Consider the following 57,205-nt stretch of genomic DNA (forward strand, 5'->3'; position numbering starts at 1 on the left):
GGACCCCTACCCGTACACCCTGGCCGAGGGCCGCCCCGCGCGCGGCCGTGACGAGGCGGTGGCCGGACAGGGCCTGCTCGATCTGCTGGACGTACGCATCGGCGACTGGGTGCGGATGACCGTGGGCGACCAGCCGCAGATCCTGCACATCGTGGGCCGCAGCATCGAGCCGGAGAACGCCGGGCGGGTCATCTCCACCTCGCTCGACACCCTCCGCGAGAACGACCCGCGGCTCGGCCCCACCCTGTACGAGCTGCGGCTGCGCCCCGGCGCCGACCCCGACGTGGTCGCCGCCCGCCTGACCACGGCCGGAAACGGTCACCTGGACGTACAGGCCGTGACGAACCCGGCCGACGGGCTCTCCGCGCTGCGCGGAGTCGTCGTGGGCCTGATCGTCGTCCTCGCCCTCATCGGACTCATCGAACTGCTGACCGCCATCGGCGGCACCGTACGCGAGAGCGAACGGGACCTGCTCGCCCTGAAGGCGATCGGCCTGTCCCCACGCCAGATCACCGCGATCACCGTCACCGCCACCGGCTGCACCGCCCTGGCCGCGGTCCTCACCGGCACGGCCCTGGGCACCCCCCTCGCCCACTGGCTGATCGACGCCCAGAGCAGATCGAGCGGCATCGGCGCCGGCATCGCCCAAGGCCCGTCCCCCACCTTCCTGCTCCTGTTCGCCACCGCCGCAGTCCTAGGCGCCACCGCCCTCGCCACCGTCCCCGCGACCCGAGCAGCACGACGCCGACTTGCCGACACGTTGAGTGCGGTGGGGTGAGGGCGGGGAGGGTGCGGGGCGAAGCCCTCACTGGGGGCGCGGGGGCGAAGTTCTCAGTGGGGGTGCGGGGGCGAAGTTCTCAGTGGGGGTGCAGGGGGCGAAGCCCCCGCCAGGCTCCGGAGCGAAGCCCCGCCGAGGTTTGGAGCAGGACGCCGGGGCGGACCCCCGCCGGGGTGCAGGGGGCGAAGCCCTCGCTGGGGTCTGGGGCGGAGCCCCAGGCGAGGGCATCCTCTTGGCCTACCGAGACGGGTGGGTGGGCAAACCCTTACTTACGGCCCCGCAGCTCCCGGTACTTGGCGACCAGCGCCCGCGTGGAGGCGTCCAGGCCGGGCACCTCAGCACCTTCCGTCAGCGCGGGCTCGACCCGCTTGGCGAGGACCTTGCCGAGCTCCACTCCCCACTGGTCGAAGGAGTCGATGTTCCACACCGCGCCCTGGACGAACACCTTGTGCTCGTAGAGCGCGATCAGCTGGCCGAGCACCGACGGCGTCAGCTCGCTCGCGAGGATCGTGGTCGTGGGGTGGTTGCCCTTGAACGTCTTGTGGGCCACCAGCTCCTCCGGCACACCCTCGCCGCGCACCTCGTCCGGGGTCTTGCCGAAGGCCAGCGCCTGGGTCTGGGCGAAGAAGTTGGCCATCAGCAGGTCGTGCTGCGCCTTGAGCTCGTCACTCAGCTCGGCGACCGGCTCGGCGAAGCCGATGAAGTCCGCCGGGATCAGCTTCGTACCCTGGTGGATCAACTGGTAGTACGCGTGCTGCCCGTTGGTTCCGGGGGTGCCCCAGACGATGGGACCGGTCTGCCAGTCGACCTCCTTGCCGTCCCGGCCGACGTACTTGCCGTTGGACTCCATGTCGAGCTGCTGGAGGTAGGCGGCGAACTTCGACAGATAGTGGCTGTAGGGCAGGACCGCGTGCGACTGGGCGTCGTGGAAGTTGCCGTACCAGATGCCCAACAGCCCCAGCAGCAGCGGGACGTTGGCCTCGGCGGGCGCGGTGCGGAAGTGGTCGTCGACGAGGCGGAAGCCGTCGAGCATCTCGCGGAAGCGGTCCGGCCCGATGGCGATCATCAGGGAGAGGCCGATCGCCGAGTCGTAGGAGTAGCGCCCACCGACCCAGTCCCAGAACTCGAACATATTGGCCGTGTCGATGCCGAAGTCGGCGACCTTCTCGGCGTTGGTCGACAACGCGACGAAGTGCTTCGCGACGGCTGCCTGGTCACCGAGCGCGTCCAGCAGCCAGGTGCGGGCCGAGGTGGCGTTGGTGATGGTCTCGATGGTGGTGAAGGTCTTGGACGCGATGATGAACAGCGTCTCGGCCGGGTCCAGGTCCCGGGTCGCCTCGTGCAGGTCGGCGCCGTCCACGTTGGAGACGAAGCGGACCGTCAGGTCGCGGTCGGTGTAGCTGCGCAGCACCTCGTAGGCCATGGCCGGGCCGAGGTCGGAGCCGCCGATACCGACGTTGACGACGTTCTTGATGCGCTTGCCGGTGTGGCCGGTCCAGGCACCGGAGCGGACCCGGTCGGCGAAGTCGGCCATCTTGTCGAGGACGGCGTGCACACCGGGGACGACGTTCTCCCCGTCGACCTCGATCACCGCGTCGCGGGAGGCGCGCAGGGCGGTGTGCAGCACCGCGCGGTCCTCGGTGGTGTTGATCTTCTCGCCGCGGAACATGGCGTCCCGCAGCCCGAAGACGTCGGTGGCGGCGGCCAGCTCGCGCAGCAGCCGCAGCGTCTCGTCGGTGACGAGGTGCTTGGAGTAGTCGATGTGCAGGTCACCGACCTGCACCGTGTACCCGCTGCCGCGCCCGGGGTCGGCGGCGAACAGCTCGCGCAGCTGCACCTCGCCTAGTTCCTCACGGTGCTTGGCCAGAGCGGTCCACTCGGGCGTCTGGTTGAGCCTCGTACGGCCGTCTGCGTTCATGTCGGACCCAGCCCTCTTTCCTCACCTGTCCGTGCTGCGCACCTTGTCCCGCTGCGGGTCCCAACCTAATTGATCAGCGCGTGACGTGAGCTGTCGTGGGACCGTCCTGCGGTGCAACAACAGGTACGTCCGCCTGGCCCGCCGGTATCAACGCGGCGACGGCCAAGGCGAACAGCACGGCCGCGCACAGTGCGGGTGCGTTCAGGCCGAAGGCTCCCGCCACGGCTCCGCCGAGCAGGGCACCGAGCGGGGCGCCGGAGGTGGAGGCCGTACGGAAGGCGGAGGAAATACGGCCCACCATGGCCTCGGGGCTGCGGTGCTGCATCAGCGTGACCTGGTTGACGTTCCACACCATGTTCATGATGCCGAGCAGCAGCATGCCCGCGAGGAGGGCGCCGAGGTGACGCACGGTGCCCATGAGCAGCAGGGACGCCGTCTGGACGGTCCCGCCGAGCAGCAGGGCCCGGGCCCGCCCGGTGCGCCGCGCGATCCGTTGGGCGACGAAGCCGCCGGCGAGGCTGCCCACCGCGTACGCCGTCATGGCGGCGGCGAACTCGGTGTCGCCGGCGTGCAGCCAGTGCGTCACGTGCAGCACGAGGGTGGCGATCAGGGCACCCATGCCGATGTTGCACAGCAGGGTGGCCAGGCACACCGGTCTGAGAACCCGGTCGTGCCACAGCGCGCGCAGCCCTTCGCCGATCTCCGCGCGCAGGGTGCTGCCCGCAGGACGCGGCTCCCGCTCGGGCGGGCGTATCCGCAGGGAGGCCACGAGGGCGGCCGCGAGCAGATAGGTGGCCGCGTCGGCCGCGAACGGCAGGAAGGCGCCGCCGGCGAGCAGCAGCGGCACGACCGGCCCGGCCAGCAGGCCTCCGGCGAGCTGCTGGCCGGTCATCAGCCGGGCGTTGGCCCTGCCCAGGGCCGCACGGTCCACCAGGGACGGCAGCAGGGCCGTGGAGGCGTTGTCGAAGAGCGTCTGGAGGGTGGTCAGCAGGAAGGCGAGGGCGAGCAGCAGCGGGATCGAGGCGTGGCCGAGGCCGACGGCGAGCGCGAAGCCGGCCACGAGCAGCCCGCGTACGGTGTCCACAGCCCACATCGCGCGCCGCTGGTCCACCCGGTCGGCGACGGCCCCGCCGAGCAGGCCGAACAGTAGCCAGGGGACGTAGCCGCAGGCGGTCACGGAGGCGATGACCAGGGGCGAGTCGGTGAGCCGGATGGCGAGCAGGGGCAGGGCGGTGGTGCGCAGGGCGTCCCCGAAGCGCGAGATCACGGCGGCGCTCCACAGCCGCCCGAACCCGCCGCGCCACGCGGGCGCGCCGCCGTCCGCCGTCCCGACCGTCGTCACAACTCCCCCTCCCGGTCCGCCGGTTCGCCGTCGCTTGAAGCACGGCGCACGAGAACCGCTACGAAAACCGTAGAGGGCACCACTGACAATCGGTCCGACGGCCGTCGACGCGGACGTGGGAAACAGGTCCGGCCAGGCGCCCGCAGGCACCTGGCCGGACCTCAACTCCTAGATTTCGCCCCGCAGTTTGGCGAGCGCCTCGGCGAGGATCGCCTCGCCGTCCGCGTCGCTGCGCCGCTCCCGCACATAGGCGAGGTGCGTCTTGTAGGGCTCGGTGCGCGGCGGGTCCGGGGGGTTGTCCCGGTCCTGGCCGGCCGGGAAGCCGCAGCGCGGGCAGTCCCAGGTCTCGGGTACCTGCGCGTCGCTGGCGAAGCTGGGCTGCGTCTCGTGCCCGTTGGAGCACCAGAAGGAGATGCGCAGACGCGGCGCGGACTCGCCGCGCTCGGCCTCGCCCATCGGCCCCGCCCCGACCCGGCTTCCTCGGATCGCGTTGCCACTTGCCACGGTCGTAACTCCCTGCGTGATGGTGCCGCAAAGCGAGTCGGCGTTTCGCTTCGCTGCGAGCGCCTCAGTCTACGTAAGGCCCAACGCGCGTCCAGTGATTGGAGTTACAACCCTCACACCTAGACGCAAGCCCCATGATAGGCCGCGCTCAGCTGCGCGTACCGAACATGGGGCCTTACGTACGGAATGTGCGTTTGTGTGCGTCGCTGATCAGCTGTTCGTCTTCATCAGGAGGCCGAGGACGATGATGCACGCGAACCAGAGCAGACCGATCACGACGGTGATGCGGTCGAGGTTGCGCTCGGCGACCGAGGAGCCGCCGACGGAGGACTGCATGCCGCCACCGAACATGTCGGAGAGGCCGCCGCCCTTCCCCTTGTGCATCAGCACGAGCAGCATCAGCAGCAGGCTGAAGACGATCAGGGCGATCGAGAACCCCAAAACCACGGCTGGACCAACTTCCTCGGATTCGGATGACTACGGGGCCGAAGCTTTCATCGAAGGGTCACATTCCCCATGACAGCTTCGGCCCCGCAAGGGTACGACGGATCGCCGCTACGGCATACTCACAGCCCGGCTCACTGGTCGCGGAAGCGCACGATCTTGACGAACTCCTCGGGATCCAGCGAGGCACCGCCGACCAGCGCGCCGTCGATGTCGGCCTGCGCCATGATCTCGGCGACGTTGCCGGACTTCACGGAGCCGCCGTACTGGATGCGGACCTTGTCGGCCACGTCCTGGGAGTACAGCTCGGCGAGCTTGCCGCGGATGGCGGCGCAGACCTCCTGGGCGTCCTCGGCGCCGCAGACCTTGCCGGTACCGATGGCCCACACGGGCTCGTAGGCGATCACGACGGTCTCGGCCTGCTCGGCCGGGAGGTCCTTCAGGCCGCCCTCGACCTGGGCGAGCGTGTGCGGGACGGCGTTGCCCGCCTCGCGGACCTCCAGCTCCTCGCCGACACACATGATCGGGGTCAGGCCGTGCTTGTAGGCGGCCTTGACCTTGGCGTTCACCAGCTCGTCGGTCTCGCCGTGGTACTGGCGGCGCTCGGAGTGGCCGATCGCGACGTACGTGCACCGCAGCTTGGCCAGCATCGGGCCGGAGATCTCGCCGGTGTAGGCGCCGGTGTCGTGCGCCGAGATGTCCTGGGCGCCGTACTTGATCTTCAGCTTGTCGTGCTCGACCAGGGTCTGTACGGAGCGCAGGTCGGTGAAGGGCGGCAGGACGGCGACCTCGACGGCCTCGTAGTCCTTGTCGGCCAGGGCGAAGGCGAGCTTCTGGGTGTGGGCGATGGCCTCGAGGTGGTTGAGGTTCATCTTCCAGTTGCCCGCCATCAGCGGCGTACGGCCAGCAGAATTCGATACAGCCATTGAGGGTCAGTCCTCCAGTGCGGCGAGGCCGGGGAGCGTCTTGCCCTCGAGGTATTCGAGGGAGGCGCCGCCGCCGGTCGAGATGTGTCCGAATGCGTCCTCGTCGAAGCCCAGGAGGCGGACGGCCGCGGCGGAGTCGCCGCCGCCGACGACCGTGAAGGCCCGGGAGTCGAGGAGGGCCTGGGCGACCGCCTTGGTGCCCTCGGCGTAGTCGGGGTGTTCGAAGACGCCCATGGGGCCGTTCCAGAAGACGGTGGCGGCGTCGGCGAGCTTCGAGGCGTACAGCTTGCGGGTCTCGGGACCGATGTCCAGACCCTCCTGATCGGCGGGGATCGCGTCCGCGGCGACGGTGGTGGGGTGGGTCGGGGCCTTCGTCTTCAGGTCCGGGAACTCGGGCGAGACCAGGACGTCGACGGGCAGGACCAGTTCGACGCCGGTCTTCTCCGCGCGCTCGATGTACTCGGTGACGGCCGGGATCTGGTCCTCCTGCAGGAGGGAGATGCCGACCTCGTGGCCCTTGGCCTTGAGGAAGGTGTAGGCCATGCCGCCGCCGATGAGGAGGCGGTCGGCCTTGCCGAGCAGTTCGTCGATGACGGCGAGCTTGTCGGAGACCTTGGCGCCGCCGAGCGCGACGACGTACGGGCGCTGGACGTCCTCGGTGAGCTTCTTCAGGACGCCGACCTCGGTGGCGATGAGGTGGCCGGCGGCGTGCGGCAGGCGGGCCGGAAGGTCGTACACGGAGGCGTGCTTGCGGTGCACCGCGCCGAAGCCGTCGCCGACGTACAGGTCGGCGAGTTCGGCGAGTTGGTCGGCGAAGGCGCCGCGCTCGGCGTCGTCCTTGGAGGTCTCGCCCGGGTTGAAGCGGAGGTTCTCGATGACGGCGACCTGGCCGTCGCTCAGGCCCGCGACGGTGGAGCGGGCGGACTCGCCGACCGTGTCGGTCGCGAACGCCACGGCGGAGCCGAGGAGTTCGCCCAGGCGGGAGGCGGCGGGGGCGAGGGAGAAGGCCGGGTCCGGGGCGCCCTTGGGGCGGCCCAGGTGCGAGGCGACGACCACCTTGGCGCCCGCGTCCGCGAGGGCCTTGACGGTCGGCAGCACGGCGCGGATGCGTCCGTCGTCGGTGATGGTGCCGCTCTCCAGCGGCACGTTGAGGTCGGCACGGACGAAGACGCGCCGGCCGGCCACGCCTTCGGAGAGGAGTTCGTCGATCGTCTTCATGAAAGGGGCTCCCGGGAGGGCTCGTGGTACTCCGTGATCGTAGAGAGGGCTGATCCGTACGTGCGGCAGGGCTCGGGCGGCGCGTCCCTGCGCCGCCCGAGCCCTGCCTTCACTTGGAGTCCGCTCTGTGGGTCAGAGCTGGCCGCCGACGAAGACCGTCAGGTCGACGAGGCGGTTGGAGTAGCCCCACTCGTTGTCATACCAGCCGATGACCTTCACGTTCTTGCCCTCCTGGACCATGGTCAGGGAGGAGTCGAAGGTGCAGGACGCCGGGGCGTTGACGATGTCGGAGGAGACGATCGGGTCCTCCGTGTACTCGAGGATGCCCTTGAGCTCGCCCTCGGCGGCCTTCTGGAAGGCGGCGTTGACCTCTTCCTTGGTGACCTCGCGGCCGAGCTCCAGGACCAGGTCGGTGACCGAGCCGGTGGGGACCGGGACGCGCATGGCGATGCCGTCCAGCTTGCCCTTGAGCTGCGGCAGGACCAGGGCGGTGGCCTTGGCGGCACCGGTGGTGGTCGGGATGATGTTCTCGGCGGCGGCACGGGCGCGGCGCAGGTCCTTGTGCGGGAAGTCCAGGATGCGCTGGTCGTTCGTGTACGCGTGCACCGTCGTCATCAGGCCCTTGACGATGCCGAAGTTCTCGTCCAGGACCTTGGCCATCGGCGCCACACAGTTGGTGGTGCAGGAGGCGTTGGAGATGACGTGGTGGTTGGCCGCGTCGTACTTGTCCTGGTTGACGCCCATCACGATGGTGACGTCCTCGTCCGTGGCAGGGGCCGAGATGATGACCTTCTTGGCGCCGCCGGCGAGGTGCTTCTCGGCGTCGGCCTTCTTCGTGAAGATGCCGGTGGACTCGATGACGACGTCGACGCCCAGCTCGCCCCACGGGATGTCGGCGGGGTTGCGCTCGGAGAGGACCTTGATGGTCCTGCCGTCGACGGTGATGGTGTCGGCGGTGTGGGAGACCTCCTGCTTGAGGCGGCCCAGGATGGTGTCGTACTTCAGCAGGTGAGCGGTGGTCGCGGTGTCACCCAGGTCGTTGACAGCCACGATCTCGATGTCTGCACCCTGCTCCAGCAGCGCGCGGAAGTAGTTACGACCGATGCGGCCAAAGCCGTTGATGCCTACGCGGATCGTCACGAACCGATCTCCTCGTTGGTACGCCGGCCATGCGGTGCCGGCGAGCTCTATTTGGGATGTCCCCGACCACCCCCGACCCTACCTCCCCGCGGGCGCCGTGGTGACATCGAGTTGCCGCATACACGGCAGGACGGTCCGTACCCGCCAGTAGGGGTACGGACCGCCCGGGCCGGAAGACCCTGTCACCCGATTTTGCTACGCACCGTCACGGGAAGTTGACCTCGGTGTCACCGATCAAGTGATGCGAGGGCCTTTCCGATGAGCGTTTTGCGGTCGGCCGCCGAGGTCACGTGCTCCAGGCCGAAGCCGAGCAGCACGGTGTCGTCGGTGGTGACCGCTCCGTACGTCTGGAACAGCGCTCCGGTGCGCGTCCAGTCCTTCAGGACGGCCGGGCTGCCCGCGGGCGGTCCGCCGGCCTTCCAGGCGCCGAGCGAGCTCTCGAAGCCCTCGGTCTCGGTGGCCGTGCCGCCGACGACCAGCGAGGCGTCGTCGGCGAGGACGCCACGGCCGCCGAAGCCGGGGTCGGTGACGTAGGCGATCGAGACCTCGATGTTCTTGCCCGCGTAGGCACTCAGGTCGAAGCTGACCTGCTGCCAGCCGCTGGAGGCGCCGGTGAGGGCGTTCCAGGAGCCGGAGGTGCCGGTCGCGGTGCAGCCGTCGGTGCCGAGGGTGAGGTAGTGCCGGAGCCAGGGGTGCTCGCCGATGTAGAAGCCGGCGCCGCACTCCGCCGGTACGGCGGTGCCGGTGGCGCCGCCCGTCTCGGGGAGCGTGGTCCAGTCGTCGGCGCCGACCGTGTGGACCTCGACGATCGCGTTGTCGTAGCCGGGCTCGATGTCCCACAGCAGCTGGGTCCGCAGGGTCGGCTTGCTCGCCGCGCTGACACTGCTGAGGTCGATGGTGCGGGTGAGGCGCTTGTAGGCGTCGTCGGTGTGCACGGCGGCGGCCATGGACGAGCCCGTGTACGGGCCGTACGGGTTGACCGTCCCGGCGAACCGGCCGGCACCGGCGCCGGCGAACTGCGGGTACTTGTCGGCCGGCAGCTCGTCGGAGGTGACGCCGTAGGTGCCCGCCTTGTCCAGCGGGTTGCCGGTCGCGGCACCCAGGGCCCCGCTGAAGCCGCCGAGCTTGCCGGAGCCGGTGAAGCCGGTGGCGCCGGGGGTCGACGTACGGGTGTAGGCGCCCAGGTAGTACTGACTGAAGTCGTCCGACGGGGTGCCGTCGCCGAGGTCGACGGTGCCGCCGGCCAGCTCGCCCGCCTCGATCAGCTTGCCGCCCTCGTTGAGGAAGGCACGCAGCTCCAGCTGGGTCGGGTTGCCGGGGACGCTCGCGCCCGTGTAGTGGACGACCGTGTCGAAGTGGCTCAGGACGCCGAGCGCGTCGGGCGGTCCCTGGGTGGCGACGTCCCAGACGATCGCCCTGCGGCCGTTGGCCTTCAGCGCGTCGACGTAGGTCTGCGCCTGCGTGGCGGCCGCGCCCTCCTCGGCGACGACCAGCGTGTCGGCCTTGGGCCGCGCGGCGACGGTGTAGGTGAAGCGCGCGCTGGAGACCTTCTTGCCGCTCTTGGTCTCGCCGGTGAACCACACCTCGACCTTGTCGCCCGGTTCGCCGTCCCGGACCTTGGCGCGGTACTCGTCGAAGTAGAGGTTGTCGTCCCCGCCGTAGGTCTCGCCGCCCTTCCAGGGCTTGAGCGCCTGGTGGTGCGTACGGCCGCCGTTGACGCGGTACTTCAGCTCCTTGTCGCGGATCGCCTTCCGTGCGACGACGGAGACCTCCTGGTCCGCGCCGCGCGAGTACGACGTGGCGAACGGAGCCGTGGTGAAGTCGGCGGCGGTCAGGCCGACCGCGGACTTCGGCTGGTCGGGCCGCGCGGCGGACTCGGCGAGGGAGAGCGCGAACGGGATGTTCTTGGCGAACTCGTCCTGAATCAGCTTCTCGTCGTCCGGGAAGTTGAAGACCGACTGGCAGTCGGTGGCCTTCCACTCGTCGTTCGGGTCGATGTTCGACGCGGTCTGGCAGGTCGACATCTCCGGGGTGAACATCGCGATGCCGTTGACGTTCGCCGCGTGGCCGTCCGCCTCGCCGTTCGTCGTGTACAGCTCCGAGGACACCTGCGGGTGGTAGCCCGGGATCGCGGAGTTGTCGGGGGTGCCGGCGAGCGCCTCGTAGAGGACGTCGTCCGGGGTGTCGGTGGCAACCTGCCAGCCGACGCCGTAGAGCAGCAGTTCGGCGGCGGAGTGGTAGTTGATGCCGTACGTGAACCCGATCCGCTTCTCGAAGGCGTCGAGTGCCTTGGTCTCGGGCTCGGAGCCGGGGGTCGCGCCGCGGTAGGTCTGGCTGGTGGGGTTGGGGGACGAACCCTCGTCGTCGTAGCCCCACTTGTAGGGGAAGTTGCGGTTGAGGTCGACGCCGTCACCGGTGGAGATCGCGCCGTCGCCGTTGACGTCCCGGAGGTTCTTGCGCCACAGGCGGTTGTCGGTGCTCTGGAAGGTGTAGTCGTAGCCGTCGGGGTTGGCCGACAGGACGAACCACAGCTCGGTGGAGTCGACGATCTTCTTGACGCGCTGATCGGTCTTGTAGTTGTCCAGGTAGTGGTGGAGCAGCCGGCGGGTCATCTCCGGGGTGATCCACTCGCGCGCGTGCTGGTTGGACAGGTACAGGACCGAGGGCTTGGAGCCGTCCTTGGACTTCTTCGCGTTCTTGGTCAGCTTGAGCGCGAGGATGTCCTGGCCGTTGACCGTCTTCCCGATGGAGACGACCTTGGTGAGGCCCGGGTTCTGCTGCCCGGTGCGGAGGATCTCCTCTTTCAGGCCGCCGCTGCCGCTGTAGGGACGGAACACTCCGTCGGCGGCCGCCTCGACCCGGTCCTCGGCCTTGGCCGAAAGGGTGTGCTCGGTGAGCTCGACGCCCTGCTTCTCGAGCTTCTCCGCCTGCTGGTCGGTGAGGTAGACCTCGACGGTGGCGGTGCCCTTCTCGGGCGCCTGCTCACTGAGTTCGTGGCCGTCCTGACCGGCCGCCAGCAGCAGGGGTACCTGCTTCTTGGTGACCTCGGCGCGGAAGACCTTGACCTCGTCCCCGTCGGACGTCGGGGACGGACTTGCGTGCTGTGCCTGGGCGATGGGTGCGAGGCTCGCTCCGCCGATCAGGAGCGCGCCGACAGCGAGGATCGATCTCGCTCTGTGTCTCATGGACCCCCCTAGACGTGGTCCGCCACATCGGCGAACAGATGCCAGGCTCATGACTGTTCATGATCGAGTCAAGGGGGCCTCAAGGACAGACAAACACGGATGCGGTAGCCCAATAGGACTACCGCATCCGTGTGGTGATGATCCGTCAGCCGAGGCGGGTCGGCCTTCTCGGGGGGTGTCAGCCGACGAGGTTGTCGGCGAGTTCCTCGGAGAGGTTGGCCTCGGTGCCCGGGATGCCGAGGTCGGAGGCACGCTTGTCGGCCATCGCGAGCAGCCGGCGGATCCGGCCGGCGACCGCGTCCTTGGTGAGCGGCGGGTCGGCGAGCGCGCCCAGCTCCTCCAGGGAGGCCTGCTTGTGCTCCATGCGCAGCCGCCCGGCCGCCGCGAGGTGCTCGGGGACCTCGTCGCCGAGGATCTCCAGGGCGCGCTGGACCCGGGCGCCGGCGGCGACGGCGGCGCGGGCTGAGCGGCGCAGGTTGGCGTCGTCGAAGTTGGCGAGACGGTTCGCCGTGGCGCGCACCTCCCGGCGCATCCGGCGCTCCTCCCAGGCCAGCACCGACTCGTGGGCGCCGAGGCGGGTGAGCAGGGCGCCGATCGCGTCGCCGTCGCGGACGACGACCCGGTCGACCCCGCGGACCTCGCGGGCCTTCGCCGCGATGGACAGGCGGCGCGCGGCGCCGACGAGGGCGAGCGCCGCCTCGGGCCCCGGGCAGGTCACCTCGAGAGAGGACGAACGGCCGGGCTCGGTGAGCGAGCCGTGCGCCAGGAAGGCACCGCGCCAGGCCGCCTCCGCGTCACACGTGGCGCCGGAGACCACCTGCGGGGGCAGGCCGCGGATCGGGCGGCCGCGGCCGTCGACCAGGCCGGTCTGGCGGGCCAGCTGGTCACCGCCCGCGACCACACGCACGACATAGCGAGAGCCGCGGCGCAGACCGCCGGGCGCCATCACGATCAGCTCCGAGGTGTGGCCGAAGATCTCCAGGATGTCCCGCTTGAGCCGGCGGGCCGCCATCGCGGTGTCCAGCTCCGCCTCGATCACGATGCGCCCGCTCACCAGGTGAAGGCCGCCGGCGAACCGCAGGATGGCGGAGACCTCCGCCTTTCTGCAGCAGGTCCGGGTGACGGGGAGCCGGGAGATCTCGTCCTTCACCGCTGCCGTCATCGCCATGGGCCGATCCTTCCATGCATCCGAAAAATACGGTCGTACGCGGCGGCCAGCAGCTCCGGATCATGCCGCGGAGTCCCGTCGGGCCGGGCCACCGGCGCCAGCTCGACCGCGGCGCCGAACCGCTTGGCGGCGTCGGTCAGCGAGTCGCGGTCGGGCACGGCGGCCTCGTCGGCCAGCACCACGTCCAGGGCGAGTTTAGGGGCGTGTCGTCCCAAAACCTCCAAATGACGCTGCGGGGAGAAGCCCTCGGTTTCTCCCGGCTGCGGCGCGAGGTTCAGGGAGAGTACCCGGCGCGCCTTGGTCTCCGTGAGGGCGTCCAGCAGTTCCGGCACCAGCAGGTGCGGGATGACCGAGGAGAACCAGGAGCCGGGGCCCAGGACCACCCAGTCCGCGTCGAGGACGGCCGCCACCGCCTCGGGGACGGCCGGCGGGTCGTGCGGGACGAGGTGCACGGACTGCACCTCGCCGGGCGTCAGTGCGACGGTCGCCTGCCCGCGCACGGTCTCGACGTCCTCGGGCCGCGCCGGATCATGCCCCTTGACCAGCGCCTGGAGCTCGAGCGGTACGGCGGACATGGGCAGCACGCGCCCCTGTGCGCCCAGGAGCTTGCCGACCAGGTCCAGGGCCTGGACATGGTCGCCGAGCTGCTCCCACAGGGCGACGATCAGCAGGTTGCCGACCGCGTGGCCGTTGATCTCGCCCTGCGACTGGAAGCGGTGCTGGATGACGCGGGCCCAGGTCTGGCCCCAGTCGTCGTCGCCGCACAGCGCGGCCAGCGCCTTGCGCAGGTCGCCGGGCGGCAGCACGCCCAGCTCGTCCCGCAGGCGGCCGCTGGAACCGCCGTCGTCGGCCACCGTGACGACGCCGGTGAGGTCGCCGGTGATCCGGCGCAGCGCGGTGAGCGAGGCGGACAGGCCCATGCCGCCGCCGAGGGCGACGACCTTGGGCTGGGTGCCGCGGCGGCGCGGTTTGCCGCCCCGGGCCTCGACCGGCCGGCTCACGCGCCCCTCCGGCGCCGTCCTGCGCAGCCGGCCCAGCCGCGGAGTACGTCCTGTCATTCCCGTCCCATGTCCCGGTGGACGACCACCGTCTCCACGCCCTCGGCCGCGAGGCGCGCGGCGAGCTTCTCCGACGTCGCGACCGAACGGTGCTTGCCGCCCGTGCAGCCGACCGCGATGGTCACGTAGCGCTTGCCCTCCCGGCGGTAGCCCGCGGCGATCAGCTGGAGCAGCTCCACGTACCGGTCGAGGAACTCCTTCGCGCCGGGCTGGTTGAGGACGTAGGTCGCGACCTCCTCGTTCAGGCCGGTGTAGGGGCGCAGCTCCGGGACCCAGTGCGGGTTGGGCAGGAAGCGCATGTCCACGACCAGGTCGGCGTCGACGGGGAGGCCGTACTTGAAGCCGAAGGACATGACGGTGGCCCGCAGTTCGGGCTCCTCCTCGCCGGCGAACTGGGCGTCCATCTTGGCGCGCAGCTCGTGCACGTTGAGGCTGGAGGTGTCGATCACGAGGTCGGCGTCGCCGCGCAGCTCGCGCAGCAGCTCGCGCTCGGCGGCGATGCCGTCGACGATGCGGCCGTCGCCCTGGAGGGGGTGCGGGCGGCGCACGGACTCGAAGCGGCGCACCAGGGCGTCGTCGGAGGACTCCAGGAAGACGATCCTCCGGGTGACGTTCTTCGACTCCAGGTCGGCGAGGGACTCGCGGAGGTTGTCGAAGAAGCGCCGGCCGCGGACGTCGACGACGACCGCGATCCGCGCCACGTTGCCCTGGGAGCGGGCGCCGAGCTCCACCATGGTGGGGATCAGCGCGGGCGGGAGGTTGTCGACGACGAACCAGCCGAGGTCCTCCAGGCACTTGGCGGCCGTCGAGCGGCCTGCCCCGGACATGCCGGAGATGATCACCAGCTCGGGGATGGCCGCCTCGGGGATCCCGGGCGGCGTGACGTCCGTACTCACCTGTGCTCCGTCTTCGTGTCCTGCGGTGTGCTCGGCGCTGCCGGGGCCCGCGTCGGGCGCGGCGGCGTCATGGCGTGTGTCGTGCCGGGTGGGATCCTCGCCGGTTTCCCCGGGCGCTTGCCGGGGCGTCGCCGTGGGTGCCTGATCTCGGCCGGTTGTGTGCTGTGCGTCGTGCTCGGTCATGTCTCCTGCCCCCGTCGTTCTTCCGGGGTGCCCGCGGTGACGGGCTCCCCGGGGGAGCCCGCCGTCGTGTCGGGCTCCTCCTCATCCATGATCTCTCCTGTCGCCGTGTTCACGGCGGGTGCGGGCGGAACCGCCTGGGCGAGGGCCGCGACGATCGTCTCGGCCGTCTTGCGGCCTATGCCGGGTACCTCGCAGATCTGGTCGATCGTCGCGGAACGCAGCTTCTTCACCGAACCGAAGTGCTTGATCAGCGCCTGTTTGCGCGTGTCGCCGAGGCCCGGCACTTCGTCCAGGGGACCTGCGCGGAACCGCTTGGCCCGCTTGGTGCGCTGGTAGGTGATCGCGAAGCGGTGGGCCTCGTCGCGGACGCGCTGGAGCAGGTAGAGGCCCTCGCTGGTGCGGGGCAGGACGACCGGATCGTCGTCGTCCGGGAGCCAGACCTCCTCCAGGCGCTTGGCGAGTCCGCAGACGGCGATGTCGTCTATGCCGAGCTCGTCCAGGGCCCGCTTGGCTGCCGCGACCTGCGGCTGTCCGCCGTCGACGACGACGAGCTGGGGCGGGTAGGCGAAGCGTTTGGGACGGCCGTCGTCGTCCTTGAGGGCGTCGGTGAGGGGGGCGGCGGTCACGTCGGCGGACCCGTCGGAAGAGGTGGCGGCGGAGCCGTTGACGGGTGCCTCGGCGGCGCCCGGCTCGCCGTCGGTCCACTCCCCCGTGCGCTCCTTCTCGGCGAGATAGCGCCGGAAGCGGCGGGTGATCACCTCGTGCATGGAGCGGACGTCGTCCTGGCCCTCGAAGCCCTTGATCTGGAAGCGGCGGTACTCGCTCTTGCGCTGCAGGCCGTCCTCGAAGACGACCATGGAGGCCACGACGTCGTCGCCCTGGAAGTGCGAGATGTCGTAGCACTCGATCCTGAGCGGGGCGCTGTCCAGGTCGAGAGCCTCGGCGATCTCCTCCAGGGCACGCGAGCGCGTGGTGAGGTCGGAGGCGCGCTTGGTCTTGTGCAGGACGAGGGCCTGCTGGGCGTTGCGCTCGACGGTCTCCATGAGGGCGCGCTTGTCGCCGCGCTGCGGGACGCGCAGCGACACGTGGGAGCCGCGGCGTCCGGTGAGCCACTCCTGGACGGGCTCCACGGGGTCGGGCAGGGCGGGGACCAGGACCTCCTTGGGGACGGCGTCCCCGGTCTCCTCGCCGTAGAGCTGCTGGAGGGCGTGTTCGACGAGGGCGCCGGTGGTGATCTCCTCGACCTTGTCGGTGACCCAGCCGCGCTGGCCGCGGACGCGTCCCCCGCGGACGTGGAAGATCTGGACGGCTGCCTCCAGCTCGTCCTCGGCGACCGCGATGAGGTCGGCGTCGGTCGCGTCGGCGAGCACGACCGCGTTCTTCTCCATGGCCTTCTTCAGGGCCTCGATGTCGTCGCGCAGGCGGGCGGCCCGCTCGTACTCCATCTCCTCGGCCGCCTCCATCATCTGCTTCTCCAGCCGGCGCAGATACGTGCCGGTGCGGCCGGTCATGAAGTCGCAGAACTCGTCGGCCAGTTCCCAGTGGTCGTCGGGGGAGATCCGGCCGACGCAGGGCGCGGAGCACTTGCCGATGTAGCCGAGCAGGCAGGGGCGGCCGGTGCGGGAGGCGTTCTTGAAGACGCCGGTGGAGCAGGTGCGGACCGGGAAGACGCGCAGCAGGAGGTCGACGGTGTCCCGGATCGCCCACGCGTGCGCGTACGGCCCGAAGTACCTGACGCCCTTCTTCTTGTGGCCGCGCATCACCTGCACCCGAGGGAACTCCTCGTTCATCGTCACCGCGAGGTACGGGTAGCTCTTGTCGTCGCGGTACTTGACGTTGAACCGGGGGTCGTACTCCTTGATCCAGGAGTACTCCAGCTGGAGCGCCTCGACCTCCGTGGACACCACCGTCCACTCCACCGACGCGGCCGTGGTGACCATCGTGCGCGTGCGCGGGTGGAGGCCTGCCAGGTCCTGGAAGTAGTTCGCCAGGCGCTGGCGCAGGCTCTTCGCCTTTCCGACGTAGATCACCCGGCGGTGCTCGTCGCGGAACCTGTAGACCCCGGGCGAGTCCGGGATCGCTCCCGGCTTGGGGCGGTAGCTGGAGGGGTCGGCCATGTCTCACACCCTACTGGCGCGAAGTGACAGTCCGGCGGGGCTGTGGACAACCACGGGGTGTCCTGGAGCGGGGTGGCGATCACCTGGCGGGGCTGCGGATGTCGACGGGCCCGGCGGGGGCGGGCGGTCGCTCCGCGGGGGGCCCTGCCCGGCTCGACTCGGTGGGCCGGGCCGACTCGGGTACGGCTCGGCTCGGCCCGCGGGGTCGGCGCGGTTCGGGTACCCGGTGGACCGCCCGGACCCACCCGGTGGGGCGCGGCTCAGCGGTCGATCGACCAGGCGGCATCGGGCGGCGGGGTGCCGGTGGCCAGGAGGTGGCCCACGATGCGCAGGGCCTCGGTCAGCGGCACCGTGTCGGCGTCGGGGTAGGTGTCGCACTGCCCGTTCGCGAGGACGTACCCGTCGCTGCTGCCGTCGGCACCGGGATCCACGGCGTGCTCCCCGGGATCGTCCGCTCCGTCGAGCAGGGTCACCAGCGCGCGCTCGATGTTGCTCACCACGGCGAGTGAGCGGCCGGCGGAGCTGGTCAGCCAGGTTTCCAGGCGGCCGGCCGAGATCCGTTCCCGGAGCAGGGCGGGCGCGCTCCGGGCCGTCACGGGCCCCGAACCGTCACTGAAACGCCAGGTCTCCTCCACGGCGTGAGCCTCGCACACCGGCCGGGGAGACGGACGGGGGCCTACCGGCGATCCCGGACGTAAGCAAGGGCCACGACTCGGCCGACCCTGCGTCGCGTTCCGGCACAGGTGTTGTCGGGACTTGGTCAACACGCTTCAATGCGGGGGAACTCGGGGCGGTGAAGCACGCCCTACGGATGTGAAGGCGCCCCCGCGTCGCCGGAGGCCCGGCCACCGAGACGAACGGTCTGACCAGCCGTCGTGAGCATTCACAGAAAGGCCCCTGCATGCCGCACGCCCCACACCACGCGGACGCCGCCGCCGACGTCGCCGCCGCGGACCTGGACGCGGCCCTGCGAGGCGGTCCCTTCCATGTCGCCCTGCGCGCCGCGATCGCCGCCCGGGGGCTGCCCCTGCAGCGCGTCCAGCACCATCTGTCGCGGCACGGCGTCAAAGTCGGCGTCACGAGCCTGAGTTACTGGCAGCAGGGGGCCCGGCGCCCGCAGCGCCCCGAGTCGCTGCGGGCCGTCCGGGCCCTGGAGGAGATCCTGCGCCTGCCGGACGAGTCCCTGATCCGGCTGCTCACGGAGTCCGACGCAGAGACGGCCGGCACGCAGCCGACGGGACGCTCCTACCGGTCGTTCATGGAGGCCTCGGACGTCCTGGACAAGCTGCTCGTCGAACTGGAGTGCCCTGCGGACGACGGGCTGCACACCCTCGGCCACCACGAACGGGTCCGCATCGGCTCCCGCCGGGAACTCCTGGGCCGCGAGTCACAGCACATCGTCCGCGCCCACCGCGACGGCGTCGACCGCTTCGTGGCCGTCCACCACGGCGACCCCGGCTGCGCCCCGGAGCGGATGACACTGCACGCCCTGGAGAACTGCCGCCCCGGCCGCGTCCGCCGCCACCACGCCACCGGCATCCTCGTCGCCGAGCTTCTCTTCGACATCCGCCTGCGAGCCGGCGACACCTTCCTCTTCCGTTACGGCGTGGAGGACGGCACCGCGGGCGCGTCCCGCGAGTACGTCCGCGGCTTCGGTGCCCCGGGCGGCCAGTACGCCCTCCAGATCCGGTTCGACGAGAACGCGCTGCCCGTACGCTGCCACCGCTTCACCCGGCACTCGGCGGCGGCACCGCGCGGTGGCCGTCAGGAACTGCCCCTCAGCCCGCGACACCGCTCCGTCCACCTCGTCGAGCCGCGCGTGCGGTCGGGCATGGTGGGCATCGGGTGGGACTGGGAGTGAACGGGCGCGCCGCGGTCGACGTCGTGGGCGTGGCCTGGGGGTGCACGGGCGGGCTGCGGTGACCGCCGTCCGGATCAGGTGCCCGGATCAGCGCCCGGACCCGCGACGATCCTGCCGTTCTCGGCCTTGACCGGCAGCTCGTTCAGCGGCACGGTCGCCGGTTCCCGCAGCACCTCGCCGGTCGTCGCGTCGAACTCGCTGCCGTGGCAGGGGCAGATCAGCGTCGTTCCATCAAGCTTGTTGACGGGGCATCCCGCGTGCGTGCAGATCGAGCTGTACGCCTTCAGCTCGCCGCTCCCCGACCGGCTGACCACCACGTTGTGATCCCGGTAGAGCTTGGCGCTCCCCTTCGCGACCTCGCCGTCCGCACCGAGCTCCACCGGAGCGGTAGGCGTGGCAAGCGGCGTGGTCCCACCGGTCGACGAACAGGCGACCAGCCCGAGCCCTGCGGCGGGAGCGAGGGCCGCGGTCGGTGCGAGAGCCACGGTCCGTGCGAGAGCCACCGTCCGTGCGAGAGCCACGGTCGGTGCGAGGGTCGCTCCTCGCAGGACGGTACGACGGCTCGCGGAGGGTCGGCGGGGCATGTGGGCTCCACTGTTCGGAAGGCGGTGCGGGGGTGGGCGGGGCCGGGGCGCCGTGGGGGCGCAGAGGGGTGTACGGAGCACGACGGGGGCGTGCAACGCACGGCAGGGCGCGCAGCGCACGGCAGGGCGTGCAGTGGACGGCAGGGCGTGCAGTGGACGGCAGGGCGTGCAGTGGACGGTGGGACATGCAGCGCACGAGGGTGCGTACGGCGCACCGTCGTGCGCAGGCGCACGGTGACCGTCGGCCGATGCCCCGCGCACCATACCGCCAGGGGTGCCGCCGGAGCGCGGCGGGTTGCATGGGGTTGCGAGGGATTGTGCTGACGTAAACGCTTGCGCAAGCGTTTACGTCTGGGCATCCGATGGGATACCTTCCCAGCCAGAACCAGACTCCGGACTGCCGCGGTCAAGGAAGGGGACCCGATGCCGACCATGGCCGACGTCGCACGGCACGCCGGTGTCTCCGTGGCGACCGTCTCGCACGTCCTGAACGACACCCGTCCGGTCCTGCCCCACACCCGCCAGGCCGTTCTCGACGCCATAGACGAACTCGGCTACACGCCCAACACCCTCGCCCGCTCCCTGGTGACCTCCCGCACCCGCTCCATCGGGCTCGCGGTGTCGGCGATCCGCAATCCCTACTTCACCGAGATCCTCCAGGGCGTCGAGGCCGCCGCCCTGGAGCAGGGCTACAGCCTGCTGATCGCCGATCCGCACGACGACCCCGAGCACGAACGCAAGGTCGGACGGCTCCTGCACGAGCGCCGCGTGGACGGCATGATCGTCGCGCCCTCCGCGAACCCGGGCGGGCTCCTCGCCTACCTCACCCGTCACCGCGTGCCGACGGTGCTCCTCGACCGGATCGTCGACGCCCCGGCGGACGGCACGTCCCGCTTCGACCAGGTGTGCGCCGAGAACGCCGAACCCATGGCCGGGCTGGTCACCCACCTCGCCGGACTCGGCCACCGCCGCATCGCTCTCGTCGCCGGCCTGCCCGGCCTCAGCACCACCACCGAACGGATCACCGGCTACCGGCACGGCCTCGCATCCGCCGGACTCCCCTACGACGAACGCCTCCTGGTGCACGGCGACTCCGAGTCGGCCGGCGCCGAACGCGCCACCACCGCTCTGCTGTCCCTGGCCACCCCGCCCACCGCCCTGGTCACCGGCAACAACACGATGACCCTCGGTGCCCTGCGTGCCCTGCGCGCACACGGTCTGGCCGTGCCCGACGACATCGCCCTGTGCTGCTTCGACGACTTCGCCTGGGCGGACCTGTTCTCCCCCCGGCTCACCGCGATCGCCCAGCCCAGCAAGGACATCGGCGCCCAAGCCGTCCGCGTGCTCCTCGACCGCCTCGCCGCACCCGACCGGCCCGCCCGGAACGTGCGGCTCCCCTGCGCCTTCGTCCACCGCACGTCCTGCGGCTGCGCAGACCGCCCGGAACGGCTCCACCGGCCCCTGAACCCCACAGCTGCCAACGGCCCGAGCAGTGAGCACTCCGAGTCATCCGAGAAAGGAACCGCCCCGTGATCGTCGTCGCCGGTGAGGCCCTGATCGACCTGGTACCGCAGGGCACGGGCGCCCTCGCGCCCCTGCAGCCGGCCCTCGGCGGCGGCCCGTACAACACGGCCGTGGCCCTCGGCCGCCTCGGCTCCCCCACGGCCTTCTGCTCCCGCACCTCCTACGACGCCTTCGGCGAGGCACTGCTGGACAGGCTGACGAACGCGGGCGTGGACGTGTCCGCGGTGCAGCGCGGCACAGAACCGACCACCCTCGCGGTCGCCGCGATCGACGGAAACGGCTCGGCCGCCTACTCCTTCTACGTCGAGGGCACCGCCGACCGGCTGTTCACCGTCCCGGCGGGCCTGCCTGCCGGGACACGGGCGGTGTCCTTCGGCACGTGTTCGCTCGTCCTGGAGCCAGGTGCGAGCGCCTACGAGGAGCTGATGCGGACGGCGGCGGCGCAGGGCCTGTTCACCGCGCTCGACCCGAACATCCGGCCCGGGCTGATCCCCGACGCCGACGCCTACCGGGCCCGCTTCAAGAGCTGGCTGCCCTCGGTGTCCCTGCTGAAGCTCTCCGAGGAGGACGCCCGGTGGCTGGGCGGCACTCCTCGCGAGTGGCTGTCCGCCGGCCCGTCAGCCGTCGTGATCACCCACGGCGGCGACGGGCTGACCGCCTTCACCCAGGACGGCGCCGTGTACCCGGTGCCGGGCGAGAAGGTCGACGTCGTGGACACCATCGGCGCCGGCGACACCGTGAACGCGGCCCTGCTGCACGGGCTTTCGGTGCGGGACGCCCTGTCTCCGGAGGGGCTCGCGGGTCTCGGCCGCGACGGCTGGGAGCGGCTGCTGCGGTTCGCGGCCCGCGCGGCGGCGATCACCTGCTCCCGAGCGGGCGCCGAGCCGCCGTACGCCTCCGAACTCGGCGCGCTGTAGGGACGGTTGGGCGGTCCGCATGCCGGCGCCGACGCCATCGGTGGGCCGGTGTGCGTCAGCCGCTCACCGCGCGCAAAGCCCCCGGGTCGCGCCCGTTGAGGTGGGCGCGCCGCAGGACCAGGGCGGCTGACGGGACAACGGACGGCGCCCCGCGGGGAGTTCCCGCGGGGCGCCGCACTCTCTGCGGGTTCGTCAGGCCTTGCGGGCCCGCGTCGTCTTCTTCGCGGGCGTCGCCTTCGTGGCCCCGGCCGCCTTCTTCGTCGCCGTGTTGTTGACGGACGTCGTGGCGCTCGCCGTCTTCCTCGCCGTCGCCCCGGCCGCGACCGTCTTCTTCGCCACCACCTTGCGTGGGGCCTTCAGCGGGGCCGCGTCGCTGATGCGGTCGGCGCCGAGGATCTCCCGCAGGAACTTGCCGGTGTGACTGGCGGGCACCCCGGCGACCTCCTCCGGCGTGCCCTCGGCGACGACGAGGCCGCCGCCGGCGCCGCCCTCGGGGCCCATGTCGACGACCCAGTCGGCGGTCTTGATCACATCGAGGTTGTGCTCGATGACGATCACCGTGTTGCCCTTCTCGACCAGGCCGGAGAGGACCTTCAGGAGCTTGCTGATGTCCTCGAAGTGCAGGCCCGTGGTCGGCTCGTCCAGGACGTAGACCGTGCGGCCGGTGGAGCGGCGCTGCAGCTCGCTGGCGAGCTTGACGCGCTGGGCCTCACCGCCGGAGAGGGTGGTCGCGGACTGGCCGAGCCGGACGTAGCCGAGGCCGACGTCCTTGAGCGTGTTGAGGTGACGGGCGATGGCGGGGACGGCCTCGAAGAAGTCCGTCGCCTCCTCGATCGGCATGTTCAGGACGTCGGCGATGGACTTGCCCTTGTAGTGGACCTCCAGGGTCTCCCGGTTGTAGCGGGCGCCGTGGCAGACCTCGCACGGGACGTAGACGTCCGGGAGGAAGTTCATCTCGATCTTGATGGTGCCGTCGCCCGAACAGTTCTCGCAGCGGCCGCCCTTGACGTTGAAGGAGAAGCGGCCGGGCTGGTAGCCGCGTACCTTCGCCTCGGTCGTCTCGGCGAACAGCTTGCGGATGTGGTCGAAGACGCCGGTGTACGTCGCCGGGTTCGATCGGGGGGTGCGGCCGATGGGCGACTGGTCGACATGCACGACCTTGTCGACGAGGTCGTCGCCGTCCACGCGTGTGTGCCGTCCCGGTACGTTCCTCGCGCCGTTCAGCTCGCGGGCCAGGTGCGTGTACAGGATGTCGTTGACCAGGGTCGACTTGCCGGAGCCGGACACGCCGGTGACCGCGGTGAACACGCCCAGGGGGAAGGACACGTCGATGTCCTGGAGGTTGTTCTCGCGGGCGCCGTGGACCGTGAGCTGCCGGGACGGGTCACGCGGGCGCCTGATGTCGGGTACCGGGATGGCCTTCTTGCCGGACAGGTACTGCCCGGTCTGCGACTCTGCGTTGGCGAGCAGCTCCTTCAGGGAGCCGCTGTGCACGACCTTGCCGCCGTGCTCACCGGCGCCGGGGCCGATGTCGACGACCCAGTCGGCGGTCTTGATGGTGTCCTCGTCGTGCTCGACGACGATGAGTGTGTTACCCATGTCGCGCAGGCGGACCAGGGTCTCGATCAGCCGGTGGTTGTCGCGCTGGTGCAGGCCGATGGACGGCTCGTCGAGGACGTACAGGACGCCGACGAGGCCGGAGCCGATCTGGGTGGCCAGGCGGATGCGCTGGGCCTCGCCGCCGGAGAGCGTGCCGGCCGCGCGGTTCAGCGAGAGGTAGTCCAGGCCGACGTCGACCAGGAACCTCAACCGCTCGTTGACCTCCTTGAGCACGCGCTCGGCGATCTTCTTGTCGCGGGCGTTGAGCTTCAGCTCGCCCAGGAAGTCCGCGCAGTCACTGATGGACATCGCGGAGACCTCGGCGATGGACTTCTCCATGATCGTGACCGCGAGGACGATCGGCTTCAGGCGCGTGCCCTCGCAGGTGGGGCAGGGCACCTCGCGCATGTAGCCCTCGAAGCGCTCGCGGCTGGCGTCGCTCTCGGCCTCGCTGTGTCGGCGCTTGACGAAGGGGACGGCACCCTCGAACGGCGTCGTGTACACGCGCTCGCGGCCGTAGCGGTTGCGGTAGCGGACCTCGATCTGCGTCTTGTGGCCGTACAGGAGCGCCTTCCTGGCGCGCTGCGGCAGGCCCGCGAAGGGGATGTCCGTCCGGAATCCCAACGCGTCCGCGAGGGCGCCGATCAGCCGGCCGAAGTAGTCCTTGGTGTGGCCGTGCGACCAGGGGTGGATGGCGCCCTCGTCGAGGGACTTGTCCTCGTCGGGAACGATCAGCTCGGGGTCGACCTCCATGCGCGTACCGATGCCGGTGCACTCGGGGCAGGCGCCGAAGGGCGAGTTGAAGGAGAAGGAGCGCGGCTCCAGCTCCTCGAAGGACAGGTCGTCGTACGGGCAGTACAGGTGCTCGGAGTACATGCGCTCGCGCTCGGGGTCGTCCTCGGGGAGGTCGACGAAGTCGAGCACGACCATGCCGCCGGACAGGCCGAGGGCGGTCTCGACGGAGTCGGTGAGCCGGCGCTTGGCGGACTCCTTCACCGTGAGGCGGTCGACGACCACCTCGATGGTGTGCTTCTCCTGCTTCTTCAGCGTGGGCGGGTTGGAGAGCTGGATGGTCTCGCCGTCCACGCGCGCGCGGGAGTAGCCCTTGGTCTGCAGGTCGGCGAAGAGGTCGACGAACTCGCCCTTGCGCTCACGCACCAGCGGCGACAGCACCTGGAAGCGGCTCCCCTCCGGCAGCTCCAGGACCTTGTCGACGATGGCCTGCGGCGACTGGCGCGAGATCGGACGACCGCACTCGGGGCAGTGCGGCTTGCCGATGCGCGCGAAGAGCAGACGCAGGTAGTCGTAGACCTCGGTGATGGTGCCGACCGTGGAGCGCGGGTTGCGCGAGGTCGACTTCTGGTCGATCGAGACCGCCGGGGAAAGGCCCTCGATGAAGTCGACGTCCGGCTTGTCCATCTGGCCGAGGAACTGGCGGGCGTACGAGGAGAGGGACTCCACGTAGCGCCGCTGCCCCTCGGCGAAGATCGTGTCGAAGGCCAGCGAGGACTTGCCCGACCCCGACAGGCCCGTGAAGACGATGAGCGAGTCGCGTGGCAGGTCGAGCGAGACATTCTTGAGGTTGTGCTCGCGCGCGCCACGGACGATGAGACGGTCGGCCACGCCGGTCCGCACCTTTCTTGAGAGAAGTGACAGGGGCGGGGCCCCCGTCTTTGTCAGCCTAGGGGGAGCCACTGACAACGCCGGTCCGGATTCACCGGTTCACAACAATCCCCGGCCTTCCAGCATGCCCGACGCCGCCCCCGACCATATAGCACGTGCTTTCGATTTGCGGGCGGGGTCCGTCACCTTCACCCGAAGGGGTGGCGGAGCTAGGGTCAGCACCATGACTGATCACGCTCATGACCTGGGGACTGTACGTGAAGCGACCGAGCGACTGCTCACCGCAGTCGCCAAGCTGGCCGAGGCGGCGGTGACCGAGCCGTCACGGCTGCCCGGCTGGAGCCGGGGCCACATCCTCGCCCACCTCGCCCGCAACGCGGACGCCCTGGTGAACGTCCTCGAGGGCCGGCCCATGTACGCCGACGCCGCCACCCGGGACGCCGACATCGAGCGGGACGCCCCGCGCCCTCTGGACGTGCAGCTGGCGGACGTGCGGGAGAGCGCGGCCCGCTTCCAGGAGGCCGGTGCCGCGCCGGCGGACTGGTCACGCACCGTGGAGCTGCGCAACGGGGTCACCGACTCCGCGTCCCGGGTGCCCTTCCGGCGCTGGGTGGAGGTCGAGCTGCACCACGTGGACCTCGGCATCGGCTACGAGCTGGAGGACCTGCCGGCGAAGTTCACCGAGCGGGAGATCGACTTCCTCGCGGAGCGGTTCACCGGGCACCCCGACGTGCCGCCGACCCGCCTGACGGACGGCACGCGCGCGTGGCACACCGGCCGGGAGGCCGACGGCCCCGAGGTGACTGTCACAGGGTCCCGTGCCGACCTTCTGGGCTGGCTCGCCGGGCGCCGCGACGGATCGGGGCTGACCGTCGACGGCGGGCCTCTCCCAGCCCTTCCCCCGCTATAGGCTGGCGGTCATGACGTACAGCGGAGAGGTGACGGTCGGCGGCCCGGCGGATGTGCACGAGCTCAAGGACCTGATGATCACCAAGATCGCGGTCGGCCCGATGAACAACAACGCCTATCTGCTGCGGTGCCGGGCCACGGACGAGCAGCTGCTGATCGACGCGGCCAACGACGCGGAGGCACTGCTCGGCATGATCGGGGACGACGGCATCGCGTCCGTCGTCACCACCCATCAGCACGGCGACCACTGGCAGGCGCTCGCCGAGGTCGTGGCGGCCACACGCGCGCGTACGTACGCCGGCCGGGACGACGCCGCGGGCATCCCCGTGCCGACCGACGTGCTGGTCGACGACGGCGACGTCATCCGGGTGGGGAACGTGGAGCTCACCGCGCGCCACCTGGTCGGGCACACGCCCGGCTCGATCGCCCTCGTCTACGACGACCCGCACGGGCATCCCCATGTGTTCACCGGCGACTGCCTCTTCCCGGGCGGCGTGGGCAACACGCGCAAGGATCCCGAGGCGTTCGCCAGTCTGATCCACGACGTCGAGACGAAGATCTTCGACGTGCTCCCGGACGAGACCTGGGTCTATCCGGGACATGGCAACGACACCACCCTGGGCGCCGAGCGTCCGCACCTGCCGGAGTGGCACGCGCGCGGGTGGTGAGTGTCCCGTGCGCCTGCAGTGGCGCACGGTGCACCGAAAGGGGGCGTGCGTCGACGAACGCGCGCCCCGTGTGAATGGCGTGCACGCGCCGGTGCCCCGCGCGCGCTCCCCGCGTGCTTGGTTGCGCGCTCAACTGGTGGTAGCCCCGCGCGGGATGACGGCTCCCGCACGGATTGGGCCGCCGGTCTTCGTTCCCCGCCCTCGGCCGGCGGCCCAGGCGCGTTCTTCCGGCCGTGTTCACGAGACTGCAACACCCGCTCCCACCATGCGGACCGTTGATGAGAAGGCGGCCGCCACGCCGTCCGGTTCGGCTCGCCTGCCCCGACAGGGGCGCTCACGCGTCGGCCTGCGCCGCCCCGGCCAGCGCGGCGACCCGCTCCACGCCGAACACGTATCCCTGCACGCCGCAACCCGCGATGACGCCGTCGGCGCGCAGGGAGACGTAGGAGTGGTGCCGGAACGACTCGCGCCGGTGGATGTTGGAGATGTGGACCTCCAGCACCGGCAGACCGTCGCAGGTGTTGAGCGCGTCCAGAATCGCGACCGAGGTGTGCGAGTAGGCGCCCGGGTTGATCACGATGCCGCAGTGGTTCAGGCGCGCCTCGTGGATCCAGTCGACCAGAACGCCCTCGTGGTTGGACTGCCGGAAGTCCACCGTGCCGCCGTGCGCGGCCGCCGCCTTGACGCACATCTCCTCGACGTCGGCGAGGGTGTCGGCCCCGTAGATCTCCGGCTGGCGCTGCCCCAGGAGGTTCAGATTGGGGCCGTTGAGAATCATGATCGGGGCGTTGGCGAGGGTGCGGGGCACGGTTCCTCCGGTCCGTTCGTCGTGGAGCGGCCCGTCAGGAGCCGCTGCTGGCACCCGGTTTATCACGGTGAAACAGCGCGGCAGGAGACCCTACCCTCCCAGCATGACCACACCGTCGTACCCTCCCAAGCCCTCGCCCGGTGACCGCATAGCCGTCCTCTCGCCGGGCGCCGGCCTGCCGGAACTCTTCCCGGTCCCCTACGAACTGGGCCTGGAACGGCTGCGCAAGGAGTTCGGCCTCGAGCCCGTCGAGTACCCGACGACCCGCAGGATGGGCGCGACGCCGCAGGATCGGGCCGACGACATCCACGCGGCCTTCTCCGATCCCACCGTCAAGGCGGTCATCGCGTCCATCGGCGGCGACGACCAGATCACCGTCCTGCCGCTGCTGGACCGCGAGTTGATCCGGGCCAACCCGAAGCCGTTCTTCGGGACGAGCGACAACACCAACTTGCTCGCGTTCCTGTACAACACCGGAATCGTCGGCTACCACGGCGCGACCGTGATGGTCCAGCTCGGGCGGCCGGTGGCCATGGACGCGCTCACCGCGGACTCCCTGCGGGCGGCCCTGTTCACCTCGGGCGAGTACGAGCTGCGCCCCGTCGAGCGCTGGAACGACGTCGACCGCGACTGGGCCGACCCGGCGACCTTCGAGGCGGAGCCGGAGACCCGGCCCGCCACCGGATGGACCTGGCGCAATGCCGACCGCGTGGTCGAGGGCCGCGGGTGGGGCGGCAACCTGGAGATCCTCTCCTGGCTCCTGATGGCCGACCGCGAGATCTCCCACGACCTGTCGGTGTATGACGGCGGCGTGCTGTTCCTGGAGACCTCGGAGGAACTGCCCAGCGGCACGGAGGTTTACCGGATCCTGCGCAACATGGGCGAGCGCGGCCTCCTGCAGCGGTTCTCCGCGCTCCTGATGGCCCGCGCCAAGACCTGGTCCTTCGAGCGCCCCAACAGCCCGGAGGAGGGCGCCCGGTACGCCGCGGAGCAGCGCGAGGCGGTACTGCGCGCGCTCGAGGCGTATGCGCCCGACACCCTGGCCGTCTTCGACGTGGACTTCGGTCACACGGACCCCCAGATCGTCCTCCCCTACGGAGGGACGATCCGCGTCGACGGCCCGGCACAGCGCATCACCGTCACCTACTGAGCCCCGCGACCCGGGGGCGCGACACCGTGCGCCCCCGTAACTCGCGGTCACGGTGGGTAGTTGACGCGGCATGCACGACGTACGCACCGTAAGGGCACCCTCCATGCCGCGACTCGCTGCCGCCTCCCTCGCGGGGACGGCCATCGAGTTCTACGACTTCTTCGTCTACGGGACCGCCGCGGCACTCGTCCTGGGGCCGCTGTTCTTTCCGACGTTCTCGCCGCTGGCAGGCACGCTGGCCGCCTTCGCGACGTTCGGCGTGGGCTTCGTGGCGCGGCCCCTGGGGTCGGTGCTCTTCGGGCACATCGGGGACCGGCACGGACGCCGGCCGGTCCTCGTCGTCTCCCTGCTGCTGACGGGCGGCGCGACGGTCGCGGTCGGTTGCGTGCCCACGTACGACTCGATCGGGGTGACGGCTCCCCTGCTGCTGCTCGTCCTGCGTTTCCTGCAGGGGCTGGGGCTGGGCGGGGAGTGGGGCGGCGCCGTCCTGCTGACCGCGGAGCACGCGCCCGCCGAGCGGCGGGGGCTGTGGTCGAGCTTCCCGCAGGTCGGGCCCGCGGTGGGGTTCGTGCTCGCCAACGGGGTGGTGCTGACGCTGTCGGCGACGCTGACCGAGGCGCAGTTCGCGCAGTGGGGGTGGCGGGTGCCGTTCTGGGCGGCCGGTGTGCTGGCCGTGCTCGGGTTGTGGCTCAGGTCCTCGCTCCCGGAGAGCCCGCGGTTCCTGGAGATCGACGACCACGCGCGCGTGCCGCTCGCCGAGGTCGTGCGCTCCCACTGGCGGCTCGTCCTGCTGACCGCCGGCGCGCTCGCCGTCGGGTACGCGATCTTCTACGCCGTGACGACGTGGTCCCTCGCGTACGCGACGGAGCGGCTCGGGGTGAGCCGTACCGTCATGCTGGCCTGCATCATGGCCGCGGTCGTGGTGAAGGGGGCTCTGACGCCCTTGGCGGCCGCGCTCGGTGACCGTTTCGGCCGTCGGCCGCTGTGCCTCACCGGGTGCGCGGCGGCCGCCTTGTGGATGTTCCCGATGGTCGCGCTCCTGGCGACCGGTGAGCCGTTGCCGATGTTCCTGGGCTTCCTGGGGGCACTGGTCGCGTTCGTCACCATGTTCGCCGTGATCGCGGCGTACCTGCCGGAGCTGTACGAGCCGCGTGTGCGCTGCACGGGCGCGGCGGTCGGCTACAACCTCGGCGGTGTCCTCGGGGGCGCGCTCACGCCCATCGTGGCGACCGCCCTCGCGGAGCACGGAGGGCGTGTGCCGTGGGGCGTGGGCGCCTATCTGACGGGTATCGCGCTGCTCAGCCTCGGGTGCTTCGCCCTCCTGCCGGAGACCCGTCCGGCGCCGGTGGTCGCGCCGGAAGCGGCTGCGGGCTGACGTCTGCGGGCGGCTGTGCGACCGCTACGGATTGATGGCCAGCTCCAGGTATGCGGCGAACACCACCAGATGCACCCCGCCCTGGAGCGGCGTGGCCCTTCCCGGCACCACCGTCAGCGAACTCACCACCACGGTCAGCGCGAGCAGCACCATGTGGGTGGCGCCCAGGCCGAGGACGAGCGGGCCGGAGAGCCAGACGGAGGCCAGGGCGACGGCGGGAATGGTCAGGCCGATGCTGGCCATCGCTGAGCCGAGCGCCAGGTTGAGGCTGGTCTGCACCCGGTCGCGGCGGGCGGAGCGCAGCGCAGCGATGGTCTCGGGCAGCAGCACGAGCAGCGCGATGATCACACCGACGACGGCGTGGTGCAGGCCGGCGGCCGCCACCCCGGACTCGATCGTGGGCGAGACGCCCTTGGCGAGGCCGACCACGCCGATCAGGGCCAGGGCGAGCAGCCCCAGGCTGATCAGCGCCGTCCGGGAGGACGGCGCGTCGGCGTGGTCGTCAGCGGTGATCACTTCGCCCTGCCGGGTGATCGGCAGGAAGTAGTCGCGGTGCCTGACGGTCTGGGTCGCCACGAACAGGCCGTAGAGGATCAGCGAGGACAGTGCGGCGAAGGTGAGCTGCACACTGGAGAACTCCGGTCCCGGCTTGCTGGTGGTGAAGGTCGGCAGGACCAGGCTGAGCGTGGCCAGGGTCGCCACGGTCGCCAGGGCGGCGCCGGTGCCCTCCGGGTTGAAGATCGCCGTGCCGTGGCGCAGCGAGGCGACGAGGAGGCACAGGCCGACGACGCCGTTGCAGGTGATCATCACGGCGGCGAAGACGGTGTCCCTGGCGAGAGTCGAGCTCTTCTCGCCGCCGTCCGCCATCAGTGTGACGATCAGGGCGACCTCGATGACCGTCACGGCGACCGCGAGCACCAGGGAACCGAAGGGCTCACCGACCCGGTGCGCGACGACCTCCGCATGGTGGACCGCGGCCAGGACGGCTCCGGCGAGGACCCCGGTCACCAGCGCGACGGCCACTGCGGGCAGGTCGCGGCCCCAGGTCAGGGCCAGCAGGACGACCGCGAGCACCGGCACCAGGGACGTCCACCGGTCGGTGAGCGACCTGAGCCGAGCGATCATGCCGCGATCCTCGCAGAGCGGTACAGGCTTCGCATTCCGGCTCGTTGCGGCAGGCGCGGCCGCTCTCACGTCAGCCGGGTCGCCTCCTGGACGTCGCAGTCGGTGAAGGACGGCGGCCTGGTACAGAGCGCGGCCATCTGCTGCGCGAACTTGCCCGTCTCCGGGTCGTCGCTGTTGCGCATGGCCTCCTCGTAGGAGTCGAACTCCACGAGCACGAGGTAGCGGTTCGGCTGGTTCCTGTCCTTGAGGACCGTGCGGTGGCCGGGCCCGCCCTCGCGGCCGGCGAGGCGCTGGTTCGTCTCCTCGGCCAGCGCCCGCATCTCCTCGATGCGGTCGGTCTCGAAGTCGATGATCTGCACGAACTTCGTCGATGCTCCCATGGTGCCCCCACCCGGTGCCGGCGTCCCCGACGGGAACGCTCAGCACCCAACGGAACCACCAGGAGCGGTGGTCGGCAATGCGCCGAGCACCGCTCCCGGGGATGGTTGTCCCTACGCCGTCCGTGGTCAGACGTCGATGCTGTCCTTCGGAGCGCCTTCGCTCTCCGTCTGCGCCTCCTCGGCCGCCGCCTGCTTCCGGGAGGCCCGCAGGCTGGTGATCGTGGTGACGACGAGGACGGCGCAGATGACGCCGAGCGAGACCGGGATGCTGATCTCGGGGACGTGGACCCCGGACTCGTGCAGCGCGTGCAGCACCAGCTTCACGCCGATGAAGCCCAGGATGATCGACAGGCCGTAGCTGAGGTGGACCAGCTTCTTCAGCAGGCCGCCGATGAGGAAGTACAGCTGCCGGAGACCCATCAGGGCGAAGGCGTTGGCCGTGAACACGATGTACGGGTCCTGCGTCAGGCCGAAGATCGCGGGGATCGAGTCGAGGGCGAAGAGGACGTCGGTGGTACCGATCGCCAGCATCACGACCAGCATCGGGGTCATGACCCGCTTGCCGTTCTGCTCGATCCACAGCTTCGTGCCGTGGTAGCGGTCGGCGACACCGAACTTGCGCTCGGCGGCCTTGAGCAGCTTGTTCTCCTCGTACTCCTCGTCCTCCTCGTCGGCCCGGGCCTCCTGGATGAGCTTCCAGGCGGTCCAGATCAGGAAGGCGCCGAAGAGGTAGAACACCCACGAGAAGCTGGCGAGGATCGCGGCGCCCGCGGCGATGAAGATCGCCCGCAGGACCAGGGCTATGAGGACACCGATGAGCAGGACCCGCTGCTGGTACTGCGACGGGACCGCGAACTTCGCCATGATCAGGACGAAGACGAAGAGGTTGTCGACACTGAGCGACTTCTCGGTGATGAAGCCCGCGAAGAACTCACCGGCGGGCTGTCCGCCGCCGAAGAGCAGCAGGCCCAGCCCGAACAGTCCGGCGAGGACGATCCAGACGACGGTCCAGATGCCGGCTTCCTTGATCGACACGTCGTGCGGCTTGCGGCCGATGAAGAAGTCGACCGCGATGAGGGCGGCCAGGCCCACGATGGTCAGGACCCACAGGGTCATCGAAACATCCACTGCGCCTCCGGCAGTACGTAACGGCAGGTAATCAGCGTCGTTGCGCTGCCGGAGGTCTCTTCCACCCCGGGTCCCGGCGCGCAGCACGCGCGTGGAACCACACGGGCCGACGCCCCGGGATCTGGCTTGATCCGTATTGACGGGTACGCCGCAGCAGACAGGGAGTACTCCCCTCCGTACGAAAGACAGTACCCCAATCGCCAAGGATTGGTAAAGCGATTGGCAAAAGAAAGATCAAAAGCGCTGGTCAGGGGCGCTTTACGGATGCTTGGTAAACGCGTGGGCGCGCGTCACCGGGGCCCGGTGCGGCGGTCCGTTGCGACCTGGGTGAGGACGTGCTGGAGCACCTGGCTGGCGGGGGGCACGAGCGCCGGTTCGTACGTCCAGGCGTGTCCGACCCAGGGGTCGGCGAGGTGGTCGTCGGGGACCGGCGTCAGGCGCATCAGCCCGCGCCACAGCGGATCCAGCAACGGACCGTAACCGGCGGCGTCCTCGCGGTCGGCGACCATCATCAGGTGGACGCCGACGGCGGGACCCTCGTCCGCGAGGTAGCGGAGCTGGGTCACGGCACGGTCGTCGAAGCCGTGCGGGAAGTCGTTGACGACCAGGAGCTGCTGGGACGTGTCGAAGCCGGGCGGGAGCGAGTCGGCCGCGCCGCCACGCACCGCCATCTGCACCAGGTCCACGCGCTGGGTGAGCCGGCCCAGAACGTCCGCCACGCCGGCCGCGCCGGCGGCGGGCGGGCCGGCGAGCACGCCGGTCTGCACCAGTGGTGCCAGGGCCTGCGCACCCGAACCCGCCGGGTCGATGACGTGCACCGTGAACTCGCCCGCCGGATGAACCGCGAGCAGCCGGGCCAGGTGCGCCACGGCCGACTCCATGGCGAGGCGCCGCAGGTCATGGGAGTCGGCGAACGAGCCGTCGGACGAGCCCGATCGCCCGCTGTCGATCCACAGACCGCGCTCGAGCGGGAGGCGGACCAGCATCGGTATGCGCAGTCGGTCGCTCTCGGGCAGGTGGAGGTCGCCCAGCCGCAGGGCCATGGGCATCTCCGTGGGGACGTGGTAGGCGTGCCAGACGGGGTTGTCCCAGCGAGCGTACGCGGGCGGCAGCGCCGGCTCGACGACGTCGGCCTCGGCGGCGAGCTGGGCGAGGTCCCGGTCCAGGACCTGCCGGGCCTGGTCGACCAGCTGCGTGTGCTTGGCACGGGCCCTCTCGCGGGCCGCGTCACCCTGGCCACCGATCCGGCTGCGCGGGTCGGAGAGGACGTCGTCGAGCTCCTTCTCCATGCGTGTGTCGGCGAAGTCGACGGCGCTGCGGTACGCGGCCGTGGTGCGGGCCAGATCCTCGAACATGCCCCAGACCTGGTTGTAGAGCCGCTCCTCCATGGACCAGCCGGTCGCATCGCCGGCGACGGGCTGCGCGGGCTGCCCCGGCTGGGCCGGGGGTGCGGTGGGCGGGGGCGGCGGGGGCGTGTTCTGCCGGCGTGGGTGGCTGTAGTCGATCGGGCCGCCGGTGGTGGGCGGTGGCGCGGCCGCCGGAGTGGTGGTCGGCGGGTCCGTCGGAGCGGGTCCCGCGGGGTACCCGGCCCCGGGGTCCGAGGGGCCTTGAGGCGTTTGCGCGCCGTGGCCCTGGGCTCCCGCGTACGGACTGCCGGTGCCCTGAGGGCCCTGCCCGCCGTAGGGGGAGCCGCTCTGTTCCGGGCCGAGGGCGGACGCGGCCGCCTGCCGCGAGCGGTCGCCGTCGGCCGTACGCGGCGGCGGGGCCGGTACCGCGCGGGCCAGCCCCTGGGCCACGGCTTCGTCGATGCCCGCCGCGAGCTGGTGTGCCTGTGGCAGGCCCTGGTCGGTGAGGAGTTGGGCGAGGCCGCCCGCGTAGCCCTGGCCGATCGCGCGGACCTTCCAGCCGCCCTGGCGCCGGTACAGCTCCAGGGCGACGACGGCCGACTCGGTGTCCAGGCCGGTGATGGTGTAGCTGGCGACCTCGGTGCCGTCGAGGCCGGTGACCGCGACGAAGGGGGCGGCGAGGGAGCCGAAGCCGACCGGTCTCCCGACGCCCGTGGGCAGGGCGAGCAGGATGCTGACGCGGTGCACGCCCGCCGCGACGGCGTCCAGGTCCACCGCGAGGCGGTGGTCGGCGGCCGCCTGCCGGGAGACTTCGAGACCGGGCAGGATGGGTGTGCCCGGGTGGGCCACCCACTCCACGCCCTGGATCTTGCCGCTCTCGTCGCTGAGCGTGGCCCCGGCCACGATCGGCGCGCCGGCCGAGACCCTGATCTCGAGGCGGGCCTGGGAGAGCGGGTGGTTCTGCCCCCGCACCAGCTCGGCCGTCATCGCCTGTCGTCCCCCTGTGTCGCGTGTGGTGTTGTCGTGTGCCGCTCGCCCCCGACCGGACCTACAGCGCCGGCAGGATCGCGGGCATCAGGTCCTGGAAGGTGCGGCCGTTGGCCGGGGCGCCGAGGGCCGTCATGTTCCAGCCCGCGCCCACACGGTGCACCTTGGCCATGATCTGGGCCGTGTAGGCGCCGCCGCCCGCGAGCGTGTAGCGCGCGAGCTCCTGGCCGTTGGTCTCGTCGACCAGGCGGCAGAACGCGTTCTGCACCTCCTGGAACGTCTGGCCCGTGAAGGAGTTCACGGTGAAGATGATCTGGTCGATGTGGACCGGGACGCGGGACAGGTCGACGAGGATCGCCTCGTCGTCGCCGCCCTGGCCGACACCGCCGACGAGGTTGTCACCGGTGTGGCGGACGGAGCCGTCGTCGCTCACCAGGTGGCGGAAGAAGACGACGTCGACCGGCTGCTTGTCCGCGAACAGAACGGCGGAGGCGTCGAGGTCGATCTCCCGGGTGCGGGAGCCGAACAGGCCGCGCCGGGGGGCCGCCTGCCAGCCGAGACCCATGCGCACCGCGGTCAGGCTGCCTCCGTCGTTCTTCTGCAGACTGATGGCCTGACCCTTGGTCATGTTGACGGTCACGCGCTGATTCCCCTCTCGAACTGTCCCCTGTTGCCGCGGACCCCGCGGTTGACGAAAACCCTACGCAAGAGCACTGACAGTGCCGTACCCAGGTCCGCACTTTGTGTCGTTCTTGCAACACAGTGCGTACGGCTGCCGGGCCCGGCCGGTCCGTCAGGCCAGACCGGCCTCCTTCATCTGGCGCAGTTCCTTCTTCATCTCCGCGACCTCGTCGCGCAGTCGGGCCGCGACCTCGAACTGGAGGTCCGCCGCGGCGGCCCGCATGCGCTCCGTCATCTCCTCGATCTGCTCGGCGAGTTCGGCGGCGGGGCGGTCGGTCGGGACCGTCTCCTTGGCCTTCGCCTTGGCGGGCTTGGTGGCCTTCGCGCCCTTGGCCGCCTTGTCGCCCAGGGAGGGCACCGGAGGCTTGGTGCCCCGGCCGTCCTTCTTGGCGCGGTAGCCCGAGCCGAGCAGCTGCTCGGTGTCGACCTCCTCGCGGGCGATCTGCGCGACGATGTCGTTGATCTTCTTGCGCAGCGGCTGCGGGTCGATGCCCTTCGCCTTGTTGTAGGCGATCTGCTTCTCCCGACGGCGGTTGGTCTCCTCGATGGCCCGTTCCATGCCCGGGGTGATCTTGTCGGCGTACATGTGGACCTGGCCGGAGACGTTGCGCGCCGCGCGACCGATGGTCTGGATCAGTGAGGTACCGGAGCGCAGGAAGCCCTCCTTGTCGGCGTCGAGGATCGCCACCAGGGACACCTCGGGCAGGTCGAGTCCCTCCCGCAGGAGATTGATGCCGACCAGGACGTCGAACTCGCCTGCGCGCAGCTCGCGCAGCAGCTCGATGCGGCGCAGCGTGTCGACGTCACTGTGCAGATAACGCACCTGGATGCCCAGCTCCAGGAAGTAGTCCGTGAGGTCCTCGGCCATCTTCTTGGTGAGCGTGGTGACCAGGACACGCTCGTCCTTCTCGACCCGCTGCCGGATCTCGTGCACCAGGTCGTCGATCTGGCCCTCGGTGGGCTTGACGACGACCTCGGGGTCGACGAGGCCGGTGGGGCGGATGATCTGCTCGACGACGCCGTCCCCGCGCGAGAGCTCGTACTTTCCGGGCGTCGCCGACAGATAGACGGTCTGCCCGATGCGCTCCTGGAACTCCTCCCACTTCAGGGGACGGTTGTCGAGGGCGGAGGGCAGGCGGAAGCCGTGGTCGACGAGGGTGCGCTTGCGGGAGGCGTCACCTTCGTACATGGCGCCGATCTGCGGGACGGTGACGTGGGACTCGTCGATGACGAGCAGGAAGTCGTCCGGGAAGTAGTCCAGCAGGGTGTTCGGCGGGGAGCCGGGCGAGCGGCCGTCGAAGTGCATCGAGTAGTTCTCCACGCCGGAGCAGCTGCCGATCTGGCGAAGCATCTCGATGTCGTACGTGGTGCGCATGCGCAGGCGCTGGGCCTCCAGGAGCTTGCCCTGCTTCTCCAGCTCCGCCAGGCGCTCGCCCAGCTCCTTCTCGATGTCGTTGACGGCCCTTTCCAAGCGCTCGGGGCCGGCGACATAGTGGGAGGCCGGGAAGACGTACAGCTGCTCGTCGTCGCTGATGATCTCGCCGGTGAGCGGGTGGAGGGTGGAGAGGGCCTCGATCTCGTCGCCGAACATCTCGATGCGTACGGCGAGCTCCTCGTAGACCGGGAAGATCTCGATGGTGTCGCCGCGCACCCGGAAGGTGCCGCGGGTGAACGCCATGTCGTTGCGCGTGTACTGGATGTCCACGAAACGGCGCAGCAGCTCGTCCCGGTCGATCTCCTCGCCGACCTTGAGGGGAACCATGCGGTCCACGTACTCCTGCGGAGTACCGAGGCCGTAGATGCAGGAGACCGAGGCGACCACGACGACGTCGCGGCGGGTGAGCAGCGAGTTGGTGGCGGAGTGGCGCAGGCGCTCGACCTCCTCGTTGATCGAGGAGTCCTTCTCGATGTAGGTGTCCGACTGCGGGACGTACGCCTCGGGCTGGTAGTAGTCGTAGTACGAGACGAAGTACTCGACCGCGTTGTTCGGCAGCAGCTCGCGGAACTCGTTCGCCAGCTGGGCGGCCAGGGTCTTGTTCGGCGCCATCACGAGCGTGGGGCGCTGGAGCTTCTCGATCATCCACGCGGTGGTGGCGGACTTGCCGGTGCCGGTCGCGCCCAGGAGGACCACGTCCTTCTCACCGGCCCCGATGCGCTGGGCCAGCTCGGCGATGGCCGTCGGCTGGTCGCCGCTGGGCTGGTAGGGGCTGACGACCTCGAAGGGCGCCACCGTGCGTTCGATGTGGGAAACGGGCCGCATGCCATCCACCGTACGACCCCCCACTGACAACGGGGCCCGATCAGCGGTTCTGCGGGGTCCTGGGCTCGTGGTGGACCAGCTTGCGGCGGGTACGCGGCGGGACCCGGCGGACGGAGTGCGGGGGGTGACTGTGGGCGGGGACGCCCGGCTTGTGCTCGGCGCGGGTCCAGTCGGGCCTGCCCATGACCATCAGCGGGTCGAAGAGGACGACGACGCCCGCGAGACAGAGGAAGGCGAGGGGACCGATCAGCATCGGTGCGAGCAGACTTGCGGGAGAGTCGCCCGGGGACGGTGTGCCGGTGGCGTGGAGATGGACGTTCACGGCGGCCATGCCCGTGTAGTGCATGCCGGAGACGGCCAGGCCCATGACCAGGCTCGCGCCCACGCTCCACAGGAAGCCCCTGACCTGTCCGGCGGCCCACAGGGCGGCGGTGGCGGCGGCCATGGCTATGGCGACGGAGACGGCCACGGTGAGCGTGTTGTACTGCAGGTTGCCGCTGAAGCGCATCCCGGCCATGCCCAGGTAGTGCATGGAGGCGATGCCCAGACCGGTGATGGTGCCCCCGGTGAACAGCGCGGTGCCCGTGGCGCCCTTGTAGCCGACTATGAAGATCCCGATGCCCACCATGACGATGGCGACGCCCAGGCTGGCGTAGGTGGTCGGTTTGTCGTAGTGGATCGGGGCGCCCGCGATCGTGAAGCCCATCATGGCGATGAAGTGCATGGTCCAGATGCCGGAGCCGATCGCCGCCGAGCCGAGGGCGAGCCATCCGGGGCGCCAGGAGTGGGCGACGAGCAGGGCTCTGGTGGTGCAGCGCAGGCCGAGGGCGCCACCGAGGCAGGCCATGAGGTAGGCCACCAGCGGTGTGACGAGTCCGTAGCTGAATCCGTCGACCGTGCCGTGCATGCGCGGTTGCCCTTCCGCCCTGTTGCTGGATCCCTGAAACGCGCCCCCTCCCAGGACGGCGCGAACGGCCAGGGGTGACGCAGAGAGTATGACCCCCACCGGAATGGTCGAACGATTTTCCGGCAAAGAAACACGGCCTTGCCCCACATGTGCGGCACCGGTGAGCGGGGCCGGGCGTCTCCTTTCATTCAGTGGTCATCCTGCACTTCCCCGTCGTTGACCGTCTGCTGTCACAGTTGAGCTGTACGTGATCGCTCGTCGCGAGGAGTACGCATGCACGCGCGTGCAGTTGCCGTCACGGCCACCGCGCTCCTGGGCGCCGTCGCCCTGGTGCCCCCCGTCCACGACGCCCGAGCCGGCATCGGGCCCCGGCCCGAGGTGATCGCCCACCGGGGCGCTTCCGCGCAGGCTCCCGAGAACACCCTGGCAGCCGTCGACGCGGCGGCCGGCCTGGGTGCCCGCTGGGTGGAGAACGACGTCCAGCGCACCAAGGACGGCGAACTGGTGGTGATCCACGACGACAGCCTCAGCCGTACGACCGACGTCGAGGAGGTCTTCCCCGGGCGTGCTCCGTGGAAGGTGAAGGACTTCACCGCGGCCGAGATCGCGCGGCTCGACGCGGGGAGCTGGTTCGGCTCCGCGTACGCGGGCGCGCGCGTGCCGACACTGAAGGAGTACGTCCGCCGTGTCGAGCGTCACCATCAGAAGCTGCTTCTGGAGATCAAGAATCCGCAGTTGTATCCGGGGATCGAGCAGCAGACCCTCAAGGTGCTCGGCAACGAGGGCTGGCTCGACCGGCAGCACCTCACCGGCCGGCTGATCGTGCAGAGCTTCAGTGCCGACACCCTGCGGACCGTCCACGACCTGAAGCCGGCGGTCACGACCGGACTGCTGGGCAAGCCGTCCGCGACGGCCCTGCCCGGCTACGCGCGCTTCGCCGACCTGATCAACCCCTCGTACGCGTCCCTCTCCCGGGACTACGTGTCAGCGGTGCACGCGGTGACGGGGCCGCACGGGAGGCCGCTGGAGGTCTTCGTCTGGACCGTCGACCACGCCTCCGTCGCCCGGACCGTGGCCGGGTACGGCGTCGACGGCATCATCACCAACCGGCCGGACGTGGTGCGGCGGGCCCTGGTCCGGCCCTGAGCTCCGGCCGCTGCTGGGCCCGGGCCCACCGCTGTCCGGGGCGTTGTCAGTGGCAGGCCGTACGGTGGGGCGCATGGACAGCCATGGGCAGGACGAGCAGCAGGTCGTGTGGACCGTCGTCGGCACCGCCATCGGTCCGCTGCTGCTGGCCGCGACCCGCGAGGGCCTGGTCAACGTCGTGTTCCACGCCGGCGAGGCGGTGCGCGACAAGGCGCTCGGCCGCCTCGCGGAGCGGCTGGGCGCCGAGCCGGTGGAGGCACCCGGCTCCCCGCTGCTGGCCGAGGCGATACGCCAGGTCGAGGCCTACTTCGCGGGTGAGCGGCGCGACTTCGAGCTGCCCCTGGACTGGTCGCTGATCTCCGGCTTCAACCGGCAGGTCCTGCGTGAGCTCGCCTCCGGCGTCCCGTACGGGGCGGTCGTCGGTTACGGCGATCTGGCGAAGCGGGTGGGACAGCCGGGGGCCGCGCAGGCGGTGGGGACGGCGATGGGTGCCAATCCCCTGCCGGTGGTCGTGCCCTGTCATCGGGTCGTGGAGAGCGACGGCGGGATCGGCGGCTTCGGGGGCGGCCTGGAGACCAAGCGCAAGCTGCTCGCTCTGGAGGGGGTACTGCCCGAGCCGCTGTTCTGAGGTGCGGCTCCGGGGTATGTCCAGGGGACACGACAGGGGGGAGACTGCGCCGATGACCACCTGCCTCGCACACGGCTACGACCGTGGCCCTCTCCGGCACGCAGACCGCGGCCGGGCCTGGTGTACGCCGTGACGGCCGTCGAGCGGGCCGCGGTTCCACCCGTCACGGCCGACCTTCTGCCCGCCCTGCGGCGCCGTACGACCGGGGTGCTGGTCGCGAGCCAGATCCTCGGCGGGCTCGGCGTCGCGACCGGCATCGCGCTGGCCGCCGTGCTGGCCCGGCAGGTCAGCGGTACCGAGGCGCTGTCCGGGCTCGCGCCCACCGCGACCGTCGCCGGCACGGCCGTGCTGTCGATGCCGATGGCCGCGCTCATGACGGCGCGCGGGCGCCGGCCGGGGCTGGTGCTGGCCTACCTCGTGGGCGCCCTCGGCGCCGGTGTGGTCGTGGTGGCGGCGCGAATGGGGAGCTTTCCGCTGCTGCTGTGCGGCATGGCCGCGTTCGGCGCTGCCTCGTCGGCGAACCTGCAGGCGCGGTTCGCGGCCGCCGATCTGGCCGAGCCGCAGCGGCGGGCCCGGGCCATCTCGCACGTCGTGTGGGCGACCACCCTCGGCGCCGTCCTGGGGCCGAACATCGCCGCGCCCGCCGGCCGCAGCGTCTCCGGCCTCGGGATACCCGAGGCGGCGGGGCCGTTCCTGTGGGCTGCCGGGATCTTCCTCATGGCGGCGGTCGTGGTGGCGGTGCTGCTGCGGCCCGACCCGCTGCTGACGGCCCGGGCGCTCGCACCGGAGGACGAGCGCTCCCCCGAGGCCCGTTCCCTGCGCGCCGGGCTGGACGCCGTCGTCGCCTCCCCTCGTGCGCGGCTCGCGCTCGTGACGGTGGCCGTGTCGCACACGGCGATGGTCTCCGTCATGTCGATGACCCCGGTCGACCTCGCCCACCACGGGGCGGGCATCGATCTGATCGGGCTGGTCATCAGCGGGCACATCGCGGGCATGTACGCGTTCTCGCCGTTGATGGGACGGCTGGCGGACCGGGTGGGACGGTTGTCGGTGACGGGGCTCGCGGCAGGGTTGCTGGCCTGTGCGCTGTTCCTGGCCGGGACGGCGGGTGACCGTCACGGCCAGACCGCCGTCGGGCTCTTCGTGCTGGGTCTGGGGTGGTCGGCCGGGCTGGTGGCCGGCTCCGCGCTGCTCACGGACGCGGTGCCGCAGTCCGCGCGGGCCGCCGCCCAGGGCCTGTCCGACCTCGCCATGAACACCTCGGCGGGCGTCGGCGGAGCGATCGCCGGACTCGTGGTGGCGCAGGCGAGCTACGCGTGGCTGAACCTGGCCGCGGCGTGTCTACTCGTCCCCATGGCCGGGTTGGCGCTGTTCACGCGGGGCAGGGCGGCGGGTGGCGCACCGGGCGGCGGCTGAGAGCGGGGGGCGGGGGCAACCGGGGGCAGCCGGGTCACCTGCGTGTCAGTCGTAGTGCCGTACCTCGATGACATTGCCGTCCGGGTCGCTGAAGTAGAAGCTGCGGGTGGCCTTGCCGCGGGCGCCGAAGGAGCCGTGCGAGACCTCCGACACGGGGACGGCGTGGTCCGCCAGGCGCGTACTGAGGGCGTCGAAGGCCGCCTGGGGCAGGGCGAGACAGATGTGGTTCACCGGGTGTCCCGCGCTGTCGGCGGCCCCGGGGAGCATCGTCATGCGTTCCGCCGTGGTCAGCGGCATCAGGTCGAGGAGGGCCTCGTCGTTGACGCGTACGGAGGGAAACGGCGCCTCGCCTGCGGCGAACTCGGTGACCCGGACGGGTTCCAGGCCGACGGTCTTCTCGTAGAAGTCGGCCGCGGCAAGCGGGTCGCGCACCCACAGGACGACGTGGTCGAGACGTGTCGCGTTGTCCGTCATGCATTCCAGGCTGGTGTCGTCCCCCACAGGCCGCAAGGGTTTGACCGGGGGCGCCTTTCGCCAGAGATGAGGGAAGACCGAAGGACAGGAGGCAGGCCGTGGTGCTGGTGATGTCGGAAGAGGTGCGGGAGGCGGTTGACGCGCGTCGACCCGTGGTGGCCCTGGAGTCCACGATCATCGCCCATGGGCTGCCCCGCCCGCGCAATCTGCAGGTGGCGCTGGAGCTGGAGGCGGTCGTGCGCGCGGAGGGCGCCGTACCGGCGACGATCGCCGTGCTGGACGGACGGCCCCATGTCGGCCTGGACAAGGAGCAGCTGGAGCGGGTCGCCAACGAGGACGGGATCCGCAAGCTGGGCCACCGTGACCTGCCGCTCGCGGTGGCCTCGGGGGCGAGCGGGGCAACCACGGTGTCGGCGACCGCGCTGCTGGCGGCGCTGGCGGGGGTACGGGTGTTCGCGACGGGCGGGCTCGGCGGGGTGCACCGGGAGTGGACGGTGACCCAGGACGAGTCCGCCGATCTGGGCCTGCTGGCGCGCACGCGGATCACCGTGGTGTGCGCCGGGGTGAAGTCGATCCTGGACGTGCCGGCGACCCTGCAACGGCTGGAGACGCTGGGCGTCGCCGTGGCCGGGTACGGCACGGACCGCTTCCCGGGCTTCTACCTGTCCGACTCCGGGCATCCGGTCGACTGGACGCTGGACAGTCCGCAGCAGGTCGCGGACGTGATGCGGGCTCAGGACGCTCTGGGGAGACCGGAGTCGGCACTGATCATCGCCAATCCGGTGCCGGAGGCCGAGCAGTTGGATCCGGAGCTCCACGCGCGTGTGCTCGCCGACGCGCTGCACGCGTGCGAGGCGGAGGGCGTGACCGGGCAGGCCGTGACACCGTTCCTGCTCGACTACCTGGTCCGGCACACCGACGGCGCGTCCCTGAGCGCCAATCTGGCGGCCGTGCGCGGCAACGTACGCCTGGCGGCACGGATCGCCGCGGCCTGGGCCAGGGTGTGACCGGGGCGCCGGGCGGGGCGGGCGGGCCGGAACCGGGAGCCGGTGAGCCCGGGGCCGGACGTCCGCGGAGCGGGGCGTTGCTGGTCGTCGGCGACGTCGTGACGGACGTCGTCGCGCGGCATCGGGGGCCGCTGGCCTCGGGGACGGACACGGCCGCCGTGATCCGGACCCTGCCGGGCGGGGCGGGCGCCAACGTGGCGTGCTGGGCGGCGCATTGGGGGTGTGCGGACGTACGGCTGCTCGGTCGGGTGGGTGCGGACGCCGTGGCCTGGCACGAACGGGCGCTGATCGGCAGCGGGGTGCGGCCCCGGCTCGTCGTCGATCCCGAGGCGTCGACCGGGACGGTGATCTGCCTGGTCGACACCGGGGCGGCAGCCGAACGGACGTTCCTCACGGACAGCGGTGCCTCCCTGCGGCTCGATCCCGGCGACTGGTCGGATGCCCTGCTCGACGGGGTGGACCGGCTGCACCTGTCGGGTTACCTGTTGTTCTCCGCGTCCGGACGCGCGCTGGTGCAGACGGCGTTGACGTCGGCACGCGCGCGCGGGGTGCCGGTGAGCCTTGACCCGGCGTCGGCGGGATTCCTGGTGGAGTTGGGCGTGGACCGGTTCCTGACGCTCGTCGAAGGGCTGGACGTGCTCCTGCCCAGTCGTGACGAGGCACGTCTGTTGACCGGGTTTCCCGACGGGGCGGACGCGGCGGCCGAACTGAGCCGCCGCATCCCGCTGGTGGTGGCCAAGCAGGGGGCGGACGGTGCGCTGGTGGCCCGGAACGGCGCCGTGATCGCCCGGGTCCCTGCCGTCCCCGCGACACCCCGGGACACCACCGGCGCCGGGGACGCCTTCACGGGCGCGTTCCTCGCCGCCCTCCTGGCGGGCGCCGAGCCCGGGGGCGCGGCGGCCGAGGGGTGCAGGGCGGGCGCGCGGGCGGTGGAACGGGTGGGTGGGAGGCCGCCCACGCCCGGAGACGACACGGCGTCGGCCGTGGCCCCCTCCCCGTCGGCCGAGGGCGTCGCAGCGCCGGTGGCAGGGTCAGTGACGGCTGACGGCACGACATCGGCGGTGGGCAGGGCCCACGCCGGCTGAGGACGTACCGGCCGACGGTGCCACAGCCCCGGCAGCCAAGAAGGATCGCGGCTGCAGCGACACGTCCCACACCGGGCGACCGCGCCGCACCGACGGCGGGCAGCCCCACGCCCACCGAAGACATCACGCCGCTGGTGCCACAGCCCACACGGCCGAGAGCGAGAGGTCCGACACCGGGCGACGGCGCCACACTCACGGCCCCACACTGACTGTGGGCGCACACCCTCCCGTCAGGGAGCGTCACGCCCCCGCGATACCGCCGACGGCAGATGCCGGTGCCGTACAGGCCCGACGAGCGCGCTGCGCGTCACGTCCCGGCCCTCGTCGCACGGTGGTTGAGCAGAGGCAGCCGTCCCTACCCCTTTCGCCCCCATGCCGAGATCATCGGTGCCGTCGCCAGGTCCATGCTGCCCGAGGCGATGTTGGCGAGGTGGCGGTCGATGTCCTCGTCGGTGGCCAGACCGGCGGTGACGAGGTCGGCGCGGATCTGGCGGACCGTTGCGGACTCGAGGGCGGCGCAGGCGGGCGAGGTGACGGGGAAGTAGGCGTCGGCCTCGACGCGGCGCAGGCCGGCCTCGCGGAGCAGGCGCGGGAGTGTGCGGGCGTAGGAGAGGTCGGCGCCCCGGTCGGCGAGGAGGTGGCGGAAGCCGTGCCGGAGCCGGTTCGCCAGTTGCTGTTCGGGGCCGTGCTCGTCGGGGCAGAGCAGGGGCTGCAGGGCGGGGTCCGCGTCCTCGACGAGGAGGCGGCCGTCGGCGCGCAGGGCCTTGATCATCGACCGCAACGCCCGCTCCCGGTCCGGCACATGGACCAGGACGAGCCGGGCGTGCACCAGGTCGAAGCCCTCCCCCGGCGGCGCCTCGGCGCCGACGTCGTGCACGCGCACCTCGACCGGTGGACGGGCGGCCGGGGTCAGCCGCGAGGTGTCGATGTCGGTCGCGACGACCTTGCCGGTCGGCCCGACCTTCTTCGCCAGCCAGGACACCACGGAGGTGCCGCCCGCACCGACCTCCCAGCAGCGCCAGCCGGGTCCGACGCCGAGGCGCTCGAGGTGCCGGAACGTCGTGGGGTCGAAGAGGGTGGCGAGAGCGTCGAGGCGTTCTCCCGCCTCGGTCCGCCGATTGTCGAGGAGATACCCGTCAGTTCGCGTCATGCGGCGATCATCCCAGTTGTCCCGGTTCTCCGAGGCGGTCGACGCGGCCGGTGTGCCCTGGCCGGAGATGGTCGACGCGGGGGCGGAAAGGGGCGAAAAGGGACGGGGCGGAAGTGGGGCAGGGATGGGAATCCGTGTCGCGGGCAGACCCACATCAGGCCGTCCACAGGCGGGAACAAAGCGGAACATCCCCTTTCCACAGGCTTACCCACGGCCTGCACAAGCCTGGCAGACTGGCGCGCCAGGGCGCAGAAACGCGCCACGGGGAGATCCACACGAGGAGATCCAGATGACCATGGCAGGGAATCTGCGGAAGGTCACCGGCCTGGGCACGGTCGGCGGCCTGCGGAAGATGGCACGGCTGGCCCGGCGGCGCGCCCGGGTCGACCTGAGCCACCCTGCCCGCTCCCCGCTGGGCTCCTCGGTGGTGAACTGCGTGACGTACCAGGACGGCGCCCGGGCCCCGGTCGGCGGTGACCTCGTCGACACGGTGGAGCGGGTGCGCAAGAGCGGCCACGGCTTCGTGTGGCTGGGGCTCCACGAGCCGACGAACGACGAGTTCGCGGGCATCGCCGAGCTCTTCGACCTGCATCCACTGGCGGTCGAGGACGCGGTCGAGGCCCATCAGCGCCCGAAGGTGGAGCGGTACGGCGAAACGCTGTTCGCGGTGTTCAAGACGGTCTGCTACGTCGAGCACGAGCAGCTCACGGCGACGAGCGAGGTGGTCAACACCGGCGAGATCATGGTGTTCGTCGGCCAGGACTTCGTCATCACGGTGCGGCACGGGCGGCACGGCTCGCTGGGCCCTCTGCGGGAGGAGCTGGAGTCCGACCCCCACCAGCTCACCAAGGGGCCGTCCGCTGTGCTGCACGCGATCGCGGACCACGTGGTCGACGAATACCTCAACGTCATCGACGCCGTGCAGGCGGACATCGACCAGGTCGAGATGGACGTCTTCGCCCAGACCGGCGCGCGGGCCGACCCCGGTCGCATCTACCAGCTCAAGCGTGAGCTACTGGAACTGAAGCGGGCGGTCGTGCCGCTCGGCCGGCCCCTGCTGGAGCTCGCCGACCGGCCGATGCGGGTGGTCGACCCGGAGATACAGGCCTACTTCCGGGACGTCTCCGACCATCTGATGCGGGCCACGGAGCAGATCGCCGCGTTCGACGAACTGCTCAACTCGATCCTGCAGGCGCACCTCGCGCAGGTCACGGTCGCGCAGAACGAGGACATGCGGAAGATCACCGCCTGGGCCGCGATCATCGCCGTGCCGACGATGGTCTGCGGGGTGTACGGAATGAACTTCGACCACATGCCGGAGCTGCACTGGAGGTACGGCTACGGCATGGTCATCGCGGTGATATCCGTCGCCTGCGTGGTGCTCCACCGGGGCTTCCGGCGCAACGGCTGGCTCTGAGCGCCGGCGTCAGCGCCGGGGGCTGCCGGTCCTGGCGTAGACGCTCTCCGCCCAGTGCGCCATCTGATCCTCGGTCAGGTTCTGGGCGAGGTCGGCCTCGCTGATCATGCCCACCAGGCGCTTGTTCTCGATCACCGGCAACCGGCGGATCTGGTGCTCCTGCATCTCCTGGATCACCTCGCTGACGTCGGCTCCGGCATCGATCCAGCGCGGTGTGCCCTGGGCCATCTGACCGGCGGTGACCTTGGAGGGGTCGTGGCCCATGGCCACGCAGCCCACGACGATGTCCCGGTCGGTGAGGATGCCGCAGAGCCGCTCGTTCTCGTCGCTGATGGGCAGCGCTCCGACGTTGAGCTCGCGCATCAGCTGGGCGGCGCGGTCGAGGGTCTCGTGAGCGGGGATCCACTGGGCGCCCCGGTGCATGATCTCTCCGGCAGTGGTCATGGTATACCTCCCGATGCCGGACGGCCGGCGCGACGCGGAACGCGCCACTGTCCCGGCGCCCTGCGTGTGGCATGTACCGACCCTTCATTCTCGCCGGGCTGATCGGCGGGTGCACCTTCAGCGGCGGCCTTCGCGGGAGCCGCGCCCTCACTCCGAGAGTCACGCCGAGAATCACGCCGAGAACCGCACCTCAGCCGTTCCACGCCGGATGCCGTGGGTCGTCCGCGCGGACGAGGACGTCGGCGGTGGCCGCCGGGTCCGTCTCCTGGGCGTACCGCTCGAAGGCGGGCAGCGTCCAGTTGTCGGCTTCCGGGGTGCGGCGGCGCAGGGCGGCCGGGGAGAGGGAGACGTGGACGGTGAGGTCGAAGGGGAACCAGTGGCGCAGCAGGAGGGGGCCGTGCAGCAACAGACAGCCACCGGGCGGGAGTTGGACGTAGGAGCTGCGGGTGGCGCGGTCGGTGACGGGATCCCGGAGGTCGGGCAGGATCCGGCCGTCACCGCCGGGTTCGAGCGGGCCGAACACCTCGCGCCACAGGGCGCCGGTGTCGAACCAGCCGTCGTAGTAGGCCTCCACGTCGTGGCGGCCGTGCTCCAGGCGGAGGGAGGCGGGGCGCAGGAAGCCGTGGGTGTCGACGACGCGGGAGGGGCGGCCGCGGGTGCGCAGCGCTTCGGCGACGCGTTCGGCGAGGTCGCCGGGGTGGGCCGCCGGGGCGCCGTCGAAGGCGACGCGCGGCCAGGGGCTGCCGTCGTCCGGCTTCAGGTCGAGCAGCCGGTCCGCGAGGAGGTCGCCGAGCCGTTCCCAGGTGATCGCTTCGAGTCGCACAGGGCCCATGATGCGTCAGGTTCCGGGCCGGATGCGTCGTGCTCGTGGGCTCGGCGGGCGGCGAGCAACTGCGGGAGGTGGGTCTCGCTCCAGGCACGGGCGCATCGAGAAAGGGGATCAGAGTGCGGCCGAGAGGGGTGAGGGCCACGCCGGAGAGACAGAAGGACACTCGGACGGGAGGACGATCAGGTGGTGCCGGGCTCATCAGCGGGAATGACGCCCGTATGCCGGCCCTCGCAACTCCCCCGTCCCCTACCGGGCTTGTCGTCGTCCAGCCGCTGCGGCGGCGCCACTGCGCCGAGTGCCGGCGTGGACCGCAGCCGATGGTGGTCCTGGAGGACGGCGCGCCACGCTGCCTCGACTGTGCCGACCTGGGCCATCTGGTGTTCCTGCCACGCGGCGACACAGCGCTGACGCGCAGGTCACGGGAGGAGAGCACGCTGTCGGCGGTGGTCCTCCGGTTCAACCGGCGCAAGGGGCGCTACGAGCGGCAGGGAGTCCTCGTCGAGGAGGCCGGGCTGGCCCGGGCCGAGGCGCGGTGCCTGGCGGACGCCGAGGCGAGGCGGCGGCGCCGGGCTCGGGACGCGCGGCGCCGGGCGGCGCAGGACACGCGGTTCACGGAGGCCTTCGCGGCGGAGATCCTGCGCCTGCTTCCCTGCTGCCCGCCGGACCGGGCCCGTGCGATCGCCGCGCACGCGTCGGTGCGGGGCAGCGGGCGGGTGGGGCGCAGCGCCGCCGGACGGGCGTTGTCCGAGGTGGCGGTCGTCTCCGCGGTCGTGGCGTCCGTACGGCATCTGGACACGCCGTACGACCGGTTGCTGATGAGCGGGGTGCCCCGGCACGAGGCACGGCTGCGGATCGCGGCGGGGGTGGAGAGGTTGCTGCGGGAGTGGGGGTGGAGGGCGGGGCTCGGCTCCGCCGGGCCGTGAGGCGCCGGGCCTCCCGGGGGACCCTCTCAAAGTTCCCGCACGGCCCCGTCTGAACGCTCCCGCACGGCCCCGTCTGAACGCTCCCGCACGGCCCCGTCTGAACGCCCCCGCACGAGGCCCCCTCTGGACGCTCCCGCACGGCCTCCTCTGGACGCCCCCGCACGGCCTCCTCTGGATGCCCCCACACCGCCCCCTCTGGACGCCCCCGCACGGCCTCCTCTGGACGCTCCCGTATGTTTCCGAGGTTCTCGGCGATGGTCACCGTTCACCTGCGGGAATTGACTGGGAGGTGACGGACGGTACCGGGCGGGTTCCCGGCTCGACGTGGGAGGTGACGTTGACATGATCGATGGACCGTACTTCGTGCTGACGGTGCTCGGGATGCTGGGGACCGGGCTGGTGGCAGGGGTCTTCTACGGGTTCTCGACGTTCGTGATGAAGGGTCTGGCCTCGCTGCCGCCCGCGCAGGGCGTCGCCGCGATGAAGGCGATCAACGTGACCGCGGTGACGCCGGCGTTCATGATCGTTTTCGTCGGCTCGGCGGGGGTGTGCGCGGTGCTCGCGGTGGTGACGTTCGTGCTGTGGCCGGGCGACGGGAGGGTGGAGTTGCTGCTGGGCAGCGCGCTGTATCTGTTCGGCTCGTTCGGGGTGACCATGATCGCGAACGTGCCTCGCAACAACGCGCTGCTCAAGCTGGCCCCGGGCACCGCGGAGGCGGCCGCGTACTGGCCGACGTATGTGCGCGAGTGGACGGCGTGGAACCACGTCCGCACGGTCGCCTCGGCCGCGGCCGCCCTCGCGTACGTCCTCGCTCTCACTTGACGGCAGGCTCGGTCCCAGCCCGCGAGAAAGCGCTGTCCGACACTCTGCGCACGGGACCGAGGGGACGTATCGTGGCCGGAAGAGTGCCGCCCGATGACGCACGGCCCGCCGCACGCGTACGCAAGGAACACGGCCATGGCCGACCCCAAGGGATTCATGACCACGCCCCGCCAGGACTGGCCGCGCCGGCCGGTCGAGGAGCGGGTCCGGGACTGGGACGAGGTGTACGTCCCCGGGGCCCTGCTCCCCATCATCAGCAAGCAGGCCGACCGCTGCATGGACTGCGGTATCCCCTTCTGTCACGACGCCTGCCCGCTCGGCAACCTGATACCCGAGTGGAACGACCTGGTGTCGCGGGAGGACTGGCGGACGGCGAGCGACCGGCTGCACGCCACCAACAACTTCCCCGAGTTCACGGGGCGGTTGTGTCCGGCGCCCTGTGAGGCCGGGTGTGTGCTCGCCATCAACCAGCCGGCCGTCACCATCAAGAACGTCGAGGTCGCCATCGCCGACCGGGCCTGGGAGGAGGGTTTCACGCCGCCCCGGCCGCCGGACCGGCTGTCCGGGCGGACGGTCGCGGTGATCGGCTCCGGACCCACCGGTCTGGCCGCGGCGCAGCAGCTGACCCGGGCCGGGCACACGGTCGCCGTGTACGAGAAGGACGACCGGATCGGCGGTCTGATGCGGTACGGCATCCCCGAGTTCAAGATGGAGAAGCACCATCTGGACCGGCGCATCGAGCAGATGCGGGCGGAGGGGACCAAGTTCCGTACGTCGACGCAGGTCGGGCGGGACGTCATGGCCGCCGATCTGCGGGCGCGCTACGACGCCGTGGTGATCGCCACCGGGGCGACCGCGTGGCGGGAACTGCACGTTCCGGGCCGCGAGTTGACCGGCATCCATCAGGCGATGGAGTACCTCCCGCTGGCCAACCGGGTGTGCGAGGGGGATCTGGAAACCTCGCCGATGTCCGCCGCCGGCAAGCACGTCGTGATCGTGGGCGGCGGCGACACCGGCGCGGACTGTCTGGGGACGGCGGTGCGGGAGGGTGCCGCGTCCGTGACCCAGCTGGACATCTACGCCCAGCCGGGGGCGGAGCGCGACGAGGACACCGACCCCTGGCCGACGTACCCGAAGATCTACCGGCTGTCGGCGGCGCACGAGGAGGCGCGCGATCTGGAGTCGGCGCCGGCGGCGGACGCGGACGCGCGGCTGTTCGCGGCGTCCACGCTCCGCTTCACCGGCGACGAGAACGGGCACGTCCGCTCGCTGCACCTCGTCGAGGTCGACGCGAAACGGCGGCCGGTGGAGGGCACCGGGCGGGCACTTCCGGCCGACCTCGTGCTGCTCGCGCTGGGATTCTCGGGACCCGACCGGGAGGACGGGCTCGTCGAGCAGCTGGAGCTGGCGCTGGAGCCGCGCGGCACGATCGCCCGGGACGCGGACTTCGCGACGAACGTCCCCGGCGTGTTCGCCGCCGGGGACGCGGCACGCGGACAGTCGCTGATCGTGTGGGCGATCGCGGAGGGGCGGGCGGTGGCGGCGGCCGTCGACCGCCATCTGACGGGGAGTTCGCGGCTGCCGGCGCCGATCGGGCCGTACGACCGGCCCATGCACGTCTGAGCCGACGGGGTGACCGCGCCCGCCCGTCGGGTCAGCGGCGCTCGTCCGTCCCGGCCACCTTGCCCGTCGCCAGGGCCACCCGGTTCCAGGTGTTGATCGTGCAGATCAGGGCCAGCACCCGGGCGAGTTCCTCGTCGTCGAAGTGGGCCGCGGCCTCGGCGTAGACGTCGTCGGGGACGCCTCCGTCGGCCACCAGCGTGACCGCCTCCGTCAGGGCCAGGGCGGCCTGTTCCTTCTCGGTGAAGAAGTGACGGGCCTCGCGCCAGACGGCCACCATGTGCAGGCGGTCCTCGCTCTCACCGGCCTTGCGCGCGTCGTTGGTGTGCATGTGGAGGCAGTACGCGCAGTGGTTGAGATGGGAGGCCCGGATCTGGATCAGTTCGACGAGGGCCGGGTCGAGGCCCTGGCGGGCGGCGGCGTCGAAGCCGACGAGGGCACGGAAGGCCGTGCGGGCGGACCTGGCGAAGTCGAGGCGGGTCCGGGCGGCTTCCGCGGCGGCGATCGCGGCGGAGGCATCCACAGCGGTCGCGGAGGGGTCCGGGGCGGTCGCCGGGGTGTCGGTGGTCGTCGTCGTGTCGATCGTGTGCGTCGTCATGCCCCTCAACGTATGAGCCGGAAAGACCGCTTGTAGGGTGCATTTCCATGGAGGAATCGTGGGTCAATTCCGCGGAGCAGATCGGCGCCGACCTGCATCTTGAGCTGTCCGGGCCGGGCGGGCGGCGGGCCGCGCTGATCCGCGCGCTGCGGGAGGCCGTGCGCAGCGGGCGGCTGGCTCCGGGTACTCGGCTGCCGCCGTACCGGTCGCTCGCCGCCGATCTCGGGGTCGCGCGCAACACGGTGGCCGACGCGTACGCGGAGCTGGTGGCGGAGGGCTGGCTGACGGCCCGTCAGGGATCCGGTACACGGGTCGCCGAGCGCGCCGAACCCCTGCGACCCGCCGCGCGTGTGCCCGTAAAGGTACCTCCACGCGCGCGTGGCCCGCGGCACGACCTCCGGCAGGGCACTCCGGACGCGTCGGCGTTCCCGCGCGCGGCCTGGCTGGCGTCCTACCGGCGGGCTCTGCAGCAGGCACCCAACGAGGTGTTCGGGCCGGGTGACCCGGCCGGGCGCCGTGAACTGCGTGAGGCCCTCACCGAGTACCTGGCACGCGCGCGTGGCGTGCGCACCGAGCCCGGGTGCATCGTGATCTGCTCCGGTTTCGCGCACGCGCTGCGCCTGCTGTTCGGCCAGGGCGGGGGCGGCGTGCTGCGCGGCCCGCTGGCTGTGGAGGCGTACGGGCTGGGCTTCCACCGGGAGCTGCTCACGGCGGCGGGCGTACGGACGGCTCCCCTGCCCCTCGACGAGGCCGGGGCGCGCGTCGACCTGCTGGATCGCGAGCGGGGCGTGCTGCTCACGCCCGCGCACCAGTTCCCGACCGGAGGCCCCCTGCACGCGAGCCGCCGGGCCGCCGTCATCGACTGGGCACGCGCGCGTGGCGCGGTCGTGCTGGAGGACGACTACGACGGCGAGTTCCGCTACGACCGCAGACCTGTCGGCGCCGTCCAGGGTCTCGACCCCGAGCGGGTGATCCACATCGGCTCGGTCAGCAAGAGCCTGTCACCGGCGCTGCGGCTGGGCTGGATGGTGCTGCCGGAGCGGTACGTCGACGGTGTCCTCGCGGCCAAGGGCGAACGGGAGGCCTGGGCGAGCGTCCTGGACCAGCTGAGCCTGGCCGACTTCATCGTCTCCGGCGCGTACGACCGTCATGTGCGGCGCATGCGGCAGCGGTACCGCCGACGCCGGGACCGGCTGGTCGAGGCGCTCGCCGAGCACGCGCCGCGCGTCGAGGTCACCGGTGTCGCGGCCGGGCTGCACGCGGTGCTGCGGCTGCCGCCGGGCACCGAGCGCTCCACGGTCAAGGCGGCCGCCTGGCAGGGCATCGCCCTGGACGGCCTGGGCACCTTCCGGCACCCGGAGACGGACATGCCGGCGGGGGACGGGCTCGTGGTCGGATATGCGACGCCTTCGGAGCACGCGTACGGAGCGGCGCTGGACGCGCTGTGCGGGGTGCTGCCGCCGGGCGAGCAGCGCGGTCCTGCTTCCGGATGAGGCGCTGAGCGCCGTGCTCCTGCCGAGGACGAGCGGCGGAGCGGCACCCCCGGGACGAACCGCCCGGCCCGCCCTACGGCCGCCTCCGTAATTCACCTCGCACCAGGTCCGCGGGGCGACGGGTACGCCCGCAGGCGACAGTCGGTGGCCGATCTCGGCGAAGCCGCGGGCATCAAGGCGTTCAGCCCACCGAGGTCCGCGGCGCGGGCCTCGGGACTGCCGCGCGGTGACGCCGGCAGCCCGGACCTCCGACTCGGAGCCACCGGCGCCCGCAGCCCGGCCGGCAGGGCTTCCGGTCACCGGCGCCCGCATCGACGTGTCAGAGCTTGCCGCCCAGCAAACACCCGCGGCCCGGGCGTCGGGGATTTGTGGCCGCCGACGCCCGCAGGCCCGAGTGTCAGGGGGTTGTGGCCGCCGACGCCCGCAGCCCCAGGTGTCAGGGGGTTGTGGCCGCCGACGCCCGCAGGCCCAAGTGTCAGGGGGTTGTGGCCGCCGACGCCCGCAGCCCCAGGTGTCAGGAGGTTGTGGCCGCCGACGCCCGCAGCCCCGTGAGTCAGCGCTTCCGTGCGACCGCCCCGTACCCCGGAATCACGCCGTCGTCCTGGCCCGGCACGGGGTCGCCGAGTTCCGGGTGCCACTCGGGTACGACCGCGACGCCGGGTTCGACGAGATCGAGGGCGTCGAAGAAGCGGGTGAACTCCTCGCGGGAGCGCAGGGCCAGGGTGACGCCGGCCGCCTTCAGCTTCTCCGTGGCCACCGCGGACTCCTCCGGGGTGAAGTCGGCGGTGGCGTGGGTCATCATCAGGTAGCTGCCGGAGGGGAGTTCGGCGAGCAGCCGGTCGACGAGTTCGTGCGCGCCGTCCTCGTCGGAGATGAAGTGCAGCAGCGCGATCAGCGACAGGGCCACGGGCCGGTCGAAGTCCAGGATCTTCCTGGCTCCTTCGACGATGGTGGCCGGGTCGCGGACGTCTGCCTGCAGGTACTCCGTGACGCCCTCGGGCGTGCTGCGCAGCAGGGCGGCCGCGTGGGCCAGCACGATCGGGTCGTTGTCGCAGTAGACCACGCGCGCGTCGGGCGCGATCTGCTGGGCGACCTGGTGGAGGTTCGGCTCGGTCGGGATTCCGGTGCCGATGTCGAGGAACTGCCGGACGCCGTTCTTCGCGAGCCAGCGGGTGGCCCGGTGCATGAAGGCGCGGTTGACCCTCGCCATGACCGGGACGCGCGGGTCGAGGGCCAGCATCTGCCGGCCCATCTCCTCGTCGACGGGGTAGTTGTCCTTGCCGCCGAGGTACCAGTCGTACATCCGTGCCGGATGCGGCCTGCTGGTGTCGATGTCGAGGGGAGTGGTGGGGTCCTGCCCGGTCATGAGGCACTCCGTAAGACGCAATGAGTAATCAAGTCAGTACCATTGAGAAGGAAGTTGAGCTCAGAAAAGACAATCACGTCATGACAGCAGGAAGTCCGCCTCCCCCGCCTTCGCGCCCTCGATGAAGGCCGTCATCTCGTCGGTGGTGTAGATCAGCGCCGGACCGTCCGGGTCGGTGGACTGACGGACGGCGATCCGGCCGTCGGCAAGCTTCATCGCCTCCAGGCAGTTCCCGCCGTTGCCGCCGCTCCACGGCTTGTGCCAGCCTTCGCTGCCCAAGTCCCGCGCGGGCATGCCGTTGTAGACCCGTTTGCGCGGCTTGATGCGATCCATTCACAGCTCCTTGCGGAGATCCCGGAGGATCTCCTTCGTGCGATGTGCCGTAGCGGCCTGCGCCGCCATGCGGTCCATGACCTCGAGATGGGTGGCCACCTCGGTGCGCGCGTCGAGGTAGACGGCGCCGGTCAGGTACTCGCTGTAGACCATGTCCGGAAGCTCCGGCATGGCGAATCGGAACAGCACGAAGGGCCCGTACGTGCCGGGGTGCGGCCCCGAGGAGAACGGGGCGACCTGCAGTGTCACGTTGGGCAGCTTCGTGGCCTCGAGCAGTTTGTCGATCTGCGCGCGCATCACCTCCGGGCCGCCGACCGGGCGGCGCAGCACCGTCTCGTCCATCACCACCCACAAGCGGGGCGCGTCCTGACGGGTGAGCAGTTCCTGGCGCTGCATGCGCAGGTCGACGAGGCGCTCGATGTCCTCCGGCCGAGTCTGGCCGATGGCGCCGGACCTCAGGACGCCGCGGGCGTAGTCCTCGGTCTGGAGCAGCCCGGGCACGAAGTGCGGCTCGTACTGGCGGATCAGGGCGGCCGCGCCCTCCAGGCTGACGTGCATCGAGAACCAGCCGGGCAGGACGTCGTGGAAACGCTGCCACCAGCCGGGCTTGTTGGCCTCCTCGGCCAGCTGGACGAAGCCCTCGGCCTCCTCGTCGCACACCCCGTACGCCTTCAGCAGCAGCTGGAGGTACGGAATCTTGAGGGCGACCTCGGCCATCTCCATGCGGCGGACCGTGGCGGGCGCGACGCGCAGGATGCGGGCGGCTTCCTCGCGCTTGAGCCCGGCGCGCTCCCGCAGATCCAGCAGGCGCCGGCCGAGGACGACCTGTCCCACCGTCGGCGCGGACCGCGGTTCGCTCACGCTCCACCTCCACGAAGAGCCCGCCCGGACGGTTCAGTTGAGCCACGCTGGGCCCCGACCGGCCGGTCACGAAAAAGAATCCCGACAGCCCTGCGGCGCCATTCGAAGACCGATTCGAAGATCTGTACGAGTGAGTACGGATCTCCGGTGATCCCAACTGGCGCCGCTCGACGTGCTGTTGCGAGCAGTGTGCCACGGCGTTCCATCGCGTCACACAGCACTCTGCATTTTTCAGAGTGACACTTGCCAAGTGTTCACGGCGGGGCGATAGTGGCAAGCGTGATTCCGTCCGCGCCCTTAGGAACAGACGCTGCCGCAGGCCGCCCCCAGGGTCTCGGTGCCGCCGCGGGAGCAGGCCTCGACGAGGCCGCTGCCGAGCGCCGGTTCCGATTCGAACTGGCCGCCCATCCGGGCTCACCCGCGCAGGCAAGACGCCTGACCCGGGCCCGGCTGACCGGCTGGTCGGTGTGCGAGGACACCTGCGACACGGCTGCTCTGGTCATATCCGAGCTGGTCACCAACGCCATCGTGCACACCGCGAGCGGCACCGTCGTCTGCGAGCTGCACGACGGCGACGACCTCGTGCGCATAGCCGTGCGCGACGAGGGCTGCGCACCGGGTGAGCCGCACCCGTCCCCGCAGCGCCCCGAGGAGGAACACGGGAGGGGACTGTTCCTCGTCGACGCCCTCTGTCACGCGTGGGGCGCCCAGGAGCACGGACCGGGCCTGCTGGTCTGGGCCGACCTGCCCCGCGGTGGCGAGGGCTCCCACGGTCGCGCCGAGCCGCACGACGACGTCACCGAGCCGGCGTCCTACGACGACCTCGTGGCCCCGCGCGACGACCTCGGCTGGGGTGCCCGCCCGAAGCCGGGGCCGGCCGGCGG

49 protein-coding genes and 1 pseudogene (2 of these 50 cut by a window edge) are annotated in these 57,205 nt (G+C 71.2%); 19 read left to right on the plus strand and 31 right to left on the minus strand.

The genetic code is table 11. The annotated features are described in order from the left end of the window. On the plus strand, positions 1-778 hold the end of the coding sequence (locus IE263_RS39400) for an ABC transporter permease (RefSeq protein ID WP_189942908.1). The gene continues 1,505 nt to the left of window position 1, outside the view; 778 of the gene's 2,283 nt are visible here — the last part of the coding sequence; the start codon falls outside the window, past its left edge; the stop codon is at positions 776-778. 265 nt (positions 779-1,043) lie between these two features. Here the strand turns inward: IE263_RS39400 and pgi are convergent, their stop codons facing one another. The 13 genes from pgi to IE263_RS39465 form a co-directional block, all read right to left on the minus strand. Continuing rightward, the gene (gene pgi / locus IE263_RS39405) at positions 1,044-2,696 is read right to left on the minus strand and encodes a glucose-6-phosphate isomerase (protein WP_189942909.1); all 1,653 of its coding nucleotides are present in this window, start codon (positions 2,694-2,696) and stop codon (positions 1,044-1,046) included. A gap of 73 nt (positions 2,697-2,769) precedes the next feature. Beyond that, the gene (locus tag IE263_RS39410; RefSeq protein WP_189942910.1) at positions 2,770-4,038 is read right to left on the minus strand and encodes an MFS transporter; all 1,269 of its coding nucleotides are present in this window, start codon (positions 4,036-4,038) and stop codon (positions 2,770-2,772) included. A 168-nt stretch (positions 4,039-4,206) separates the two neighbouring features. Then, complete coding sequence (locus tag IE263_RS39415) at positions 4,207-4,542, minus strand: RNA polymerase-binding protein RbpA (protein WP_003976875.1); 336 nt, start codon at positions 4,540-4,542, stop codon at positions 4,207-4,209. Between the two features lie 210 nt (positions 4,543-4,752). Then, positions 4,753-4,983 (minus strand): preprotein translocase subunit SecG, encoded by a 231-nt coding sequence (gene secG, locus IE263_RS39420; protein ID WP_189942979.1) that lies wholly within the window; start codon positions 4,981-4,983, stop codon positions 4,753-4,755. A gap of 137 nt (positions 4,984-5,120) precedes the next feature. Then, entirely contained in the window at positions 5,121-5,876 is a 756-nt protein-coding gene (gene tpiA, locus IE263_RS39425; RefSeq protein ID WP_229911412.1) for a triose-phosphate isomerase, read from the minus strand. Between the two features lie 42 nt (positions 5,877-5,918). Then, positions 5,919-7,130 (minus strand): phosphoglycerate kinase, encoded by a 1,212-nt coding sequence (locus tag IE263_RS39430; protein ID WP_189942912.1) that lies wholly within the window; start codon positions 7,128-7,130, stop codon positions 5,919-5,921. Positions 7,131-7,262: 132 nt separating this feature from the next. Next, positions 7,263-8,270, minus strand: coding sequence for a type I glyceraldehyde-3-phosphate dehydrogenase (gene gap / locus IE263_RS39435; protein WP_189942913.1), 1,008 nt, complete (start codon positions 8,268-8,270; stop codon positions 7,263-7,265). Between the two features lie 227 nt (positions 8,271-8,497). Continuing rightward, complete coding sequence (locus IE263_RS39440; RefSeq protein WP_189942914.1) at positions 8,498-11,455, minus strand: M14 family metallopeptidase; 2,958 nt, start codon at positions 11,453-11,455, stop codon at positions 8,498-8,500. Positions 11,456-11,633: 178 nt separating this feature from the next. Then, positions 11,634-12,623 (minus strand): DNA-binding protein WhiA, encoded by a 990-nt coding sequence (gene whiA / locus IE263_RS39445; protein WP_189942915.1) that lies wholly within the window; start codon positions 12,621-12,623, stop codon positions 11,634-11,636. Next, positions 12,614-13,681 carry a gluconeogenesis factor YvcK family protein gene (locus tag IE263_RS39450; protein ID WP_189942916.1) on the minus strand — a complete coding sequence of 356 codons (1,068 nt, stop codon included), beginning with the start codon at positions 13,679-13,681 and terminating at the stop codon, positions 12,614-12,616. The genes whiA and IE263_RS39450 overlap by 10 nt, the downstream gene beginning before the upstream one ends. Then, the gene (rapZ, locus tag IE263_RS39455) at positions 13,678-14,760 is read right to left on the minus strand and encodes an RNase adapter RapZ (protein WP_189942917.1); all 1,083 of its coding nucleotides are present in this window, start codon (positions 14,758-14,760) and stop codon (positions 13,678-13,680) included. The genes IE263_RS39450 and rapZ overlap by 4 nt, the downstream gene beginning before the upstream one ends. Next, the gene (gene uvrC, locus IE263_RS39460; protein ID WP_189942918.1) at positions 14,757-16,877 is read right to left on the minus strand and encodes an excinuclease ABC subunit UvrC; all 2,121 of its coding nucleotides are present in this window, start codon (positions 16,875-16,877) and stop codon (positions 14,757-14,759) included. The genes rapZ and uvrC overlap by 4 nt, the downstream gene beginning before the upstream one ends. 260 nt (positions 16,878-17,137) lie before the next feature. Further along, a complete protein-coding gene (locus IE263_RS39465; RefSeq protein WP_229911404.1) occupies positions 17,138-17,473 on the minus strand; it encodes a hypothetical protein in 336 nt (111 codons plus the stop codon). A gap of 305 nt (positions 17,474-17,778) precedes the next feature. Between IE263_RS39465 and IE263_RS39470 the strand changes: the two genes are divergently transcribed. Next, positions 17,779-18,738, plus strand: coding sequence for a hypothetical protein (locus IE263_RS39470; protein ID WP_189942920.1), 960 nt, complete (start codon positions 17,779-17,781; stop codon positions 18,736-18,738). A gap of 74 nt (positions 18,739-18,812) precedes the next feature. Here the strand turns inward: IE263_RS39470 and IE263_RS39475 are convergent, their stop codons facing one another. Next, positions 18,813-19,322 carry a Rieske (2Fe-2S) protein gene (locus tag IE263_RS39475; protein ID WP_189942921.1) on the minus strand — a complete coding sequence of 170 codons (510 nt, stop codon included), beginning with the start codon at positions 19,320-19,322 and terminating at the stop codon, positions 18,813-18,815. A gap of 423 nt (positions 19,323-19,745) precedes the next feature. Here IE263_RS39475 and IE263_RS39480 point away from each other — a divergent pair, with 423 nt between their 5' ends. Then, positions 19,746-20,855, plus strand: a complete 1,110-nt coding sequence (locus IE263_RS39480) for a LacI family DNA-binding transcriptional regulator (RefSeq protein ID WP_189942922.1) — start codon at positions 19,746-19,748, stop codon at positions 20,853-20,855. Then, positions 20,852-21,763 carry a carbohydrate kinase family protein gene (locus IE263_RS39485; protein ID WP_189942923.1) on the plus strand — a complete coding sequence of 304 codons (912 nt, stop codon included), beginning with the start codon at positions 20,852-20,854 and terminating at the stop codon, positions 21,761-21,763. Before IE263_RS39480 ends, IE263_RS39485 begins: the two co-directional genes overlap by 4 nt. 192 nt (positions 21,764-21,955) lie before the next feature. On the opposite strand, the gene uvrA is transcribed toward IE263_RS39485, so the two are convergent. Beyond that, complete coding sequence (gene uvrA, locus IE263_RS39490; protein ID WP_189942924.1) at positions 21,956-24,985, minus strand: excinuclease ABC subunit UvrA; 3,030 nt, start codon at positions 24,983-24,985, stop codon at positions 21,956-21,958. Between the two features lie 223 nt (positions 24,986-25,208). On the opposite strand from uvrA, the gene IE263_RS39495 reads away from it, so the two are divergent. After that, complete coding sequence (locus IE263_RS39495) at positions 25,209-25,895, plus strand: maleylpyruvate isomerase family mycothiol-dependent enzyme (RefSeq protein ID WP_189942925.1); 687 nt, start codon at positions 25,209-25,211, stop codon at positions 25,893-25,895. 10 nt (positions 25,896-25,905) lie between these two features. Next, entirely contained in the window at positions 25,906-26,562 is a 657-nt protein-coding gene (locus IE263_RS39500) for an MBL fold metallo-hydrolase (protein ID WP_189942926.1), read from the plus strand. Between the two features lie 334 nt (positions 26,563-26,896). Here IE263_RS39500 and aroQ read toward each other — a convergent pair whose 3' ends face one another. Continuing rightward, entirely contained in the window at positions 26,897-27,370 is a 474-nt protein-coding gene (gene aroQ / locus IE263_RS39505) for a type II 3-dehydroquinate dehydratase (RefSeq protein WP_189942927.1), read from the minus strand. A gap of 103 nt (positions 27,371-27,473) precedes the next feature. Between aroQ and IE263_RS39510 the strand changes: the two genes are divergently transcribed. Then, a complete protein-coding gene (locus IE263_RS39510) occupies positions 27,474-28,520 on the plus strand; it encodes a S66 family peptidase (protein WP_189942928.1) in 1,047 nt (348 codons plus the stop codon). A gap of 70 nt (positions 28,521-28,590) precedes the next feature. Beyond that, positions 28,591-29,895, plus strand: coding sequence for an MFS transporter (locus IE263_RS39515; protein WP_189942929.1), 1,305 nt, complete (start codon positions 28,591-28,593; stop codon positions 29,893-29,895). A gap of 24 nt (positions 29,896-29,919) precedes the next feature. Here the strand turns inward: IE263_RS39515 and IE263_RS39520 are convergent, their stop codons facing one another. The 7 genes from IE263_RS39520 to IE263_RS39550 form a co-directional block, all read right to left on the minus strand. After that, positions 29,920-31,020 (minus strand): calcium:cation antiporter, encoded by a 1,101-nt coding sequence (locus IE263_RS39520; protein ID WP_189942930.1) that lies wholly within the window; start codon positions 31,018-31,020, stop codon positions 29,920-29,922. A 65-nt stretch (positions 31,021-31,085) separates the two neighbouring features. Further along, positions 31,086-31,400: a hypothetical protein gene (locus IE263_RS39525; protein WP_189942931.1), complete on the minus strand. Its 315-nt coding sequence runs from the start codon at positions 31,398-31,400 to the stop codon at positions 31,086-31,088. A gap of 126 nt (positions 31,401-31,526) precedes the next feature. Next, on the minus strand, positions 31,527-32,528 hold the full coding sequence (locus IE263_RS39530) for a TerC/Alx family metal homeostasis membrane protein (protein ID WP_189942932.1): 1,002 nt from the start codon (positions 32,526-32,528) through the stop codon (positions 31,527-31,529). Positions 32,529-32,818: 290 nt separating this feature from the next. Then, entirely contained in the window at positions 32,819-34,861 is a 2,043-nt protein-coding gene (locus IE263_RS39535) for a TerD family protein (RefSeq protein WP_189942933.1), read from the minus strand. Positions 34,862-34,922: 61 nt separating this feature from the next. Next, the gene (locus IE263_RS39540; RefSeq protein WP_189942934.1) at positions 34,923-35,501 is read right to left on the minus strand and encodes a TerD family protein; all 579 of its coding nucleotides are present in this window, start codon (positions 35,499-35,501) and stop codon (positions 34,923-34,925) included. Between the two features lie 153 nt (positions 35,502-35,654). Then, the gene (gene uvrB / locus IE263_RS39545; protein WP_189942935.1) at positions 35,655-37,802 is read right to left on the minus strand and encodes an excinuclease ABC subunit UvrB; all 2,148 of its coding nucleotides are present in this window, start codon (positions 37,800-37,802) and stop codon (positions 35,655-35,657) included. Positions 37,803-37,842: 40 nt separating this feature from the next. Further along, positions 37,843-38,709, minus strand: a complete 867-nt coding sequence (locus IE263_RS39550; protein ID WP_189942936.1) for an MHYT domain-containing protein — start codon at positions 38,707-38,709, stop codon at positions 37,843-37,845. A gap of 273 nt (positions 38,710-38,982) precedes the next feature. Here IE263_RS39550 and IE263_RS39555 point away from each other — a divergent pair, with 273 nt between their 5' ends. The 3 genes from IE263_RS39555 to IE263_RS39565 all read left to right on the plus strand — a co-directional run bounded on the left by IE263_RS39555 (position 38,983) and on the right by IE263_RS39565 (position 41,899). After that, positions 38,983-39,855 (plus strand): glycerophosphodiester phosphodiesterase, encoded by an 873-nt coding sequence (locus tag IE263_RS39555; RefSeq protein WP_189942937.1) that lies wholly within the window; start codon positions 38,983-38,985, stop codon positions 39,853-39,855. Between the two features lie 73 nt (positions 39,856-39,928). Then, positions 39,929-40,483: a methylated-DNA--[protein]-cysteine S-methyltransferase gene (locus IE263_RS39560; RefSeq protein WP_189942938.1), complete on the plus strand. Its 555-nt coding sequence runs from the start codon at positions 39,929-39,931 to the stop codon at positions 40,481-40,483. 129 nt (positions 40,484-40,612) lie between these two features. Then, the gene (locus IE263_RS39565) at positions 40,613-41,899 is read left to right on the plus strand and encodes an MFS transporter (RefSeq protein ID WP_189942939.1); all 1,287 of its coding nucleotides are present in this window, start codon (positions 40,613-40,615) and stop codon (positions 41,897-41,899) included. 45 nt (positions 41,900-41,944) lie between these two features. Here IE263_RS39565 and IE263_RS39570 read toward each other — a convergent pair whose 3' ends face one another. Beyond that, entirely contained in the window at positions 41,945-42,373 is a 429-nt protein-coding gene (locus IE263_RS39570) for a VOC family protein (protein WP_189942940.1), read from the minus strand. Positions 42,374-42,474: 101 nt separating this feature from the next. On the opposite strand from IE263_RS39570, the gene IE263_RS39575 reads away from it, so the two are divergent. Together IE263_RS39575 and IE263_RS39580 are read left to right on the plus strand one after the other, a co-directional pair. Next, a complete protein-coding gene (locus tag IE263_RS39575) occupies positions 42,475-43,380 on the plus strand; it encodes a pseudouridine-5'-phosphate glycosidase (protein ID WP_189942980.1) in 906 nt (301 codons plus the stop codon). 77 nt (positions 43,381-43,457) lie between these two features. Beyond that, positions 43,458-44,465: a carbohydrate kinase family protein gene (locus IE263_RS39580; RefSeq protein ID WP_229911406.1), complete on the plus strand. Its 1,008-nt coding sequence runs from the start codon at positions 43,458-43,460 to the stop codon at positions 44,463-44,465. A gap of 355 nt (positions 44,466-44,820) precedes the next feature. Here the strand turns inward: IE263_RS39580 and IE263_RS39585 are convergent, their stop codons facing one another. Further along, entirely contained in the window at positions 44,821-45,615 is a 795-nt protein-coding gene (locus IE263_RS39585) for a methyltransferase domain-containing protein (protein ID WP_189942942.1), read from the minus strand. A gap of 289 nt (positions 45,616-45,904) precedes the next feature. Between IE263_RS39585 and IE263_RS39590 the strand changes: the two genes are divergently transcribed. Continuing rightward, positions 45,905-47,032 (plus strand): magnesium and cobalt transport protein CorA, encoded by a 1,128-nt coding sequence (locus tag IE263_RS39590; RefSeq protein ID WP_189942943.1) that lies wholly within the window; start codon positions 45,905-45,907, stop codon positions 47,030-47,032. 9 nt (positions 47,033-47,041) lie between these two features. Here the strand turns inward: IE263_RS39590 and IE263_RS39595 are convergent, their stop codons facing one another. Both IE263_RS39595 and IE263_RS39600 read right to left on the minus strand, forming a co-directional pair. After that, positions 47,042-47,476 (minus strand): CBS domain-containing protein, encoded by a 435-nt coding sequence (locus IE263_RS39595; RefSeq protein ID WP_189942944.1) that lies wholly within the window; start codon positions 47,474-47,476, stop codon positions 47,042-47,044. 190 nt (positions 47,477-47,666) lie between these two features. Then, positions 47,667-48,308: a nucleoside/nucleotide kinase family protein gene (locus IE263_RS39600; protein WP_189942945.1), complete on the minus strand. Its 642-nt coding sequence runs from the start codon at positions 48,306-48,308 to the stop codon at positions 47,667-47,669. Positions 48,309-48,523: 215 nt separating this feature from the next. On the opposite strand from IE263_RS39600, the gene IE263_RS39605 reads away from it, so the two are divergent. The 3 genes from IE263_RS39605 (at position 48,524) to IE263_RS39615 (ending at position 51,673) form a co-directional block, all read left to right on the plus strand. Continuing rightward, positions 48,524-49,228, plus strand: a complete 705-nt coding sequence (locus IE263_RS39605; protein WP_189942946.1) for a DUF2293 domain-containing protein — start codon at positions 48,524-48,526, stop codon at positions 49,226-49,228. Positions 49,229-49,570: 342 nt separating this feature from the next. Beyond that, positions 49,571-50,050, plus strand: coding sequence for an anthrone oxygenase family protein (locus tag IE263_RS39610; RefSeq protein WP_189942947.1), 480 nt, complete (start codon positions 49,571-49,573; stop codon positions 50,048-50,050). Positions 50,051-50,185: 135 nt separating this feature from the next. Then, positions 50,186-51,673 carry a glutamate synthase subunit beta gene (locus IE263_RS39615; protein ID WP_189942948.1) on the plus strand — a complete coding sequence of 496 codons (1,488 nt, stop codon included), beginning with the start codon at positions 50,186-50,188 and terminating at the stop codon, positions 51,671-51,673. Between the two features lie 31 nt (positions 51,674-51,704). Here IE263_RS39615 and IE263_RS39620 read toward each other — a convergent pair whose 3' ends face one another. Continuing rightward, on the minus strand, positions 51,705-52,268 hold the full coding sequence (locus IE263_RS39620) for a carboxymuconolactone decarboxylase family protein (protein ID WP_189942949.1): 564 nt from the start codon (positions 52,266-52,268) through the stop codon (positions 51,705-51,707). 47 nt (positions 52,269-52,315) lie between these two features. Here IE263_RS39620 and pdxR point away from each other — a divergent pair, with 47 nt between their 5' ends. Next, entirely contained in the window at positions 52,316-53,761 is a 1,446-nt protein-coding gene (gene pdxR, locus IE263_RS39625; protein WP_189942950.1) for a MocR-like pyridoxine biosynthesis transcription factor PdxR, read from the plus strand. 553 nt (positions 53,762-54,314) lie between these two features. Here pdxR and IE263_RS39630 read toward each other — a convergent pair. The 3 genes from IE263_RS39630 to IE263_RS39640 all read right to left on the minus strand — a co-directional run bounded on the left by IE263_RS39630 (position 54,315) and on the right by IE263_RS39640 (position 56,321). Then, positions 54,315-55,127 carry an SAM-dependent methyltransferase gene (locus IE263_RS39630; protein ID WP_189942951.1) on the minus strand — a complete coding sequence of 271 codons (813 nt, stop codon included), beginning with the start codon at positions 55,125-55,127 and terminating at the stop codon, positions 54,315-54,317. Between the two features lie 78 nt (positions 55,128-55,205). Next, positions 55,206-55,460: a DUF397 domain-containing protein gene (locus IE263_RS39635; protein ID WP_057580268.1), complete on the minus strand. Its 255-nt coding sequence runs from the start codon at positions 55,458-55,460 to the stop codon at positions 55,206-55,208. Further along, positions 55,461-56,321, minus strand: coding sequence for a Sco1979 family transcriptional regulator (locus tag IE263_RS39640; protein ID WP_189942952.1), 861 nt, complete (start codon positions 56,319-56,321; stop codon positions 55,461-55,463). It lies immediately after the preceding gene. Between the two features lie 270 nt (positions 56,322-56,591). Between IE263_RS39640 and IE263_RS49065 the strand changes: the two are divergent. Next, positions 56,592-57,205: pseudogene (locus IE263_RS49065) on the plus strand (ATP-binding protein); its annotated part runs 73 nt beyond the window's last position; the annotation flags it as partial.

Origin of the sequence: Streptomyces aurantiogriseus (assembly GCF_014649375.1) — a bacterium.
Lineage (GTDB): Bacteria > Actinomycetota > Actinomycetes > Streptomycetales > Streptomycetaceae > Streptomyces > Streptomyces aurantiogriseus.

What these genes read in the sequence shown, in the direction of transcription:
- pgi (WP_189942909.1), bottom strand. Translation starts at nt 2,696, where the DNA reads ATGAACGCAGACGGCCGTACGAGGCTCAACCAGACGCCCGAGTGGACC.
- IE263_RS39620 (WP_189942949.1), bottom strand. Translation starts at nt 52,268, where the DNA reads ATGACGACGCACACGATCGACACGACGACGACCACCGACACCCCGGCG.
- IE263_RS39550 (WP_189942936.1), bottom strand. Translation starts at nt 38,709, where the DNA reads ATGCACGGCACGGTCGACGGATTCAGCTACGGACTCGTCACACCGCTG.
- IE263_RS39430 (WP_189942912.1), bottom strand. Translation starts at nt 7,130, where the DNA reads ATGAAGACGATCGACGAACTCCTCTCCGAAGGCGTGGCCGGCCGGCGC.
- tpiA (WP_229911412.1), bottom strand. Translation starts at nt 5,876, where the DNA reads ATGGCGGGCAACTGGAAGATGAACCTCAACCACCTCGAGGCCATCGCC.
- IE263_RS39555 (WP_189942937.1), top strand. Translation starts at nt 38,983, where the DNA reads ATGCACGCGCGTGCAGTTGCCGTCACGGCCACCGCGCTCCTGGGCGCC.
- IE263_RS39595 (WP_189942944.1), bottom strand. Translation starts at nt 47,476, where the DNA reads ATGACCACTGCCGGAGAGATCATGCACCGGGGCGCCCAGTGGATCCCC.
- IE263_RS39615 (WP_189942948.1), top strand. Translation starts at nt 50,186, where the DNA reads ATGGCCGACCCCAAGGGATTCATGACCACGCCCCGCCAGGACTGGCCG.
- IE263_RS39585 (WP_189942942.1), bottom strand. Translation starts at nt 45,615, where the DNA reads ATGACGCGAACTGACGGGTATCTCCTCGACAATCGGCGGACCGAGGCG.
- IE263_RS39500 (WP_189942926.1), top strand. Translation starts at nt 25,906, where the DNA reads ATGACGTACAGCGGAGAGGTGACGGTCGGCGGCCCGGCGGATGTGCAC.
- IE263_RS39605 (WP_189942946.1), top strand. Translation starts at nt 48,524, where the DNA reads ATGCCGGCCCTCGCAACTCCCCCGTCCCCTACCGGGCTTGTCGTCGTC.
- IE263_RS39525 (WP_189942931.1), bottom strand. Translation starts at nt 31,400, where the DNA reads ATGGGAGCATCGACGAAGTTCGTGCAGATCATCGACTTCGAGACCGAC.
- IE263_RS39480 (WP_189942922.1), top strand. Translation starts at nt 19,746, where the DNA reads ATGCCGACCATGGCCGACGTCGCACGGCACGCCGGTGTCTCCGTGGCG.
- IE263_RS39590 (WP_189942943.1), top strand. Translation starts at nt 45,905, where the DNA reads ATGACCATGGCAGGGAATCTGCGGAAGGTCACCGGCCTGGGCACGGTC.
- IE263_RS39635 (WP_057580268.1), bottom strand. Translation starts at nt 55,460, where the DNA reads ATGGATCGCATCAAGCCGCGCAAACGGGTCTACAACGGCATGCCCGCG.
- IE263_RS39475 (WP_189942921.1), bottom strand. Translation starts at nt 19,322, where the DNA reads ATGCCCCGCCGACCCTCCGCGAGCCGTCGTACCGTCCTGCGAGGAGCG.
- IE263_RS39570 (WP_189942940.1), bottom strand. Translation starts at nt 42,373, where the DNA reads ATGACGGACAACGCGACACGTCTCGACCACGTCGTCCTGTGGGTGCGC.
- IE263_RS39450 (WP_189942916.1), bottom strand. Translation starts at nt 13,681, where the DNA reads ATGACAGGACGTACTCCGCGGCTGGGCCGGCTGCGCAGGACGGCGCCG.
- IE263_RS39520 (WP_189942930.1), bottom strand. Translation starts at nt 31,020, where the DNA reads ATGATCGCTCGGCTCAGGTCGCTCACCGACCGGTGGACGTCCCTGGTG.
- uvrB (WP_189942935.1), bottom strand. Translation starts at nt 37,802, where the DNA reads ATGCGGCCCGTTTCCCACATCGAACGCACGGTGGCGCCCTTCGAGGTC.
- IE263_RS39610 (WP_189942947.1), top strand. Translation starts at nt 49,571, where the DNA reads ATGATCGATGGACCGTACTTCGTGCTGACGGTGCTCGGGATGCTGGGG.
- IE263_RS39440 (WP_189942914.1), bottom strand. Translation starts at nt 11,455, where the DNA reads ATGAGACACAGAGCGAGATCGATCCTCGCTGTCGGCGCGCTCCTGATC.
- uvrC (WP_189942918.1), bottom strand. Translation starts at nt 16,877, where the DNA reads ATGGCCGACCCCTCCAGCTACCGCCCCAAGCCGGGAGCGATCCCGGAC.
- IE263_RS39560 (WP_189942938.1), top strand. Translation starts at nt 39,929, where the DNA reads ATGGACAGCCATGGGCAGGACGAGCAGCAGGTCGTGTGGACCGTCGTC.
- IE263_RS39510 (WP_189942928.1), top strand. Translation starts at nt 27,474, where the DNA reads ATGACCACACCGTCGTACCCTCCCAAGCCCTCGCCCGGTGACCGCATA.
- whiA (WP_189942915.1), bottom strand. Translation starts at nt 12,623, where the DNA reads ATGGCGATGACGGCAGCGGTGAAGGACGAGATCTCCCGGCTCCCCGTC.
- IE263_RS39630 (WP_189942951.1), bottom strand. Translation starts at nt 55,127, where the DNA reads ATGACCGGGCAGGACCCCACCACTCCCCTCGACATCGACACCAGCAGG.
- pdxR (WP_189942950.1), top strand. Translation starts at nt 52,316, where the DNA reads ATGGAGGAATCGTGGGTCAATTCCGCGGAGCAGATCGGCGCCGACCTG.
- rapZ (WP_189942917.1), bottom strand. Translation starts at nt 14,760, where the DNA reads ATGACCGAGCACGACGCACAGCACACAACCGGCCGAGATCAGGCACCC.
- IE263_RS39600 (WP_189942945.1), bottom strand. Translation starts at nt 48,308, where the DNA reads ATGGGCCCTGTGCGACTCGAAGCGATCACCTGGGAACGGCTCGGCGAC.
- IE263_RS39495 (WP_189942925.1), top strand. Translation starts at nt 25,209, where the DNA reads ATGACTGATCACGCTCATGACCTGGGGACTGTACGTGAAGCGACCGAG.
- IE263_RS39515 (WP_189942929.1), top strand. Translation starts at nt 28,591, where the DNA reads ATGCACGACGTACGCACCGTAAGGGCACCCTCCATGCCGCGACTCGCT.
- IE263_RS39535 (WP_189942933.1), bottom strand. Translation starts at nt 34,861, where the DNA reads ATGACGGCCGAGCTGGTGCGGGGGCAGAACCACCCGCTCTCCCAGGCC.
- IE263_RS39470 (WP_189942920.1), top strand. Translation starts at nt 17,779, where the DNA reads ATGCCGCACGCCCCACACCACGCGGACGCCGCCGCCGACGTCGCCGCC.